46 protein-coding genes and 5 pseudogenes (1 of these 51 cut by a window edge) are annotated in these 57016 nt (G+C 73.6%); 21 read left to right on the top strand and 30 right to left on the bottom strand.

Translation table 11 applies throughout. The annotated features are described in order from the left end of the window. Positions 1–608, bottom strand: the 5' portion of a protein-coding gene (locus IE251_RS14860; RefSeq protein ID WP_189753419.1) for a serine/threonine-protein kinase. The gene continues 1693 nt to the left of window position 1, outside the view; only the first 608 of its 2301 coding nucleotides appear in the window; the start codon lies at positions 606–608; its stop codon lies off the left edge, out of view. Then, positions 605–2296: a trypsin-like peptidase domain-containing protein gene (locus IE251_RS14855; protein WP_189753418.1), complete on the bottom strand. Its 1692-nt coding sequence runs from the start codon at positions 2294–2296 to the stop codon at positions 605–607. Before IE251_RS14855 ends, IE251_RS14860 begins: the two co-directional genes overlap by 4 nt. 168 nt (positions 2297–2464) lie before the next feature. Between IE251_RS14855 and IE251_RS14850 the strand changes: the two genes are divergently transcribed. Together IE251_RS14850 and IE251_RS14845 are read left to right on the top strand one after the other, a co-directional pair. Next, positions 2465–3238 (top strand): polysaccharide deacetylase family protein, encoded by a 774-nt coding sequence (locus IE251_RS14850; RefSeq protein ID WP_229896792.1) that lies wholly within the window; start codon positions 2465–2467, stop codon positions 3236–3238. A gap of 55 nt (positions 3239–3293) precedes the next feature. Beyond that, positions 3294–3734 carry an SRPBCC family protein gene (locus IE251_RS14845; protein WP_189753416.1) on the top strand — a complete coding sequence of 147 codons (441 nt, stop codon included), beginning with the start codon at positions 3294–3296 and terminating at the stop codon, positions 3732–3734. A gap of 764 nt (positions 3735–4498) precedes the next feature. Here the strand turns inward: IE251_RS14845 and IE251_RS14840 are convergent. The 3 genes and pseudogenes from IE251_RS14840 to IE251_RS14835 all read right to left on the bottom strand — a co-directional run. Then, positions 4499–5956: an NCS2 family permease gene (locus IE251_RS14840; RefSeq protein WP_189753415.1), complete on the bottom strand. Its 1458-nt coding sequence runs from the start codon at positions 5954–5956 to the stop codon at positions 4499–4501. A gap of 149 nt (positions 5957–6105) precedes the next feature. Then, a pseudogene (locus tag IE251_RS40990) lies at positions 6106–6318 on the bottom strand (hypothetical protein); the annotation flags it as partial. Then, a pseudogene (locus IE251_RS14835) lies at positions 6298–6786 on the bottom strand (FAD binding domain-containing protein); the annotation flags it as partial. The pseudogenes IE251_RS40990 and IE251_RS14835, both read right to left, overlap by 21 nt. Positions 6787–7140: 354 nt before the next feature. On the opposite strand from IE251_RS14835, the gene IE251_RS14830 reads away from it, so the two are divergent. Both IE251_RS14830 and IE251_RS14825 read left to right on the top strand, forming a co-directional pair. Then, positions 7141–8817 (top strand): PucR family transcriptional regulator, encoded by a 1677-nt coding sequence (locus tag IE251_RS14830; RefSeq protein ID WP_189753413.1) that lies wholly within the window; start codon positions 7141–7143, stop codon positions 8815–8817. A 167-nt stretch (positions 8818–8984) separates the two neighbouring features. Beyond that, the gene (locus IE251_RS14825; RefSeq protein ID WP_189753412.1) at positions 8985–9749 is read left to right on the top strand and encodes a hypothetical protein; all 765 of its coding nucleotides are present in this window, start codon (positions 8985–8987) and stop codon (positions 9747–9749) included. A gap of 671 nt (positions 9750–10420) precedes the next feature. Here IE251_RS14825 and IE251_RS14820 read toward each other — a convergent pair. Then, on the bottom strand, positions 10421–11110 hold the full coding sequence (locus IE251_RS14820) for a GntR family transcriptional regulator (RefSeq protein WP_229896768.1): 690 nt from the start codon (positions 11108–11110) through the stop codon (positions 10421–10423). Positions 11111–11289: 179 nt separating this feature from the next. On the opposite strand from IE251_RS14820, the gene IE251_RS14815 reads away from it, so the two are divergent. After that, complete coding sequence (locus IE251_RS14815; protein ID WP_189753410.1) at positions 11290–12132, top strand: (2Fe-2S)-binding protein; 843 nt, start codon at positions 11290–11292, stop codon at positions 12130–12132. Between the two features lie 241 nt (positions 12133–12373). Then, on the top strand, positions 12374–13420 hold the full coding sequence (locus IE251_RS14810) for a DUF2637 domain-containing protein (RefSeq protein WP_189753409.1): 1047 nt from the start codon (positions 12374–12376) through the stop codon (positions 13418–13420). 93 nt (positions 13421–13513) lie between these two features. Here the strand turns inward: IE251_RS14810 and IE251_RS14805 are convergent, their stop codons facing one another. The 3 genes from IE251_RS14805 to IE251_RS14795 all read right to left on the bottom strand — a co-directional run bounded on the left by IE251_RS14805 (position 13514) and on the right by IE251_RS14795 (position 17252). Continuing rightward, the gene (locus IE251_RS14805; RefSeq protein ID WP_030777943.1) at positions 13514–13957 is read right to left on the bottom strand and encodes an ATP-binding protein; all 444 of its coding nucleotides are present in this window, start codon (positions 13955–13957) and stop codon (positions 13514–13516) included. A gap of 329 nt (positions 13958–14286) precedes the next feature. After that, positions 14287–16029: a pyruvate dehydrogenase gene (locus IE251_RS14800; protein ID WP_189753408.1), complete on the bottom strand. Its 1743-nt coding sequence runs from the start codon at positions 16027–16029 to the stop codon at positions 14287–14289. A gap of 68 nt (positions 16030–16097) precedes the next feature. Further along, positions 16098–17252: a protein phosphatase 2C domain-containing protein gene (locus tag IE251_RS14795; RefSeq protein WP_189753407.1), complete on the bottom strand. Its 1155-nt coding sequence runs from the start codon at positions 17250–17252 to the stop codon at positions 16098–16100. Positions 17253–17676: 424 nt separating this feature from the next. Between IE251_RS14795 and IE251_RS14790 the strand changes: the two genes are divergently transcribed. Together IE251_RS14790 and IE251_RS14785 are read left to right on the top strand one after the other, a co-directional pair. Then, a complete protein-coding gene (locus tag IE251_RS14790; RefSeq protein ID WP_189753406.1) occupies positions 17677–18666 on the top strand; it encodes a helix-turn-helix transcriptional regulator in 990 nt (329 codons plus the stop codon). 113 nt (positions 18667–18779) lie between these two features. Next, a complete protein-coding gene (locus IE251_RS14785; protein WP_189753405.1) occupies positions 18780–19172 on the top strand; it encodes a hypothetical protein in 393 nt (130 codons plus the stop codon). Here the strand turns inward: IE251_RS14785 and IE251_RS14780 are convergent. Both IE251_RS14780 and IE251_RS14775 read right to left on the bottom strand, forming a co-directional pair. Continuing rightward, positions 19109–20356, bottom strand: a complete 1248-nt coding sequence (locus IE251_RS14780; RefSeq protein ID WP_189753404.1) for a GDSL-type esterase/lipase family protein — start codon at positions 20354–20356, stop codon at positions 19109–19111. The two genes, IE251_RS14785 and IE251_RS14780, sit on opposite strands and share 64 nt — an antisense overlap. A gap of 549 nt (positions 20357–20905) precedes the next feature. Then, complete coding sequence (locus IE251_RS14775) at positions 20906–21502, bottom strand: TetR/AcrR family transcriptional regulator (protein ID WP_189753403.1); 597 nt, start codon at positions 21500–21502, stop codon at positions 20906–20908. 155 nt (positions 21503–21657) lie between these two features. On the opposite strand from IE251_RS14775, the gene IE251_RS14770 reads away from it, so the two are divergent. Further along, the gene (locus IE251_RS14770) at positions 21658–22617 is read left to right on the top strand and encodes an alpha/beta hydrolase family protein (protein ID WP_189753402.1); all 960 of its coding nucleotides are present in this window, start codon (positions 21658–21660) and stop codon (positions 22615–22617) included. Between the two features lie 146 nt (positions 22618–22763). Here IE251_RS14770 and IE251_RS14765 read toward each other — a convergent pair whose 3' ends face one another. From IE251_RS14765 to IE251_RS14740, 7 genes and pseudogenes are all read right to left on the bottom strand, one after another. Then, entirely contained in the window at positions 22764–23213 is a 450-nt protein-coding gene (locus IE251_RS14765) for a 2-thiouracil desulfurase family protein (protein WP_189753401.1), read from the bottom strand. 44 nt (positions 23214–23257) lie between these two features. Next, positions 23258–23794, bottom strand: a complete 537-nt coding sequence (locus IE251_RS14760) for a methylated-DNA--[protein]-cysteine S-methyltransferase (RefSeq protein WP_189753400.1) — start codon at positions 23792–23794, stop codon at positions 23258–23260. Between the two features lie 60 nt (positions 23795–23854). Beyond that, a complete protein-coding gene (locus IE251_RS14755) occupies positions 23855–25252 on the bottom strand; it encodes a DNA-3-methyladenine glycosylase 2 family protein (protein ID WP_189753399.1) in 1398 nt (465 codons plus the stop codon). Between the two features lie 52 nt (positions 25253–25304). After that, positions 25305–26399, bottom strand: coding sequence for a ribosome small subunit-dependent GTPase A (gene rsgA, locus IE251_RS14750; protein ID WP_189753398.1), 1095 nt, complete (start codon positions 26397–26399; stop codon positions 25305–25307). A 237-nt stretch (positions 26400–26636) separates the two neighbouring features. Then, the gene (locus IE251_RS14745) at positions 26637–27995 is read right to left on the bottom strand and encodes a radical SAM protein (RefSeq protein ID WP_229896791.1); all 1359 of its coding nucleotides are present in this window, start codon (positions 27993–27995) and stop codon (positions 26637–26639) included. A gap of 243 nt (positions 27996–28238) precedes the next feature. Further along, positions 28239–28523, bottom strand: a pseudogene (locus IE251_RS40985) (pyridoxamine 5'-phosphate oxidase family protein); the annotation flags it as partial. A 118-nt stretch (positions 28524–28641) separates the two neighbouring features. After that, positions 28642–29649, bottom strand: coding sequence for a hydroxyacid dehydrogenase (locus IE251_RS14740; protein ID WP_189753396.1), 1008 nt, complete (start codon positions 29647–29649; stop codon positions 28642–28644). 111 nt (positions 29650–29760) lie between these two features. Here IE251_RS14740 and IE251_RS14735 point away from each other — a divergent pair, with 111 nt between their 5' ends. The 9 genes from IE251_RS14735 to IE251_RS14695 all read left to right on the top strand — a co-directional run bounded on the left by IE251_RS14735 (position 29761) and on the right by IE251_RS14695 (position 41395). Beyond that, a complete protein-coding gene (locus IE251_RS14735; RefSeq protein WP_434095169.1) occupies positions 29761–31005 on the top strand; it encodes an FAD-binding protein in 1245 nt (414 codons plus the stop codon). A 252-nt stretch (positions 31006–31257) separates the two neighbouring features. Beyond that, on the top strand, positions 31258–32499 hold the full coding sequence (locus IE251_RS14730) for an ROK family transcriptional regulator (RefSeq protein ID WP_189753394.1): 1242 nt from the start codon (positions 31258–31260) through the stop codon (positions 32497–32499). Positions 32500–32702: 203 nt separating this feature from the next. Then, positions 32703–33965, top strand: coding sequence for an ABC transporter substrate-binding protein (locus IE251_RS14725; RefSeq protein ID WP_189753393.1), 1263 nt, complete (start codon positions 32703–32705; stop codon positions 33963–33965). A 20-nt stretch (positions 33966–33985) separates the two neighbouring features. Next, positions 33986–34936: a carbohydrate ABC transporter permease gene (locus tag IE251_RS14720; protein ID WP_189753392.1), complete on the top strand. Its 951-nt coding sequence runs from the start codon at positions 33986–33988 to the stop codon at positions 34934–34936. Further along, positions 34933–35799 (top strand): carbohydrate ABC transporter permease, encoded by an 867-nt coding sequence (locus IE251_RS14715; protein WP_189753391.1) that lies wholly within the window; start codon positions 34933–34935, stop codon positions 35797–35799. The genes IE251_RS14720 and IE251_RS14715 overlap by 4 nt, the downstream gene beginning before the upstream one ends. Positions 35800–35811: 12 nt before the next feature. Beyond that, on the top strand, positions 35812–38676 hold the full coding sequence (locus tag IE251_RS14710; RefSeq protein ID WP_189753390.1) for a glycoside hydrolase family 2 TIM barrel-domain containing protein: 2865 nt from the start codon (positions 35812–35814) through the stop codon (positions 38674–38676). 52 nt (positions 38677–38728) lie between these two features. Continuing rightward, entirely contained in the window at positions 38729–40045 is a 1317-nt protein-coding gene (locus IE251_RS14705; protein ID WP_189753389.1) for a jacalin-like lectin, read from the top strand. A gap of 56 nt (positions 40046–40101) precedes the next feature. Then, positions 40102–40686: a TetR/AcrR family transcriptional regulator gene (locus IE251_RS14700; protein ID WP_189753388.1), complete on the top strand. Its 585-nt coding sequence runs from the start codon at positions 40102–40104 to the stop codon at positions 40684–40686. Then, a complete protein-coding gene (locus tag IE251_RS14695; protein WP_189753387.1) occupies positions 40679–41395 on the top strand; it encodes an alpha/beta fold hydrolase in 717 nt (238 codons plus the stop codon). The genes IE251_RS14700 and IE251_RS14695 overlap by 8 nt, the downstream gene beginning before the upstream one ends. Here IE251_RS14695 and IE251_RS14690 read toward each other — a convergent pair. The 3 genes from IE251_RS14690 to IE251_RS14680 all read right to left on the bottom strand — a co-directional run bounded on the left by IE251_RS14690 (position 41329) and on the right by IE251_RS14680 (position 45021). Continuing rightward, positions 41329–42138 carry an isocitrate lyase/PEP mutase family protein gene (locus tag IE251_RS14690; protein ID WP_189753386.1) on the bottom strand — a complete coding sequence of 270 codons (810 nt, stop codon included), beginning with the start codon at positions 42136–42138 and terminating at the stop codon, positions 41329–41331. The two genes, IE251_RS14695 and IE251_RS14690, sit on opposite strands and share 67 nt — an antisense overlap. A 56-nt stretch (positions 42139–42194) precedes the next feature. Further along, positions 42195–43898 carry a DUF2264 domain-containing protein gene (locus tag IE251_RS14685; protein ID WP_189753688.1) on the bottom strand — a complete coding sequence of 568 codons (1704 nt, stop codon included), beginning with the start codon at positions 43896–43898 and terminating at the stop codon, positions 42195–42197. Positions 43899–43971: 73 nt separating this feature from the next. Continuing rightward, on the bottom strand, positions 43972–45021 hold the full coding sequence (locus IE251_RS14680) for a rhamnogalacturonan acetylesterase (RefSeq protein ID WP_189753385.1): 1050 nt from the start codon (positions 45019–45021) through the stop codon (positions 43972–43974). A gap of 189 nt (positions 45022–45210) precedes the next feature. Here IE251_RS14680 and IE251_RS14675 point away from each other — a divergent pair, with 189 nt between their 5' ends. After that, entirely contained in the window at positions 45211–46890 is a 1680-nt protein-coding gene (locus tag IE251_RS14675; protein ID WP_189753384.1) for a rhamnogalacturonan lyase B N-terminal domain-containing protein, read from the top strand. Between the two features lie 7 nt (positions 46891–46897). Here the strand turns inward: IE251_RS14675 and IE251_RS14670 are convergent, their stop codons facing one another. Together IE251_RS14670 and IE251_RS14665 are read right to left on the bottom strand one after the other, a co-directional pair. Beyond that, positions 46898–48307: an RICIN domain-containing protein gene (locus tag IE251_RS14670; RefSeq protein WP_189753383.1), complete on the bottom strand. Its 1410-nt coding sequence runs from the start codon at positions 48305–48307 to the stop codon at positions 46898–46900. A gap of 1 nt (position 48308) precedes the next feature. Continuing rightward, complete coding sequence (locus IE251_RS14665) at positions 48309–49421, bottom strand: glycoside hydrolase family 43 protein (RefSeq protein ID WP_189753382.1); 1113 nt, start codon at positions 49419–49421, stop codon at positions 48309–48311. A 147-nt stretch (positions 49422–49568) separates the two neighbouring features. Between IE251_RS14665 and mmuM the strand changes: the two genes are divergently transcribed. Continuing rightward, positions 49569–50495, top strand: coding sequence for a homocysteine S-methyltransferase (mmuM, locus tag IE251_RS14660; RefSeq protein WP_189753381.1), 927 nt, complete (start codon positions 49569–49571; stop codon positions 50493–50495). A gap of 706 nt (positions 50496–51201) precedes the next feature. Here the strand turns inward: mmuM and IE251_RS14655 are convergent. The 3 genes from IE251_RS14655 to IE251_RS14645 form a co-directional block, all read right to left on the bottom strand. After that, positions 51202–52770 carry a carboxylesterase/lipase family protein gene (locus IE251_RS14655; RefSeq protein ID WP_189753380.1) on the bottom strand — a complete coding sequence of 523 codons (1569 nt, stop codon included), beginning with the start codon at positions 52768–52770 and terminating at the stop codon, positions 51202–51204. 127 nt (positions 52771–52897) lie between these two features. Beyond that, a complete protein-coding gene (locus tag IE251_RS14650) occupies positions 52898–53413 on the bottom strand; it encodes a hypothetical protein (RefSeq protein ID WP_189753379.1) in 516 nt (171 codons plus the stop codon). A 19-nt stretch (positions 53414–53432) separates the two neighbouring features. After that, positions 53433–54503, bottom strand: coding sequence for a DNA polymerase III subunit beta family protein (locus IE251_RS14645; RefSeq protein ID WP_189753378.1), 1071 nt, complete (start codon positions 54501–54503; stop codon positions 53433–53435). Between the two features lie 405 nt (positions 54504–54908). Here IE251_RS14645 and IE251_RS14640 point away from each other — a divergent pair, with 405 nt between their 5' ends. Further along, positions 54909–55160, top strand: coding sequence for a hypothetical protein (locus IE251_RS14640; protein WP_189753377.1), 252 nt, complete (start codon positions 54909–54911; stop codon positions 55158–55160). Between the two features lie 125 nt (positions 55161–55285). Here IE251_RS14640 and IE251_RS14635 read toward each other — a convergent pair whose 3' ends face one another. The 4 genes and pseudogenes from IE251_RS14635 to IE251_RS14625 form a co-directional block, all read right to left on the bottom strand. Beyond that, positions 55286–55543: a hypothetical protein gene (locus tag IE251_RS14635; protein ID WP_229896767.1), complete on the bottom strand. Its 258-nt coding sequence runs from the start codon at positions 55541–55543 to the stop codon at positions 55286–55288. After that, positions 55540–56403, bottom strand: a complete 864-nt coding sequence (locus tag IE251_RS14630) for an isocitrate lyase/PEP mutase family protein (RefSeq protein ID WP_189753376.1) — start codon at positions 56401–56403, stop codon at positions 55540–55542. Before IE251_RS14630 ends, IE251_RS14635 begins: the two co-directional genes overlap by 4 nt. A 156-nt stretch (positions 56404–56559) precedes the next feature. Continuing rightward, positions 56560–56919: pseudogene (locus IE251_RS40980) on the bottom strand (ThuA domain-containing protein); the annotation flags it as partial. After that, positions 56913–57016: pseudogene (locus tag IE251_RS14625) on the bottom strand (IS481 family transposase); the annotation flags it as partial. The pseudogenes IE251_RS40980 and IE251_RS14625, both read right to left, overlap by 7 nt.

The raw sequence follows: 57016 nt of genomic DNA, 5'->3' as shown, positions 1-57016 counted from the left end.
CGTTCCTCGACGGCGGTGTGGCGGGCGAGGACGTCGTGGACGTTGATCTGGCCCTTGAGGACGACGCGGTGGCCGTCGGCGCGGGTGTCCTCGGCGAGGTAGATCCAGCCGAGGCCGCCGTGGGCGAGGCAGCCGAGCACCTTGTAGTGGTCGGCGACGATGTCGCCGGGGGCGAGCTGGGGCAGCAGCGAGTAGGGCGTGCCGCAGCGGGGGCAGCGGCCGGTGGCGCGGCCGGGCTGGCCGCCGTAGCCGACGCCGATGGTCATGGTGCAGCCGCCGGCGCCGCAGCGGCGGCCCCCGGTGGGCGGGCGGGGGTCGGTGAGGAGGACGTCGTCGGGGGCGGGGACCTCGGGCAGGACCACCAGTCCGTGCTGGTCGAGTTCGCCGAGTCCGGCGACGGCGTGCACGGCCGCCGGTCCGGGCGGCTCCTCGGCGGCGGCCGCGTCCGGGGGCCGTGCGGGCGGTCCCGTACGGGGGCCTGGGCGCGGTTCCGTACGGGGCCCGGGGTGGGGTGCGGTGCGGGGTTCGGCGTGCCGGTGGCCGCAGGTGTCGCAGTAGCCGGTCGCCATGATGCGGCCCGTGCAGCCGGGCCGGACGCACGAGGTCACGACGCGCCCTCCTCCTCCGGTGCGGTGGTGGAGCAGAAGCCGACGAACCGTTCGACGGCGGTCTCGGCCCGCTCGATGTCGCAGGGGGTCTGCCGCAGCAGTGACAGCGCCTCCTCGTAGAGCCGGTACGCCGTCATGACCCGGTCGCCGTGTGCGGCGGCCCGCTGCCGGCACAGCGGCCATTCGGCGCCGACGCGGCCGAGGAGTTCGGCGCGGCGGCGCAGCCGGGCGTCGAGCAGGCCGATGGCGTTCTCCAGGCGCCGGCGGCGGCGGGCGACGGCGTCCTCGAAGGTGAACAGCAGGGCGGCGGCGGTGGGGTCGCGCTCGGGGTCGGGGGTGTGGGCGACCCAGGCGCGCAGCATCCGGGTGCGCCGTACGCCGGCCTCGGCCCGGTCCAGCAGCGGGCGGGTGCCGGGGCCGGGCAGGACGCGGTCCCGTCGGGTGTCGAGGGCCGGGCCCAAGTCCTCGGTGATGCGGTCGAGTTCGCTGCGCAGCCGGGCCCAGCGGTCGCGCAGCGGGCGGTGGACGAGCAGTTCGGCGGCGCGGTCGGCGCGCTCGCCGGGGGTGCGGAAGGCCAGCAGCAGCCGGGCGCCCTGCCGGGCGAGCCGGTCCAGCAGCGCGAGCAGGGTGTCGGGTTCGGCCGCCTCGTCGACGCCGGCCAGCACGGCGGCGAGCGGACGGCGCAGGGTGCCGAGACGTTCCGGGCGGGGGTCGTCGCGGATGCCGAGGCGTTCGGCGATCCGGTCCATGACCTGGGCGGTGGTCAGTTCCTCGACGTCCAGGGCGAGGTCGTGGGCGCCGGCGGGCGGCACGGTCTCGGGCGGGTCGTGGCTGACGGCGCTGGTGTTGCGGTGGGTGCGCAGTTCGCGGTCGGCGAGGGTGACGGCGCGCTGGAGGGTGAAGGCGCGGTCGCCGCCGGCGGGGACGACGGTGACGAGCACCGGCCAGCCCTCGCCGCGGAACCAGGAGGCGAGTTCGGTGCCGAAGGGCACGTCGAGCCGGCCGGCGGCGGGGCCGGTGCCGGTGCGCAGCCGGGGGTCGACGGCTTCGGCGCCGTCGGTCCAGGCGGCGACCTGGGGCAGGTGGCTGAGGATGGTCTCGGTGGGGCTCATGTAGCTGAACGCGGAGCCCGGTCCCTCGTCGACGCTGAGGACGATGCCGATGACCTGGTCGGTGGCGTGGTCCACGACTCCGCCGCCGCTGAAGCCTGGTGCGGCCAGTTCGCCTGGGGTGAGGGGGCGCAGTTGGACCTGGCTGTCCCGGCCGCGGGCGGCGACCAGGGTGGCGCCGTGCCAGCGCCCGCCGTCGTCGCCGTCCGGGAAGCCGTACATGCTGACGGGTCCGTGCGGGGCGGCGAGGCGGTAGAGCCGGGTGGTGTGTTCGGGGGGCAGGGGCGGTGCCAGGCGCAGCAGGGCGAGGTCGCCGCTGCGGTCGCCGAAGGTGTCCTCGCGCTGGGGCACGTGCTCGTCGGGGCGGACGGTGGCGGTGACGGGGCCGAGGCCGGGCACGCCGACCAGGCGGACGGTGTAGTGGTGGCCGGGCCGGACGACATGGCCGGCGGTGAGGACCCGTTCGGGCGCGAGGAGCACCCCCGCACCGAGGACCCGCCCGTCCGGCGTCTCGATGCGCGCGATCCAGGCGGGTGTCCGTAACCGTGCCGTGCCGACTCGCTCCCCCGTGCGCGTCATGGTCCTTGAGGTTACTCGGAGTACCCGTCCGGTACTACTGGTGTGCACGGGGACTTTGCCCGGTTTCACCCAACAGGTTCGAACAGTTGCACTATACACGCAGTGTATAGTCCCGGCATGCCACTCTTGACCGACACGACCGTCACGCCGCAGCACGCGCCCAGGAAGATGCAGGGAACGGGCCGGAGGTTGCGCCGCCGGGCCCTCGCCTGCGCGGCGGCCGCGGCCGGCCTGACGCTGACCCTGGCCGGCTGCGCCCAGGTCGACACGACCGCCCCGAGCACCGTCCGCGCCGAGGCGGCACACGGCGCGCCGGCCAAGTTCGGCAGCGTCGACTGCCGCAAGGCCAAGTGCATCGCGCTCACCTTCGACGCCGGGCCCAGCGAGAACTCGGCGCGGCTGCTCGACATCCTGAAGGAGAAGAAGGTCCCGGCCACCTTCTTCCTGCTCGGCAAGCGGCACATCGAGAAGTACCCGGAGCTGGTCAAGCGGATGGCGGCGGAGGGCCACGAGGTCGCCAGCCACACCTGGGACCACAAGATCCTCACCAAGATATCGGACAAGGAGATACGTGAGGAGCTGAACCGGCCCAACGAGGCGATCGAGAAGCTCACCGGGCACAAGCCGACCCTGATGCGCCCGCCGCAGGGCCGCACCGACTCCAACGTGCACGAGATCTGCAAGGAGCTGGGCCTGGCGGAGGTGCTGTGGAGCGTGACCGCCAAGGACTACACGACCGACGACTCGGCGCTCATCACCAAGCGCGTCCTGGACCAGTCGTCCCGGGACGGCATCATCCTGCTGCACGACATCTACCCCGGGACCGTGCCGGCCGTGCCCGGCGTCATCGACGGGCTGAAGCAGCGCGGCTACGTCTTCGTGACGGTCCCCCAACTGCTGGCCCCCGGCAAGGCGGAGCCCGGCAAGGTGTACCGCCCGTAGCTCCCGCGGCGGACGCGCCCCGGCACGACGGACCGGCGGTGCCTACGATCGTGCCGTGCCCCCTTTCTCCCTCACGCGTACGGTGCCCCTCCCGCCGGACGAGGCATGGCGCCGGCTCACCGAGTGGCCGCGCCACGCCGGTGCCGTCCCGCTGACCCGCATCAGGGTGCTCACGCCCCCGCCGACTCGCGCGGGCACACGGTTCGTCGCCCGGTCCGGGCTCGGCCCGTTCGCCGTGGACGACGTGATGGAGGTGACGCGCTGGCGCCCGCCGGCCGGTGAGGAGGGCGGGCTGTGCCGGCTGGAGAAGCGGGGGCGGGTGGTCCTGGGCTGGGCGGAGATCGAGGTCCGGCCCGGCCCCGGGGGCGGCAGCCGGGTGGTGTGGCGGGAGGAACTGCGGGTCGCCCTCCTGCCGCGGGTCTTCGACGGAGCCCTGGAACGCGCGTCCCGCCTGCTGTTCGGCCGCGCGGCGGACCGGCTGCTGGAACGCCCCTGAGCGGGCCGCCTGTCGTACACATCTGACGCCGCACGCCCCGCCCTCCGAACGCTCCTCGGGCGACGGACGTGTGCCTCGGGAGCCGTCGAAGCGGACCCGGAAGGCTCCGCCGCGGTCGTTCCCCGGCCATCCACACGGCCACGCGCACTGGCCGAACGAGACCGCACGCCCGAATCGGTACGACCAGGCCGCCGTCGACACCACCGCACGGCGGACCGGCCGCCGAAACGCCCTGAACTGAGCTGCCTACCGCACACGCCCCACGCCGCACACCCCGACCTCCGGACGGCCCTCGGGCGACGGACGCACACCCCGGACGCCGTCGAAGCGGACCCGGGCGCGCACTGGCCGAACGAGACCGCACGCCCGGATCGGTACGACCAGGCCGCCGTCGACACCACCGCACGGCGGACCAGCTGCCGAAACGCCCTGAACCAGGCTGCCTGCCGCACACGCCCCACGCCGCACACCCCGGACGCCGTCGAAGCGGACCCGGAAGGCCCGGCCTCGTGGCCTTGGCGATCCGCGCGGCCGTCGCCGCCTCCCCTTGGCGGCGACGGCCGGCGCGGTCGCGCACACCGGTCCGGGCGGGACCGTCCGCCCGGACCGGTGTGACGAGGACGCCCTTGACGCCGCCGGTCGGGCCGACGGCCAGGGCATCCTCGTCGCCGTGCCGGGAGCGCTTCCGGACGGATGTGCCCGTCCGTGGCGCCTGCCGGCACGGCTCGTTCACGGCGCCCCCACGCACCCCGGGGGCGTGAAGGTCAGTGGACTCCCAGCCAGCCCTCGATGGGGTTGAGGGCGAAGTAGACGAGGAACACCACCGTCAGACCCCACATGAAGGCCCCGATCTCGCGCGCCTTGCCCTGGGCCACCTTGATGGCGACGTAGGAGATGACGCCCGCGGCGACACCGGTGGTGATGGTGTACGTGAACGGCATCAGCACGACGGTCAGGAAGACCGGGATGGCGGTGGCGCGGTCGGCCCAGTCCACGTGCCGGGCGTTCATCATCATCATGGCGCCGATGACGACCAGGGCGGCGGAGGCGACCTCCTGCGGCACGATCGCGGTGACCGGGGTGAAGAACAGGCAGGCCGCGAAGAACAGGCCGGTGACGACCGAGGCGAGCCCGGTGCGGGCGCCCTCGCCGACACCGGTGGCCGACTCCACGAACACCGTCTGGCCGGAACCGCCCGCCACACCGCCGATGGCACCGCCGGCGCCGTCGATGAACAGCGCCTTGGACAGGCCCGGCATCCGCCCCTTGTCGTCGGCGAGGTCGGCCTCGGTGCCGACGCCGATGATGGTGGCCATCGCGTCGAAGAAGCCGGCCAGCACCAGGGTGAAGACGATCATCCCGACGGTCATCGCGCCGACCTCGCCCCAGCCGCCGAACTCGACGTCGCCGAAGAGCGAGAAGTCGGGCATGGAGACCGCGCTGCCGTGCAGCTCGGGCGTGCCGTTGGCCCACTGCCCGGGGTCGATGACACCGGCGGTGTTCAGGATCAGGGCGACGACGGTGCCGCTGACGATGCCGATGAGAATGGCGCCGGGGAAGTTCCGGGCCTGGAGCATGAAGATCAGCAGCAGGGTGCCGGCGAACAACAGGACCGGCCAGCCGGTGAGTTCACCGGCTGGGCCGAGGGTGACGGGGCCGCCCTTGCCCTGGTGGACGAAGCCGGCCTTGTAGAAACCGATGAACGCGATGAACAGGCCGATGCCCATCGTGATGCCGTGCTTGAGCGCGAGCGGAATCGCGTTCATGATCATTTCGCGCAGGCCGGTGACGACGAGCAGCATGATGATCACGCCGTACATCACACACATGCCCATGGCCTGCGGCCAGGTCATCTCGGGGGCGACCTGGGTGGACAGGACACCGGAGACGGACAGGCCGGCGGCGAGGGCGAGCGGCACCTTGCCGACGAAGCCCATGAGCAGTGTGGTGAGGGCCGCCGCGAACGCCGTCGCGGTGATCAGCGCCTTCTGGCCGAGCGTGTCCCCCGCCGCGTCCTTGCCGGACAGGATGAGCGGGTTGAGCAGGAGGATGTACGCCATCGCCATGAAGGTGGTGATGCCGCCGCGCACTTCCCGGGCGACCGTGGATCCTCTTCTGGATATGTGGAAGTACCGGTCGAGCCAGGACCGGCCTGCGGGGACGCGGCTGCCTTCGCCCGCGTCCTCGGCGGCGGTCCTGGGCTCCACTGACTGGTGGGTCATGGGCCAACTCCCAAGGTTCATAGGGACACCCGCACGCGCCTGTGCGGCACGGGATTTGGGATGAGTCGACCCGGGGGACGGCCCGAGACGAACAGTGGGGCCGGGGGGACGGATCCCCCCGGAAAAGCACCGGTCGCGGCCCCTGCGGGCTACACGGTTCCCGTGCGGTGCTCGGGACGTACCGGCGTTCGGTCGAGTTGGAGACCCGTCGCGTCCCGGATCGCCGCGAGGACGGCCGGGGCGGACGACAGGGTCGGGGCCTCGCCGGCGCCGCGCACCCCGTACGGGGCGTGCTCGTCGGCGAGTTCGAGCACGTCGACCGGCATGGCCGGCGTGTCGAGGATGGTGGGGATCAGAGGGTCCGGGCCGCGCGCGTTGCGCTCGACGCCCGTACGGGACGCGTCGACGGGGATCAGCCGCGTCCCGCGGGCCGCCGACGCCACCTCGACCTCGGCGCCGGCCGCGAGGAGGGCGGGGTGGACGTCGCCGGCCGGCGAGGCCGTGCCGAGGTTGCCGCCGAAGCCGCCGCGGTCGCGGATCCGCGGGGAGGCGACCGGGTGCGAGGCGAGCGCGGGGCCCGGCGGCTCGGCACGGAGACTCCGCGTGATCGCGCGGTACGGGACACGGGCGCACGGTCGCACGCTCTGCCCGCCGGGCTCCCACTCGTAGAGTTCGCCGACGCAGTTCAGGTCGAGCGGGTACTCGGGCCGCCGGTGGCCGAAGTCGATCTCGACCATGACATCGGTGCCGCCCGCGATCGGCACAGCGGTGGGGTGCTCGGCCTTCGCGGCGAGCGCCTCCTCCCGGCTGGCGGGGCGAAGGAAGTCCATGACCGGCTCTCTTCTTCGTCTCGTGAGTCGTGCGGATCGAGCCAATCCGTGTGCGGCGGGCGCGGCTCGTTCATGTGCTGTTCACGCGGAGTGGACTCAGTAGACCGCCCGGTACTCCGGCCCGGTCAGTCACCGAAACCATGAAGGAGTTGGCTGGCCAGGGCAGGCATCTTGTAGATTCGTATGAACGGAGGCCACCGGTAACCTCTCCGATTTCCTGGGGAAACGCGGGAAACAGCGCGGAGCACCGCGCCACGCCTCCCCGGGCGTCCGGTTCCGGGTGCCCCGGGACGGCCCCGGGCCCACCTCCCAAGATCCATCGTAGGTTTCGAGACAAAGAACGGCGGCGACGAGATGCGGCTGCGCGCACTGCTGGACACCGATGCGCTGGGCCTGCGGCTGCTCGGCGGCGAGGACGAGCTGGACCGCGCGGTACGCGGGGTCATGACCACCGACCTGCGCGACCCGAGCCGCTACCTCTCCGGCGGCGAGCTGGTGCTGACGGGCCTGGCCTGGCGCAGGGACGCCGCGGACTCCGACCCCTTCGTCCGCATCCTGGCCCAGGCCGGGGTGGCGGCCCTCGCGGCCGGCGAGGCGGAGCTGGGCGATGTGCCGGAGGACCTGGTGCTGGCCTGCGCCCGGCACCGGCTGCCGCTGTTCGCGGTGCACGAGTCGGTGGCGTTCGCCACGATCACCGAGCACGTGGTCCGGCAGGTCTCCGGCGAGCGGGCCGGGGACCTGGCCGCGGTGGTGGACCGGCACCGGCGGATGATGACCTCGGGCCCGGCGGGCGGCGGCCCGGACGTGGTCCTGGACCTGCTCGGCTCCGACCTGGACCTGCGCGCCTGGGTGCTCTCCCCCACCGGCCGGCTGATCGCCGGCTCCAAGGTGGCGGGCCCGGCGCTGCCCGCCGAGACCTGCACCCGGCTGGCCGCCGAGCACCTGGCGGCCAGCCGCACCGGCCGCCGCGGCCCGCACCGGGTCCAGCTGTCCGGCACCACCTACTCCCTGTTCCCCATCCGCTCCTCCGGCCGCTCCCCGCAGGCCGCCCGCGACGTGCGGGAGACGGTCCTGTCGGACTGGCTGCTGGCCGTGGAGGCGGACGCGGGCGACTGGCCCGGGGAGCGGCTGGACCTGCTCCAGGGCGTCACCCAGCTGATCGCCGTCGAACGCGACCGCAGGGACGCGGCCCGCACGGTCCGGCGCCGGCTCGCCCAGGAGGTGCTGGAGCTGGTGCAGACCGGCGCCGCGCCCGCCGAGATAGCCGCCCGGCTCCGGGTGGCGGCGCCGGTGCTGCTGCCCGGGCTCGGCGCGGCCCCGCACTGGCAGGTCGTGGTGGCCCGCGTGGAGTGGGAGGGCGGCCGGCAGGTCGACGGCGGCCAGGTCGCCCAGTCCCTGCTGGAGGAGGTGCTGGTCGACCCGCTGGCGACCGGCCCGGAGCCCTCCGACCGGATCGCCGTCGCGCACACCGGGGACGAGGCGGTCGCCCTGGTCCCGCTGCCCTCGGTCACCGCCGAACACGACGGCTCGGAGGCCGGGCTGCTCGCCGACTCCCTGCTCCAGGCGGTGCGCGAGCCGCTGTCGGCGGGCCTGGACGACGACGGCCGGCTCACCCTCGGCGTCAGCGCGGCCGTGCACTCGGCGGAGGGCCTGCGCGGCGCCCTGGAGGAGGCCCGGCACGCCCGCCGGGTCGCCGCCGCCCGCACCGGCCGGGTCTGCGCGGCCGGCCACCAGGAACTGGCCAGCCATGTGCTGCTGCTCCCCTTCGTCCCGGACGACGTCCGCCGCGCCTTCACCGCGCGGCTGCTGGACCCGCTGAAGGACTACGACCGGCGGCACCGGGCCGAGCTGATCCCGACCCTGGAGGCGTTCCTGGACTGCGACGGCTCCTGGACCCGCTGTGCCACCCGGCTCCACCTGCACGTCAACACGCTGCGCTACCGGGTCGGGCGGATCGAGCAGTTGACGGGGCGGGACCTGTCCCGGCTGGAGGACAAGCTGGACTTCTTCCTCGCCCTGCGCATGAGCTGAGGCCGGCGGGGGGCGCGCGGCGGCCGGCCCGGCCCCGCCCGCGTCCCCCTACTTTGTGAAATTTTTCACCCATCCTCTTGGCCGGGCCCGGCGATTGGTGCTGGAATGCCGCCACCACTCAACAGCTCGATGGCGTGCATGGGGAGGGCAACGTGGCGCATACCGCCATGTCTGGTGATGGAACGACCGATGACGATCCTGTCCAGACCGCGGTATGGCGGCTGCGCAGCCGGGCCTGCTGGGCCGACGCGGCGGCCCTGCTGCCGGCCGACCGGGCCGCCCCGGCCCTGCAACGGGCCGCGCTGCTGGTCGAACGGTGTCTGTACACCGAGCGGGGCTGGGCGGAGGCGGAGGACGCGCTGCGCACGGCGGAGGCGCTGGCGCACACCGACGAGGAGCGGGGGGCTGCCGCCTGCGAGCGGGGCCAGCTCGCCTACACGGCCACGCTGCACGGCGTCCGGGACCGCGCGGACGAGGCGCGGGCCGCGCTGGGCCGGGCGGCGGCGCTGCTCCCTCCGGGATCGCGGGGGCGGGCGCTGCTGGACTTCCGCCGGGGGCTGGTCGCCGAGAACCTGGCCCGCTCCCCGCAGGCGGCCCGCGCCGCGTACCGCCGGGCGCACGCGGCGGCGGGGGCGCACGCCGACGCGCTGCTGCTGTCGTTCACCTGGCGGCATCTGGCCGGACTCGCCCTGCGGGACGGGGAGTTGACCGACGCGCGGCACGGCTTCGCCGAGTCCCTGCGGATCCGGGAGGAGCTGGGTTATCTGGTGGGCACGGCGCCGGCGCTGGTGTCCCTGGCGGACACCGAGGAGGAACCGGAGGCGTCCCGGCTGCGGGAGGAGGCCCGGCGGCTGTTCCGGCTCCTGGGCGGCGTCCCGACGTGGCTGGCACGCCAACTGGCGCCGCCGGCGCCGGGGGTGGCCACGGCGTAGGGCGGCCGACGGGGCGGGGGCGGGGTGATCGGGGTGCGTTGCCGGGCGCCGGTGCGTGGGGCTTGCCCGCGCGGTTCCCCGCGCCCCTTTCGGGGCACGTCGGCGGCGACGTCCCAGGGGCGCGGGGAACTGGGGGAACTGCGCGACCGGCCACGACGGACCCGCACCCGGCAGACGGCCCGCGGCCCGGCGTCATAGCCCGCGGCCCGCCGCCGAAGCCGCGCCCCGCCGCCGTAGCCCGCACCCCGCCGTCATAGCCTGCGCCCCGCCGTCGTCGCCCCGCACCCCGGCGTCATAGCCCCGCACTCCGCCGCCGAAGCCCGCGGCCCGGCGTCATAGCCCGCACCCCGCCGTCATAGCCTGCGCCCCGCCGTCGTCGCCCCGCACCCCGCCGTCATAGCCTGCGCCCCGCCGTCGTCGCCCCGCACCCCGGCGTCATAGCCTGCGCCCCGCCGTCGTCGCCCCGCACCCCGGCGTCATAGCCCCGCACTCCGCCGCCGAAGCCCGCGGCCCGGCGTCATAGTCCGCGCCCCGCCGTCATGGCCTGCGGCCCGCCGCCGAAGCCGCGCCCCGCCGTCGTAGCCGCGCCTCGCCGTCGTAGCCCGCACCCCGCCGTCGTAGCCCGCACCCCGCCGCCGTAGCCGCCGCCCGGCGGGCCACCCGGCGTAGGCTCAGCTCACGCCGGCGAAATGCCGGCGCACCAGCCCCCGCACAGCCTCCACGTCCCCGGCCGCCAACGCGTCCAGCAGGGCCATGTGTTCGGCCGCGTCGGCGACCAGGGCGGCCCTGCCCCGCCGGACCGGGGGCCACTGCGCCCGCCGGTGCAGGTCCTCGGCGATCCGGACCAGCTGCTCGTTGCCCGCGAGGGCGAGCAGCGCCCCGTGGAAGGCGCGGTCGGACTCGGCGTAGTCCGCCGGGCAGCCCGTGGCCGCCGCCCGCACCGTCTCCTGCGCGAGCGGCCGCAGCCCGGCCCACCGCTCGGCCGGCACCGTACGGGCGAGCCGTACCATCACCGGCACCTCGATGAGCGCGCGCACCTCCGCCAGCTCGGCCAGCTCCCGCGCCCCGCGCTCGACCACCCGGAAGCCGCGGTTGGGCACGACCTCGACGGCGCCCTCCAGCGCGAGCTGCTGCATGGCCTCCCGTACCGGCGTGGCCGAGACGCCGAAGCGCTCCCCGAGCACCGGCGCCGAGTACACCTCGCCCGGCCGCAGGTCGCCGGTGACGAGCGCGGTGCGCAGCGCGTCCAGGATCTGCCCGCGCACCGAGGAGCGCTGGACCGGAACCGGCCGCACGGCGGGGGCGGGCCCGCCCGCGGCCGTGACCGGCCGGCCCGGGGAGCCCTGCACGCCCTGCTTCACGGGTCCTCCTGGCGGCTTGTCGGTACTTGGGGTCATTGACGACGGGTTGTCGGTTGTCCGTCAAGCACCTTAGGCGCACCGGGCGGCAGTTCAAACTCCGCCATATCTGAGTAAGGTAAGGCTTACCTGTACAGCTCGGTCCGCGCCCGCGGACGCGTCCAAGGATCGGTGGTTCCGCCATGCCCGCTGCGGCCTCGCCGCTCACCGCCGCCTACGACCGCCTCGGCGCGGCCTTTCCGGGGCTGACCGTGACCGAGCTGGGCCCGGGCGACCCGGGGCCCGGCGGCCCCGGCTGGGTCGGCGCCGCGGAGCTCGCGGCGGGCGGCGCGGCGCTGGACGCCTTCCTGGCCTGGGACGCGGCGCAGGTGGAGCGGGACTACGGCCACCCGGCCCGCCCGGACGTCGTCGCGAGCTTCGGCCTGCACCGCTATGCCTGGGCCGCCTGTCTGCTGATCACCGTCCCGTGGTTCTGGCACCGCCGGGTGCCCCGGCTGCCCGTGACCCACGTCCGCTACGACCGCGCGGCCGGCCGGATGGCCGTACGCCGCCCGGTGTCCGTCGCCTGTCTGCCGGGCGATCCCGCCGCCGCGCTGCCCGGCACGGTCGTCGTACCGGACGAGGAGGCGCTGCGGGCCGAGGTGCGCGCGGCCGTGGCCGAGCATCTGGAGCCGGTGCTCGCGGCCTTCGGGCCCCGGATGCGGCGGCGCGGGCGCGCGCTGTGGGGCATGGCGACGGACGAGGCCGTGGAGGGGCTGTGGTACGTCGCCGGGCTGGCCGGTGCCGAGGAGGCGGACCGGGCCGTACGGGAACTGGAGCTGCTGCTGCCGGGGACGACCCCGCCGTACGCCGGCTCGGCCGGGTTCCGGACGCTGACCGCCCCGGACGGCACCCGGCTGCCCACCCGGGACCGGGCGAGCTGCTGCATGTTCTACACCGTTCGCCCGCAGGACACCTGTGTGACGTGTCCGCGCACCCGGGACGGCGAGAGGATCGCCAGGCTCACCGCGGCCACGGCGGGTTGAGGAATCGTTCCGGCTGGGCACAACCGCCCCACCCGTCGCGGAAACTTCTCCCACGACCACCCGTACGGGTAGTCTGTTCGAACTCAACTCCCGCCCCTCAAGCGGCAGTTCGAGCAGAACGCCGCCCTGGGCATCCCTCGCGCACTCCCTTGGCGGCCTCTTGCCCCGAAACCCCCTGAGGGCCGTCGGGAATGGGCCACTATGGCGGGCGTCACGCCCTATCCCCATGCAAGGGACCCTGATGAGACTGACCGACATATCGCTGAACTGGCTGCTTCCGGGCGCCGTCCTGCTCCTGGGCATGCTGGTGGCAGTGGCGGTGCTCGCGCGCGGCAAGCGCTCCTCCGGGGAGGACGCGGGCGCGGACGACTCCTGGGAGCGCAGCGAGGAGCGCCGACGGCGCAAGGAGGCCCTCTACGGCACGGCCTCCTACGTGCTGCTGTTCTGCTGTGCGGCGGTGGCGGCGGCCCTGTCCTTCCACGGCCTGGTCGGCTTCGGCGAACAGAACCTCGGGCTGAGCGGCGGCTGGCAGTACCTGGTGCCGTTCGGGCTGGACGGTGCGGCGATGTTCTGCTCCGTCCTCGCCGTGCGCGAGGCGAGCCACGGTGACGCCGCCCTCGGCTCCCGGCTGCTCGTGTGGCTGTTCGCCGCGGCCGCGGCCTGGTTCAACTGGGTGCACGCGCCCCGCGGCGCGGGCCACGCCGGCGCCCCGCAGTTCTTCTCCGGCATGTCCCTGTCGGCCGCCGTGCTGTTCGACCGGGCGCTGAAGCAGACCCGCCGGGCCGCGCTGCGCGAGCAGGGCCTGGTGCCGCGCCCGCTGCCGCAGATCCGGATCGTGCGCTGGGTGCGGGCGCCCCGCGAGACCTACCGGGCCTGGTCGCTGATGCTCCTGGAGGGCGTGCGCAGCCTGGACGAGGCGGTCGAGGAGGTCCGCGAGGACAAGCGGCAGAAGGAGGAGGCCCGGCGGCGCAGGCGCGACCAGCAGCGCGTGGAGCGGGCCCGGCTGAAGGCGATCAGCCGGGGCCGGCCCGGCTTCACCGGCCGGGGCACCGGCCGGCAGGCCGAGGTGCAGCCGGTGGAGCGCGGTTCCGCCCCGGCGGCGACCGCGGAGCCCGCCATATCCACCCCGGAGCCGCTGCCCGTACGCGCTCGTCCCTCTCTCCAGCCGGTCCGCGGCGCCACTGAACCGCTGACCGTCGACCTCACGGCCGAGGACGACACCATGGCCCTGCCCCGGCTGGACTCCCTGGAGCGCAAGCTCAAGGACCTGGAACAGCAACTCGGCTGACCACCGGCCGGGGACACCGGGCCGGGGTGTGCCCGCTCCGGCCTACGGGGCCGGGGTGTCACCGCTCCGGCCCCGCCCCGCCGTGTCACCGGATCACGCCGCCTCGGCGCCCAGTTCGAACCACACCGACTTGCCCACCCCGTGCGGCCGTACGCCCCAGGCGTCGGCCAGGGACTCGACCAGCACCAGGCCCCGGCCGTGGGTGTCGTCGTCCGTGTCCGGGGTGTGCCGCTCGGGTCTGCGGGCCACGAAGTCCCGTACCTCCACGCGCAGTCCGTCCGGTTCCAGCACGGCCGTCAGGACGGCGTCGTGGTCGGTGTGGACGATCGCGTTGGTGACGAGTTCGCTGGTGAGCAGTTCGGCTATCTCCGAGCGGCCCGGTCTGCCCCAGTGCCGCAGCAGTTCGCGCAGCGCCCGGCGGGCCTCCGGTACCGCTCGGAGGTCCGCCCGGCCCAGCCTGCGCCGAAGCCGTCGCGCGTCGTCGGTGATGGTGTCCGTCTGGTCCCCCGCTGTCGCCGAGTAGGCCTCGACGGTCATCGGACCGCCCCCTCGTGCCTGCCTCTTCATGACCCCCGCCCGCACGCCGCCGGTCCCTGCCCCTCCTGGTCGAACACGTTCACGGGGGATGCTTGCCCAGCGGACACCGGGGCAGTCCTGACCTATGCCCGATGACCGGCGGTTCGGCCATATCCGCACAGGGTCCCGGCCGCCCGGGGCACCGCTCCGCCGCCACGCACCGGACGCCACGGACGCCGCAGGACGCCACCGAGACCCCGGGACGGCGGCCGGGCCCCGTCCGGCACCCGTGGCCGGTACGCCGTCACACCCGGTGAAACTGGCCGAAATGTGCTCCCCCGTCGGGGCACTTACGGGCGTGGCACGTTCCGCAGGTTGGAGCGGGCCATCTGGAGCATCCGGCCGACCCCGCCGTCCAGCACGATCTTGGAGGCGGACAGCGCGAATCCGGTGACCATCTCGGCGCTGATCTTCGGGGGGATGGACAGGGCGTTGGGGTCGGTGACGATGTCCACCAGGGCCGGTCCCTTGTGCTTGAAGGCCTCCTTGAGCGCCCCGGCGAGCTGCTTGGGCTTCTCCACCCGCACGCCGTGGGCACCGCAGGCCCGGGCCACGGCGGCGAAGTCCGGGTTGGTGTTGGCGGTGCCGTACGAGGGCAGGCCCGCGACGAGCATCTCCAACTCGACCATGCCGAGCGAGGAGTTGTTGAACAGCACCACCTTCACCGGCAGGTCGTACTGCACGAGCGTGAGGAAGTCGCCCATCAGCATGGAGAAACCGCCGTCCCCGGACATCGCCACCACCTGCCGGCGCCGGTCGGTGAACTGGGCGCCGATCGCCATCGGCAGCGCGTTCGCCATGGACCCGTGGGAGAACGAGCCGATGATCCGGCGGCGGCCGTTGGGCGTGATGTAGCGGGCGGCCCAGACGTTGCACATCCCGGTGTCGACGGTGAACACCGCGTCGTCGTCGGCGACTTCGTCCAGTACGGCGGCCACGTACTCGGGGTGGATCGGGATGTGCTTGTCGACCTTGCGGGTGTAGGCCTTGACCACACCCTCCAGCGCGTCGGCGTGTTTCCTCAGCATCCGGTCGAGGAAGCGCCGGTCCGTCTTCTCCTTCACCCGCGGGATCAGGCACCGCAGCGTCTCGCGTACGTCGCCCCAGACGGCGAGGTCGAGCCGGGAGCGGCGGCCGAGCACCTCGGGCCGCACGTCGACCTGGGCGATGCGCACGTCGTCGGGCAGGAAGGCGTTGTACGGGAAGTCGGTGCCGAGCAGGATCAGCAGGTCGCACTCGTGGGTGGCCTCGTAGGCGGCGCCGTAGCCGAGCAGTCCGCTCATCCCGACGTCGAAGGGGTTGTCGTACTGGATGTACTCCTTGCCCCTGAGCGCGTGGCCCACCGGTGACTTGATCTTGCCGGCGAACTCCATGACCTCGGCGTGCGCGCCGGCCGTGCCGCTGCCGCAGAACAGGGTGACCTTGCCGGCCGCGTCGATCATCTCCGCCAGCCGGTCGATCTCGGCGTCCCCGGGCCGCACGGTGGGCCGGGAGGTGACGAGCGCGCTCTGCGCCGCCTTCTCCGGGGCGGGCTCGGCGGCGATGTCCCCGGGCAGCGACACCACGCTCACCCCCTGCTGCCCCACCGCGTGCTGGATGGCGGTCTGCAGCAGCCGGGGCATCTGCTTCGGGCTGGAGATCAGCTCGCTGTAGTGGCTGCACTCCTGGAACAGCCGGTCCGGGTGGGTCTCCTGGAAGTAGCCGAGGCCGATCTCGCTGGAGGGGATGTGGGAGGCGAGCGCGAGCACCGGGGCCATGGAGCGGTGGGCGTCGTACAGGCCGTTGATCAGATGCAGGTTGCCGGGGCCGCAGGAGCCGGCGCAGGCGGCGAGCTTGCCGGTGATCTGGGCCTCGGCGCCGGCGGCGAAGGCGGCGGTCTCCTCGTGGCGTACGTGGATCCAGTCGATGGCGGCGTTGCGGCGGACGGCGTCCACGACCGGGTTGAGGCTGTCGCCGACGACACCGTAGAGGCGGCGCACGCCCGCGCGGACGAGGATGTCGACGAACTGCTCGGCGACGTTCTGTTTGGCCATGGCTCGCTTGTGCCCCTTCGCTCCCGGAATACGGCCCTGCCGTTTCCATCAATCCACAGGGGCCGGGGTTACGCCTCCCACACGGCCGCCGCCGTACGGTCGTCGGCGTATCCCTTCACCCGTACCCGGGCGTCGGCGAGGAAGGCGGCGAGGCCGGGCGGGGTGCCGCCGGACCAGCGGCGGGCCAGGCGGGCGCGCAGGGCCTCCGCCTCGCGCAGCGGGTCGGCCAGGCCCGCCGTGCACAGCACCAGCACATCACCCGGGCGGGCTACCGAGGCACGGAACCGGAACGGCTCGCGGGGCGGCCGGGGGTCGGGCGGACCCGGCCGGGGGGAGCCGGGGTCCGGGGCCGTCCGGTCGTCGCCGGGCGGGGCGCCGGGGGCGGTGGTGTCGGCCGTCAGACGCGGCTCGATGTCCTGCCAGGCGCCGTCCCGCAGCCGGAACAGCCCGCCGTCGCCGACCCCGAAGAAGACCCTGATACGGCAGTCCGGGTCGGCGGGCAGCAGCAGACACCTGAGGCCGGCCGCGGGCGCGTCGGTGGCGGCGCCCGCCCGGAGCCCGCCCAGGGCGCGGTCGGCGAGCCGGTGCAGACCGGACCTCAGGTCGCCGCGCCGGGCCGCCCGGATGTCCTGGGCGAGCCGCTGGTGGCTGCGGCCCACCGCCCGCGCGATCCCCCGGCACGCCTCGGCCGCCGCCAGGTGCGCGCCGGGCACGGCCCGGGCGCCGGTCGCCATCGCGACCAGGACCAGCGCCTGGTCCCCGGCCCCGAAGCGCGCGGTGAGCAGCGCGTCCCGGCGGGGCTCGCCCCGGTAGCGCGCCGAGTCCCCGCGCTGCGACACGGCCCGCAGCGTGCACGCCCCGTACCGGGCGCCGTCCAGCACGGTGTCCGGGACCAGGCCGTCCAGCGCGTCCGGGTCGGCGCGCGGGAGCGCGGTGGGCTCGGGGTCGTAGGTGGGCGGGCCGGAGCCGACGTAGTCCGGGAGGTCCGCGGGGGCGACGGGGTGGTCCGGGGGCGGCGGTCCGGTCCGCTCCGGTTCCGGGGGCGGGGACGGCGACGGCTCCGGCGGCCTTGGCCGTTCCGTCACCGCGTTCCGTGCCGAGGCGAACCGGTCGTCCAGGGAGTCGGGCGCCTGCACGGGGCCCGTGTCCGGTGTGGTGCCGTCGTACAACTCCCCCCACCAGTCGTCGTCTTGACGAGCGGGACGCGCACCCTGCTGGCTCATGCCCCTGATTGTCACCACAAGGGCCGCGGAAAAACCGGGCACCGGGAAATTCCGGCACACCCGCCCCCCGCTTCGCCCGGCTCGTCGGATGAGGTATCGAACCGCCTTACGAGTCAAGGCTGTTGGCCACCGGGCGGTCCCACCCCCCACGGGAGGACCGCCCGGTGGCGTCCGGGATGGCCCGGCCCCGGATCCCCTACCACGCGCTCGCACACGTCCGGGGCCGGGCCACCGCGGCAGCCGGGTTCCCCGGTATCGCGCCCGTGAACCAGGTGAACCGCCGTGCGTTCCGCGGCTGCTGTCACCTTGGCAGACGCGCCGTCACCGCGACGATGATGTCCGGCGGCGGGTTTGCGCCGTGGCCGTTTTCCGCCACGCCGCTTTCGTTTGCGCCGGGTGGACGCACAGGGAGGAACGCGGGGCGATGCTGGCAGCGATAGGCCTGGACGAGACGCACGAGGCTGCCTACCGGGCGCTGGTGTCCGTGGGCGCGGCCGACGTGGCCGGTCTGGCGCGGCGTCTGACGCTGGCCGAGCAGGACGCCGAGCGGGCGCTGCGCCGGCTGGAACGGCACGGCCTGGCGGCCCAGTCCCCGGCCCGGCCGGGCCGCTGGGTCGCGGCGCCGCCCGGGGTGGCCCTGGCCGCCCTGCTCACCCAGCGGCGGCACGAGCTGGAGCAGGCGGAGCTGACGGCGGCGCTGCTCGCGGAGGAGTACCGGGCGACGGCGGCGGAACCGGCGGTGCACGACCTGGTGGAGGTGGTGACCGGGGCCTCGGCGGTCACCCAGCGCTTCCTCCAGCTCCAACTCGGGGCGACGGAGGAGGTGTGCGCGCTGGTGACCGGCGACCCGATGGTGGTGTCCGGGATGGAGAACGAGGCGGAGGAGCAGGCGGCCGGGCGCGGGGTGCGCTACCGGGTGGTGGTGGAGCGCGCGGTGCTGGACCGGCCGCACGGGCTGACCGAGCTGCGGGCGGCGCTCGGCCGGGACGAGCGGGTCCGGGTGGTGGACCGGGTGCCGACGAAGCTGGTGGTGGCCGACCGTTCGCTCGCGCTGGTGCCGCTGACCTCGAAGTCCGCCGAACCGGCCGCGCTGGTGGTGCACGCCAGCGGGCTGCTGGAGCTGCTCGCCGGGCTGTTCGAGTCGGTGTGGCGGGACGCGCTGCCGCTGCGGCTGGGCGCCGAGGGGGTGACCGAGGAGCCGCCGGGCGGGCCCGACGCCACCGATCTGGAGGTGCTCTCGCTGCTGCTGGCGGGGCTGACCGACGCGAGCGTGGCCAAACAGCTCGACGTGGGGCTGCGGACCGTACAGCGCCGGGTGCGGCGGCTGATGGAGCTGGCGGGGGTGAGCACCCGGATGCAACTGGGCTGGCACGCCCGGGAACGGGGCTGGGTGTCCCGTGGGGAACGCCACTGACGCGGGACCGCCCCCGGTCGTGACCGGCGGTGCCTGCCGGCGTCCCCCCGTGGATCGTGCGTCCCGTCGTGCGTCGTGAATACTGTGCCGACCGTCGTCACGCTGGGGAGAACATGACCGTCACCGCGTACTTGAGACCCGCCCTCGCCACCCTGCTCCTGGCCTCGGTCACCGCCTGCGGCGCGTCCTCGGTGCCGGACGGCCCGGCGAGCACCTCGACCGGTCCGGCGAGCGCCGGGACGCATCGCCCGGCGAGCGCCCGGCCGGTCACCGCCACCATGCCCGACGTCATCGGCGGCAACGCCGGGCGGGCGTACGAACAGATGGGCTCCACACTGGAGATGACCTTCGAGGACGCGAGCGGGCGGGGCCGCCGGGTGGACGACCTCGCGGCGTGGCGGATCTGCACCTCCCGGCCGGGGCCGAACCAGCAGATCACCGGTTACCCGGTGGTGTTCGGCGTGGTGAGGGCCTCGGAGAAGTGCGGGGAAACGGCGACGGAGTGACGAGGCCGGGTCAAGGCGTGGCGGACGGTGTCGGCCACGGCGGCCATGCCGGCGTCGTTGAAGTGCAGGTGGTCGCCGGGGTCGTAGGCGGGCCGGATGCGCGTGGGGTCGGCCGGGTCGCGGACGGCGGCGTCCGCGTCGGCCACGGCGTCGAAGGCACCGCCGGTGCGGATGAAGGCGTTCACCCGCAGCCGTACCTCCTCGCCGGCCGGGGTCCAGGCGGGGTAGCCGCCGTACGGGGTGAGGGTGACGCCGACGACCGGGATGCCGCGGGCGTGGGCGCGGGCCACCAGGACGCGGTAGGCGTCGGCGTAGGCGGCGGGGTCGTACGCCTGCGGGGTGCCCTTGATGTCGTTGATGCCCTCGAAGACGACCAGGGCCCGCACCCCGGCCCGGTCCAGGGCGTCGGCGTCCAGGCGGGCGAGGGCGCTCGGTCCGGTGCCGTCGCGCAGCAGGCGGTTGCCGGCGACACCGGCGTTCAGGACACCGAGCCGGTGTCCGCGCAGCCGCTGGGCGAGCCGGTCGGGCCAGCGGCGGTTGGTGTCGGGGGTGGAGCCGTTGCCGTCGGTGAGCGAGTCCCCGAACGCGACGACGCTGCCGGCGGCGGGCCCGCGGACGTCGACACCGGTGACGTAGTACCAGCGGCTGGTGGTCAGCGTGTACGCGGTGCCGTCCTCGTCGGCGGCCCGGCCGGCGCCCGCCGGGGCCAGGTAGCTGGTCTGGAGGGCGGTGCGGTGGTAGGTGGCGGGTCCGGAGTCCTCCGGGGTGTACACGGTGACGAGCAGGTCGGCCGCGGACGGCACGGGCAGCGGCACCGCGTCGCTGACGGTGTCCGCGCCCGGCGGGACGGTCACCTCGGGGGCGCCGTGGAAGGTGGCGGTGCGCAGGGTGCCGGGCAGGGCGGCGGGGCCGGCCGCGCGCCGCAGCGCGACGGTGACGGCGTCGAGGCGGAGCGGCCGGGTACCGAGCCGGTTGCTGAGCCGGACCCGGACGGCCGTGCCGCCGACGCTGAGGTGGACGACGTTGCGGAAGGCGGCGCCGGGCAGCGCGGCGGCGGTGCCGGAGGGTGCCGTCTCCCAGCTGCCGGTCCAGGACGGCGGGGCCGGCTGGGCGGCGGCCGGTGTCATGAGGGCCGCCGGCAGCAGCGGAAGGAGGACCGCGAGAACCCGTACGACCTTGGCCATGTGTGCCCGCCCTTCAAGGACGCCGATCGAGGACGCCCTTCGCAGCGAAGGTGCCACAACCGTGGCCGACACGCCGTCCGCCGCCCCGACATCCACCCGTTCGGCGTAATGGAGAGCCCGGCGCGTTCATGATTCGTTCAGCGTGCTCGCCGCCCGGTCCGGTTACCTTTGGGGCCACGACCGGATGGGTGTTCGACGCTTGCGGCGCCCTGCCGCCGGTGTCCTGGGAGGGGAGAACGAGGCGATGGCGGTGTGCAAGAGGTGCGGGGAGCGGAAGCGGCGTCGGCCTCGGTCGTGTTCCCGGTGCGACTCCGGGTGGGACCGGGCGGACACGACCGCGGACGTCGCCGACCTCGCGGTGAACACGGGGGTGCTGGGGTGGGTCGGGCGAGGCATCGCGGGCGTGGCGCGTCTGGTGGTGCGTGCACTGGACTGACCGGACGCCGGACCGTGTCCGGCGCGGGGGAACAGGAGCCCGGTCCGGTCGGACCGGGTCCGGCGGAGTGACGCCGGTGCCCGCGTACGGGCCGGGTTCCCGTGACAGGACGGTCAGTTGCCCGCCGGCCGCAACCCGTGAAGGAGCAGTTCGATCAGCCTTCGGGGGTCGTAGCGGGTGGGGTCGCTGTCGTGGCCGATGCAGAGGTTGCCGATGCCGCGCATGAGTTCGTAGGGCTGTATGCCGGGCCTGATGTCGCCCGCGGCGACGGCGGCGTCGAGCAGTTGGGCGCAGACGGGCAACAGCCGGTCCAGGAAGTGCGTGTGCAGCGTGGCGAAACGGTCGCTGTCGGACTGGAGGGCGTCGGCGAGTCCGTGCTTGGTGACCAGGAAGTCGGTGAAGAGGCCGACCCACTGGCGCAGCGCGTCGAACGGGGAGGCGGCATCGGCCAGCAGCTTCGGGCCGGCCTCGGCGCAGGCCTCGATCTGGTGGTGATAGACGGCGGTGACGAGGTCCGCCCGGGTGGGGAAGTGGCGGTAGAGCGTCCCCAGCCCGACACCCGCCCGGGCGGCGATCTGACGGATCGGCGCGTCGATCCCCGAGACCACGAACACCTCAGCGGCGGCGTCGAGCAGCGCCTGCTGGTTGCGCAGCGCGTCTGCTCGCTTGCTGTGGGCGGACCCTCCTCCGGCCGGGCCTGCTGCGGGCACCACGTTCTCCTTCCGGCGGCCATTGACGAAACGGATCAGCGTTCCATATTTTAATCGGAACAACGATCCGCTTTCAGGTTAGCTGACTGCGGGCGCTCCGCCATCCCCGCCGCCGGACTCGGACGGCGGCGGGGCCATCGAAGGGCATGCTCCTCATGAGTGCACCTGCTTATACGACCGACACCCTCCACTCGCCCACCCCTGTCCTCTCGGTCAGCCCGGTGGTGCTGCCGGCCCCCGGCCGCGCCATGGACCTCCAGGTACGTGTCTCCGCGCCGGTGACCGGGAGCGAGCTGCCGGTCATCCTCCTCTCGCACGGTCTCGGCTTCTCCAACAACCTCTCCTCGCTGAACGGCTACGCCCCGCTCGCGAACTTCTGGGCCGCACGTGGCTTCGTCGTCATCCAGCCCACCCACCTGGACTCCAGGACGCTGAACCTGGAACCCGACGCCCCCGGCGCCGTCCCCCACTGGCGCACCCGGGCCGAGGACATGACGCGCGTCCTCGACCAGCTCCACCTGATCGAGGACGCCGTCCCGCAGCTCGCCGGCCGCCTGGACCGCAGCCGGGTCGCCGTCGCAGGGCACTCCATGGGCGGGCACACCGCGAGCCTGCTGCTCGGCGCCCGGCTCACCGATCCCCACGACGGAACCACGGTGAACCTGGCCGATTCCCGGATCAAGGCGGGTGTCCTGCTCGCCGCGCCCGGCCGGGGCGGCGACGCCCTCACCGAGTTCGCCGCCGAGAACTACTCCTTCTTCCTGACCACCGACTTCTCCACGATGACGACGCCCGCGCTCGTGGTCGCCGGAGACAAGGACGCCTCCGCCTTCCTGACGGTCAGCGGCCCGGACTGGCACACCGACCCCTACGTCCTCTCCCCCGGCCCCAAGTCCCTGCTCACCCTGTTCGACGCGGAACACGGGCTCGGAGGGATCTCCGGATACGACGTCGCCGAAACCACGGACGAGAACCCCGAGCGGGTCGCCGCCGTCGCCACGCTCGCCTGGGCCTACCTGCGCGGCGAGCTCTACCCCGGGGACTCCGCCTGGCAGACGGCCCGCGAAGCGCTGACGGCCGGCCCCAACCCGTTCGGACGGGTCGAATCCAAGTAGGGCCGTCGCCCGGCTCCGCCCGCTTGGCCGTGGCCGTCCGGGGCGGGTGGGGGGTCATCGCCACCGGACCCGGCCCTCCTCCCGGAGCCGCCGGACGAGCCGAGCCACTGGGGCAAGCCGTGACAAGCCGTTGAACGCCCGGTCGTTCACGCTCCGGGCGCGGGCCGGACCGTGATGCCGTTCCGCTCGAGCAGGGCCGCGGTGACTCCGTCGCCTGCCGTCAGCCGTCCGGTGAACGAGCCGTCGTGGACCGTGCCGCGGCCGCACGAGGGGCTGCGCGGCATCAGCAGGGCCTCCCGGCAGCCGCCGCGCCGGGCCGCCGCGAGCGCGAGGCGGGCTCCGGCGACGAACTCCGCCGTCACGTCACGGCCCATGTCGTCGACCACGCGTGCCACGCCGTCGAGCACGGCGTGCCCGTCGCCGCCGACCAGCTCGGCGGGGCGCCTCGGGGTCGTGAGGCCACCCGCGGTCTCCGGGCAGAAGGAGACCGGGTCACGGCCGGCGACCAGGGCCTCGACCTCCGGGGACGCCTTGTGCCGACCGTCGAATCGACACGGCACCCCGCGCAGACACGCACTCACCAGGACTGTTTCCATGTCAGGAGGCTAGCCCCGACCCACGCGAGGGGCTGTTCCCCCCTCTAGTCCGCGGGACCGGACGGCGTGCCCCGCGGGTGTGCGGGCGTCCCGGGGTGGAGGGCGCCCTCCAGGGTGAGCAGGCGGAGTTTGCGTTCGAGTCCGCCCGCGTACCCGGTCAGCGTGCCGTTCGCGCCGATCACCCGGTGGCAGGGGCGCAGGATGAGCAGCGGGTTGGCGCCGATCGCCCCGCCGACGGCGCGCACGGCGACGCGGGCCGCGCCGATCCGGGCGGCGATCTCCCCGTAGGTGACGGTGGTGCCGTAGGGCACCTCGTCCAGCGCGGCCCACACCGCCCGCCGGAACTCGGTGCCGGAGGCCCGCAGCGGCAGCCGGAACTCGGTCCGCTCGCCGGCGAAGTACGCGGCGAGCTGCTCGGCGGCGGCCCGGAACGGGCCGGGGTCGGCCCGCCAGTCGTCGCGCACGCTCCGCCCGCCCTTCTGCCCGGGCACGGACAGCGAGGTGAGCGCGCCGTCCGCGTCCGCGGTGAGCAGCAGCGGCCCGACGGGGGCGTCCAGGTGGGTGTAGTACACGGTGGTCATCGGACCGGTGTTCCTCGCTTCGTGGGTGATGGGGTCGGTGCTTCCCGGTGGGCCCGGCACTCAGGGGATCGGCTCCCCCGCCACCCGCAGGTGCCGGACGGCGTACGACCGCCAGGGCCGCCAGGTGTCGGGGAGGCCGGCGCCGGGCGGGGCGACGTCGGGGTCGCCGAGGGCGCGGACGCGGAGGGTCGCGACGGTGTCCGGGTCCATGCCGGGCAGGGCGAGCAGGGCCTCCTCGGCGGTGTGCCGGTCGGCGCCCGGGTCGAGCCGTACGGTGCCGTCGGCGAGGGCGGCGGCGAGCGCGCCCAGGGGGCCGCCGGGCTCGGCCTCGGCGAGGACGGCGGGCTCGGGGAAGAGGTGGGTGAGGCCGCCGTGCGGCGCGTCGAGCGGTTTGCCGTACCGGCGTACCAGTTCCCCGGCGCCTCCGGCGCCGGCCAGGGCGCGCACGGCGGGCTCCAGTGGGTCCACGGCGCCGGGCGAGCGCAGCCCGGGGCGGGCGGCGACGAGCGGGGCGAGCCGGGGGTCGGCGCCGAGCCGTTCGTCGACCGCGTACGGGTCGGCGTCGAGGTCGAACAGCCGGCGCAGTCGCTGCACGGCGGTGGTGAGGTCCCTGGGGTCGGTGAGGCGCAGCCGGGCGTCGAGCCAGCCGCCCGGGTGGGTTCCGCCGCGGGACCGGGTGCCGTGGACGCGTTCCCGGACGGCGGCGATCCCGGTGCCGTAGGGCAGCCGCAGGGTGCGCCGGTAGGTGCGGGCGCCGGGCGCGCCGGTCACCTCCTCGACGCCGGGGACGGCCTCCCGGGCGAGCTGGTCGAAGACGGCCGCCGCCTGGTAGGGGCCGCGGTGGGCGAGCCGGAGCGGGATGCCCGTGCCGGGGGTGGCCCGGCGGGCGGCCCGGTCCCCGCCGGCGGCGGCCCGCAGCTCGGTCGGGGTCGCGGCGTAGACCTCGCGGATGGTGTCGTTGAACTGGCGGAGGCTGTTGAAACCGGACGCGAAAGCGATCTCGGTCACCGGCAGTCCGGTGGTCTGGAGCAGCACGCGCGCGGTGTGCGCGCGCTGGGTCCGGGCGAGCGCCACGGGTCCGGCCCCCAGTTCGGCGGTGAGCTGGCGCTGCACCTGCCGGGCGCTGTAGCCGAGCCGCGCGGCGAGCCCGGCGACGCCCTCGCGGTCCACGACGCCGTCGGCGATCAGGCGCATGGCCCGGCCGGTGACGTCCGCGCGGACGTTCCACTCGGCCGAGCCGGGCACGGCGTCCGGCCGGCACCGCCGGCAGGCCCGGAAACCGGAGCGCTGCGCGGCGGCGGCCGTCGCGAAGAACCGTACGTTGTGCCGTTTCGGCGGCACGGCCGGGCAGCTGGGACGGCAGTAGATGCCGGTGGTCTCGACGGCGAAGAAGAACACTCCGTCGAACCGCGCGTCCCGGCTGCGTACCGCCTCGTACCTGCTGTCTTCGTCCTTCACGTGTCCCAGTGTGGGCCGCACGGGAGGGACGGGGCCAGCGGGAATCGGACACCTAGCTCCAGCGGCCGCGCTTGGCCTCCATCGCCGCCCTGCCCTCGGCGCCCTTCCGCTTCCAGTCCCGGCGGAGTTCCGCGCGGACCCGGGCGTCGGTCTTGGCGGCGATCCACTGGTTCTCCCGCATCAGCTTGCGGTAGCTGTCCAGCCGGCGCTCGGGAAGACGGCCGTCGGCCACGGCGGCGCGCACCGCGCACCCCGGCTCGCTCTCGTGGGCGCAGTCGTGGAACCGGCACCCCTCGGCGAGCTCCTCGATCTCGGCGAAGACCTGTCCGACGCCGCCCTCCGCGTCGTAGAGGCCGACACCGCGCAGCCCGGGGGTGTCGATGAGGACCCCGCCGGTGGGCAGAGGGAGCAGGTTGCGGGTGGTGGTGGTGTGCCGGCCCTTGCCGTCGACGTCCCGGGCGGCCTGTACGTCCATGACGTCCGCGCCGACGAGCGCGTTGGCGAGGGTGGACTTGCCGGCGCCGGACTGGCCGAGCAGCACGCTCGTACCGGAGCCGACGAGTGCCACGAGCACGTCGAGCCCGTCGCCGTGCAGGGCGCTGACGCCGATCACGGGCACGCCGGGCGCGCTCGTCTCCACGTCCCGCACCAGGTGGGCGAGGGTGACCGGGTCGGGCACGAGGTCGGCCTTGGTGAGGACGACGACGGGCTGGGCGCCGGACTCCCAGGCGAGGGCGAGGAACCGTTCGACGCGGCCGAGGTCGAGTTCCACGGCGAGGGACACGGCGACGACGGCGTGGTCGACATTGGCGGCGAGGATCTGTCCCTCGGACCGCTTGGAGGAGGTGGAGCGGACGAAGGCGGTGCGGCGGGGCAGGTAGGCGCGGGCGTAGCGCGGGTCGCCGTCGGGGTCGACGGCGACCCAGTCCCCGGTGCACACGACCTTCATCGGGTCGCGGGGCACGACGTACTCGGTGTCGGCCCGGACGGTGCCGGCCGCGGTGACGACGTCACACTGGCCCCGGTCGACCCGCACGACCCGGCCGGGCACCAGCCCGTCGGCCTCGTACGGGGCGAACGCGGCGGCCCAGTCCTCGTCCCAGCCGTAGGGAGCGAGCGCGGAGAACACAGCAGAGGTGGAAGACAACGGGAGAGACCCTTCACAAGGGCGGCCCCGGACACACGCGCACGACGCGCGGTGGGTTCAGCCGGTGGCCACGGAGGTGGACTTGAGGAGTTCCTGGATGAGGGCAGCGCCCAGCACAGTGACAGCCATCGGTCGACACCTCCTCGTTCTCACTCGTCGTTCGCACGCCACCTCGGCGTGTGGCCCAACTCTAGCCCGCGGCCGGGGCCGTGCGTCAAAGGATTTTCTCCCGGCTCCTCAACTCGCCGCGGACGCCGCCCCGTCGAGTCGCTCACCGTCCGGTTCGTCCGCGGGCAGGCTGTCCATGAAGGAGCTGACGGAGAACACGGCGCGGCCGGGTCCGGGCGGGCCGTAGCCGGGCGGGGAGGACAGGCCGAAGTCGTCCATGGTCTGCCGGTAGGCCTCCAGCAGGCGGATGTGGTACTCCAGCGGCGCGCCCTGCGGGTTGGCCTTGCCGAGCGGGGTGGTGGGCTCCGGGCACCAGGTGGTGAAGCGGGGCGTGATGCCGTGGGACATGAAGAAGCGCAGGCCCTCGGTGGTGGAGGCGATGGCCTCGTCCACGGTGGTGAAGCCGAAGGGCTCGGCCATCTCCACGCCCGCCACGAAGTTCGGGATGACGTTGCGCGCGCCGAAGACCTCGGCGGAGTCCAGGATGCGGCGGTGCCACTCGTCCCGGCCGACGTAGCGCTCCTTGCCGGGGCAGTACAGCTCGAACAGCCGGCGGTCCCACACCTCGAAGTTGGGGTGGTAGATCTGCACGCCGTAGTCCTTGAACCGCTGTACGTCCGCCTTGGGCAGCGCTTGGGCGACGACCTTGCCGATCCAGCGGCCCGGGAAGCGCTCCTCGATGGCCTTGGCGTAGTGGCCGTAGAAGTCGGCCTCGTCCCGGCCCGCGACCTTGGACGTGATCGCGCCGCCGGTGAGGGTGTAGGCGGTGGACGCCTTCTGGGTGTCGTACCGGTCGATGATCTCCAGGGCCTCGAGGACCTCCTCGACGTCCTTGACCCCGGTGTACGGCCGCCCGGCCGCCTTGTGCTGGCGCCAGTTGTGGTTGATGTCGCAGTACTGGCACTCCTCCTTGGCGCCGAAGTACTGGCAGACCCGGAAGACGGTGAGATAGATCAGGTAGCCCCACTGGATGGTCGGTGCGACCTCCATCACGGACTTCCCGTTGGACAGGGTGTGCCGGTAGTACTCGGGCATCGGCGGGACGCCGACGTCGGCGATGCGCGTGCCGTCGAGGTAGAGCCCGAGCAGCCCCTCCTCGTCGGCGGCGACCCGGTACGGCGAGGTGGGGTTCACCCGTACGGAGACGACGGTGCGCCGCAGGTCGTACGGGCCGCCGGTGAGGATGATCTCCTCCGGGGGCCGGCGCAGCGCGGCCTCGCCCAGCTCGGGCAGGGTGCCGTGGTCGAAGGAGAAGATGAAGTAGGACTTCGGCTTGACGTCCCCGGCCGCCTCGTTGGCGGTATCGCTCAGGGCGGACTTGTCGAAGGCGACACCGCCCCGCAGCAGGTCCTCTTTGAAGACGGCTTCCCGCGGGACGTGCGGGAACCGCTGCATCAGATCCTCGACCAGCGCGGTACGACTGCCCATTCGTCTTTCTCCTCCCGGTTCAGGCGTACGGATCACACCGTATGCCCCCGCCCGGACGTCAGCCGTGCCGGGTCCCCGCCCGGCGCGCGATGCGGTCGGGTACGGCGGTGCCGGGCGGCAGTCCGGGCCGGGTACGGGGGCGCCCCAGGCCCCGGTCAGCGGCCGGACGCCGGCCCACAGGCCGAGCGCGGCGTCGGGGCCGTCGCCGTCGTCGGGGGCGCCGGTGCGGATCTTGACGGACGCCTCTTCGAGGGAGAGGGCGAGGACGGTGGTGGCGGCGGGTTCCCTGCGGTTCGGGCGGCGGGCGCAGGACCACTGTCCGGGGGTGGCGTGCCCGGTGAGCCGGCGCAGCCCCTCCAGCTTCTTCCCGGGGTCGGTGACCTTGCGCGCGTCGCCGTGGATCATGGCGCTGCGGTGGTTCACCCCGTGCTCGAACACGGAGCGGGCGAGGACCAGCCCGTCGACGTGGGTGACGGTCACGCAGACCGGGAGGCCGCCCGCCGTGCCGGGTCCCCGCCCGGCGCGCACTGTGTTCGGGGACCACGGTGCCGGGCGGCAGTGCCGGGTTCGGGTACGCGGGCGCCCCAGAGCGGATTCCCCCGCACCTTGCCGAACGGACGACGGGACTCGTTGCCGCCGTCGGTGTTCAGGCCGTGCGTTCCAGTACCGTCTCGTCGACCCTGTGCCGCAGTGCCTCGCCGGACGACAGCCGCTCGGCCTCCTCCACCATCGCCCGGCCGAGGCGGGCCACCTCGTTGCCCAGCGAGCCCGCCAGGTGCGGGGTGACGAAGGCGTTCGGCAGGTCGTACAGCGCGGAGCCGGCGGGCAGCGGCTCGGGGTCGGTCACGTCCAGGACGGCGCTCAGCCGTCCGGAGCGCAGGTGCGCGATCAGCGCCTCGTGGTCGACCAGGGCACCGCGCGCGGTGTTGATCAGCACGGCTCCGTCGCGCATCAGGCCGAGCCGGCGGGCGTCGATCAGCCGGTGGGTCTCGGCGGTCCGCGGCGCGTGCAGGCTGACGATGTCGCAGGTGCGCAGCAGGTCGTCCAGCGGCAGCAGCCGTACGCCGAGCCGGGCGGCCTCGGCGGCGTCCACGTACGGGTCGGCGAGCGTGACGTCGAGGTCGTGCGGGCGGAGCAGCTCGATCAGGCGGCGGCCGACCCGGGAGGCGCCGACGACGCCGACGCGGCGGCCGTGGTTGCCGATGCCGGGGAGGATGCCGTCGTAGGGGAAGGCGCGCCGGGCGCGCGTCTCGTCGCGGAGGGCGAAGACGTCCTTGCCGGCGAGCAGGATCATGGCCAGGGTGTACTCGGCGACGGGCAGGGCGTTGGCCTCGGCGGCCGAGGAGACGGTGATGCCCCGCCGCCACACCTCGGGGGTGGTGAACCCCTTGACCGAGCCGGCCGCGTGCAGCACGGCCCGCAGGCGGGGGGCCGCGTCCAGGACGTCCGGGTCCAGGCGGGGGCAGCCCCAGCCGGTGATGAGGATCTCGGTCCGGGCGAGCGCTTCCCGTACCCGGGGCTCGGTGAAGTCCTCGGCGACCAGGGCGGGATCGACGTCCACGCACGCCCGCAGCCGCTCCAGCAGCTTCGGCGGGAACACCTCCGGCACGTTCCGGGCTGTCATGGCGAACAGGGCGCGGGGCCGCTCGGTCAAGGAAAGGGCCTCCCGGCTCGGTGACGCACGGACAGCAACCGTTCTCTACGGTAGGTCCCGGCCGATGAGAGGGTCAATGGATCACGACTTGCGGGAGACAGGATGACGGACGTGACGGAGACGGTCACCAACTGGGCGCGCAGCGTCACCTACACGGTCAAGGAGTTCCACCGCCCGCGGTCGGTACAGGAGCTGCGGGCGGTGGTGGTGGGCAGCCCGAAGGTGCGGGTCCTGGGCAGCGGGCACTCCTTCAACCGGATCGCCGACCCCGGCGAGGAGGGGGTGCTGGTGTCGATCGCCGGTCTGCCGCCGGTGATCGACGTGGACACCGCGGCCCGTACGGTCCGGGTGTCCGGGGGCGTCCGGTACGCCGAACTCGCCCAGGCGGTGCACGCCCGGGGGCTCGCCCTGCCCAACATGGCCTCGCTGCCGCACATCTCGGTGGCGGGCTCGGTGGCGACCGGCACCCATGGCTCCGGGGTGCACAACGCTCCCCTCGCGGTGGCCGTGCGGGAGGTGGAGCTGCTCACCGCCGACGGCTCGACGGTCACGACAGGCCGCGGGGACGCCCGCTTCGACGGCGCCGTGACCTCGCTCGGCGCCCTCGGTGTGGTCACCGCCCTCACCCTGGACCTGGAACCGGCCTACGAGGTCGAGCAGCACGTGTTCACCGATCTGCCGCTGGAGGGGCTGGACTTCGAGGCGGTGGCGGGGTCGGCGTACAGCGTGAGCCTGTTCACCGACTGGCGGCGGCCGGGCTTCAGGCAGGTGTGGGTCAAGCGCCGGACCGATCAGCCGGCGGTGGACTTCCCGTGGGCGGAGCCGGCGACCGAGGCGCTGCATCCGGTGCCGGGGATGCCCGCCGCCAACTGCACGCGTCAGTTGGGGGTGCCGGGGCCCTGGCACGAGCGACTGCCGCACTTCCGGGCCGAGTTCACGCCCAGCAACGGCGAGGAGATCCAGTCGGAGTACCTGCTGCCGCGCGTGGCCGCGCTGGACGCGCTGCACGCGGTGGACGCCATCCGGGAGACGGTCGCCGGGGTGCTCCAGATCTGTGAGGTGCGCACGATCGCCGCCGACGCGCAGTGGCTCAGCCCCGCCCACGCCCGGGACTCGGTCGCGCTGCACTTCACCTGGGTGCGCGACGAGCCGGCGGTGCTGCCGGTGGTGCGCCGGCTGGAGGAGGCACTGGCCCCGTTCGATCCGCGCCCGCACTGGGGAAAGGTCTTCGGCATCCCGGCGGCGGACCTCCGCGACCGGTACGCCCGGCTCGCCGACTTCCGCGCGCTGGCCCGCGCGCTGGACCCGGCGGGTACGTTCACCAACGGCTTCGTGCGGGATCTCCTCGGGGAGTGACGGCAACGGTGGGTCGGCCAGGCACGGCGACCGGCCGACCCACGGTGGGGAAGGACCGGCCCGCCACGGCGACGGGCCAACCCGCCGTGCGGAAGGACCGGTCTGCCACGCCGACCTGCACGGGCGGACCGCCGCACTTCCTCCACCCCCTTTCCTAACCCCTTGTCGAACCCGATACCCAGCCCATAGCCTGGCGCCGCGCCGGTGTCATGCCGCCTGGGCCGGGCCGGACGGGAAGAGAGGGGCCGCCGCGTGAAGCGCACATCGCGCGACATCCGCACCGCGAACCGCTACGAGGTGCTGCGCCAGATCATCGCCGAGTCCCCCACCTCCCGGCAGGAGCTGGCCGCCGCCACCGGGCTGAGCCTGGCCACGGTGGCCACACTCGTCGGCGAGCTGCTGGACCTCCGCATGATCACGGAGGTGGGTTTCGAGGACTCGGCCGGCGGCCGTCCCCGGGGGCTGGTCGCCGTCAACGCGTCGGGCGGCGCGCTGATCGGCGTGGACATCGCGGAGACGTACGTCCATGTCGAGCTGTTCGACCTGGCGCTGAACGTGCTGGCCCGGGCCGACGAGGACATGCGGCCCGGGGAGAGCCGGCCCGAGCAGGTGGTGGGGCATGTCGCCGCCGCGGTCGGCTCGGTGGTCGCCCAGGCGGGCGTCGAGGCGGCCCGGGTGCTCGGCGTCGGGGTCAGCGTGCCGGGCCAGGTGGACCGGGACTCGGGGGTCGCCGAGTACGCGCCCAACTGGGACTGGCACGACGTGCCGTTGCTCGATCTGCTCGCCGAACACATCGCCTATCCGCTCTACTTGGACAATCCGTTGCGTGCCTGCGCGGTGGCCGAGCTGTGGTTCGGGGCGGCGCGGGGCCGCGGGGACGCCGTGGTGGTCAACCTCGGCACCGGGGTCGGAGCCGGGCTCGCGCTCGGCGGCGGGCTGCACAGAGGGGTCAGCAACAGCGCCGGCGAGTGGGGGCACACCACGCTCGTCCTGGACGGCCGGCCCTGCCACTGCGGCAACCACGGCTGTGTCGAGACGTACGTCGGGGCGCCCGGCATCATGCGGAACCTGAGCGAACTCGACCCCGGTTCCGCGCTGTTGTGCCCCCAGGACCAGACGGCCACCATCGACGCGCTGGCCCGCGCGGTCGCCGGGCAGGACCCGGTGGCGCTCAAGGTGGTCCAGGACACCGCCCGATACCTCGGCGCGGGCATCGCCGACCTGATCAATCTGCTCAATCCCGAAGTGGTCGTGCTCAGCAGCTGGGTGGCCGCCCGGCTGGGCGAGCCGCTGCTCGACGAGGTCCGCCGGGCGGTCGCCCGGCACGCGCTGCGCCGGCCGCTGGCCGCCACCGAGATCGTCCTCTCCCCGATCCCCACCGACCCGGTGTCCCTCGGCGCGGCCACGTTCGCCCTGGAGGGGGCGCTGCAATCGGTCGGGCAGCGGACGGTGCGGCGCCCGCGGGCGGGCAGCCGTACGGCACCGCCGGCCTGACACGCCCGTACCGCAAGATCTCATCTCCCTTTCGCCGTAAGCCCGTTCGCGATCCCGAACGGCGGGCAACAACTCGTACGCACTTCGTCCAACCCCTTGCCGAAGCCTTAGGCGAAGGTTAGCGTCCCGCACCACACCCCCTTCGGCCCTCGGGCACCGGGCGTGCGAGCCGCAGCCGCACTCGACCAGACAAGGACGTCAGCATGTCGGCACACAGCAGCACCTGGGACCGTCGATCGATACTCCGGGCCGCCGCGGGCCTGGCCGCCGCCGGTGCGCTCGGCGCGTGCGGCGGCAACAACGGCCGTGGCGGCGGCTCTGGTTCGGGCAAGCGGCTGGTGCAGTACTTCCACGCCTACGGCGAACCGGGCACCGAGCAGGCGATCAAGCGCTACGCGAAGGCGTACTCCAAGGCGGACGTGACCACGCAGTGGATCACCGGCTCCAACTTCGAGAGCAAGCTCTTCGCGTCCCTGCTCACCGACCAGGCGCCGGACCTGTTCGAGTTCCACCCGCAGATCCAGCTCGTCAGAAGCGGCCAGGTCGCGGACCTGACCGATCTCATCGCACCGGTCGAGGACGACTTCGACCGGGCCGACATCCAGTCGCACACGGTGGACGGCAAGGTCTACGGCGTGCGGATGATCGACGACCCGCAGTTCTTCTTCTACCGCAAGTCGATGCTCCAGAAGGCGGGCGTCGAGCCGCCGCGGACGCTGGACGAACTGGTGGAGGCCGCCGCCAGGCTCACCACGAGCAAGGTCAAGGGCCTGTTCCTCGGCAACGATCTGCACGCGGTGATCAACCCGCTGTTCTGGTCGGCCGGCGAGGACACCCTGAACGAGAAGAACGAGATCGCCTATCACACGGACGCCGTGGTCGCGGGCCTGAGGACGATGCGGAAACTGTTCACCAGCGGCCATCTGCTGCTGGACGCCCCGGCCGACTTCTGGGACCCGTCGGCGCTGAGCCAGGGCCTGTGCGCCATCCAGTTCTGCGGGATGTGGGCCATGCCGCAGTTCCAGCAGACCCTCGGCGACGACCTCGGCATCATGCCGTTCCCGAAGGTCGGTGACGCGGGCCGGCCGTCCGTCTACAACGGCGGCTGGTCGATGTTCGTCAACGCCAAGGGGAAGAACGTCGACGCGGCCAAGGAGTACGTCAAGTGGCTGTGGCTCGACCAGAAGCAGTACCAGGAGGACTGGGCGACGTCGTACGGCTTCCACATCCCGCCGCGCACCTCCATCGCCCGGTCGACCGGCAAGCTGGGGTCGGGACTGCCGGCGGAGGGCGTGCGGCTCTTCAACGAGTACGGGCACTTCGACAACATCGGCTGGACCCAGGCGATGATCACCGCGACGGAGGACCTCTTCGCCGACTGCGTCCGCAAGGGCGGTGACCCCGAGGCCGCGCTCGACCGGTGCGACAAGACGGTGAACGCCGAGCTGAAGAAGCTGTTCGGATAGGCCGCCGGACGGATCCCGAGATGTCGACCACCACCACGCGCGCGGGGACCGCCCGCGCCACCGAGGCCCGGCCCCGGCGGCTGCGCGGCAGCCGCGCCCTCAACTTCTGGCTCTTCACCGGCCCGTTCCTGCTGGGGCTCGCCGTCTTCGTCTACGTCCCGGTCGGCTGGAGCCTCTACCTCAGCTTCTTCGAGGCCCGCTTCACGGTGACGCCCAGCGAGTTCGTGGGGCTGGGCAACTACCGGGAGATCCTGTCCGACAGCGGGTTCATGGGCTCGCTCGGCACCTTCACCGTGTTCGCCGCCTTCATCGTGCCCACCACCTGGGCGCTCTCCCTGGGCCTGGCGCTGCTGGTGAACCGGCTGCGGTTCATGCGGGCGTTCTACCGTTCGGTGTTCTTCCTGCCGACCGCGTGCAGCTATGTCGCCGCCTCGCTGATCTGGAGGATGTCCCTCTTCAACGGCGTGCGCTTCGGTCTGGCCAACACCGTCCTCGGCCTGTTCGGCGTGGACGACACCGCCTGGCTCGCCAGCCCGGACCCGCCCTGGTACTGGCTGGTCATCATCACCGCGCGGCTGTGGCTCCAGTCCGGCTTCTACATGATCCTGTTCCTGGCCGCCCTCCAGAACATCCCGCGGGAGCTGTACGAGGCGGCCGCCATCGACGGGGCCAAGCCCGGCTGGCAGACCTTCCGGCACATCACGCTGCCGCAGCTGCGGGCCACTTCGACGGCCGTGGTCCTGCTGCTGCTCGTGGCCGCCTACCAGGCCTTCGACGAGTTCTTCAACCTGCTGTCCAAGACCACCTGGGGCCGTCCACCGCTGGTCGAGCTGTACTACACCGCGCTCGGCCAGGACCAGAACTACGGCAAGGGCAGCGCGGGAGCCGTGGTGCTGACCGTGCTGATCTGCGTCGTCACCCTGTTCCAGGGCAGGATCATGGGCTTCGGCAGGGGGGAGCAGTCCAAGTGACCACCACCGCACCCGAGTCCCGCGGCCGCGCCCGGCGCGGCGGCCTGATGGGCTCCACCGGGCTGTACCTCGCGACCAGTGTCGCCGCGCTGCTCTTCCTCGTCCCGTTCTATCTGCTGGTGCGCAACGCGCTGTCCACCGACCCGGAGATCACCGGCGAGGACTGGAAGTTCTTCCCGAGCCACATCCAGTGGGGCAACATCACCGAGCCGTTCGACGACCCGACGGTGGACTTCGGCCGGTCGATGTGGAACTCGCTGGTCGTCGGCGTCCTGCACACGGCCGGCACGCTGGTCGTGTGCTCGCCGGCCGGTTACGCCCTCGCCCGCATCCCCTACCGGCACGCCAACAAGGTCTTCTACGCCGTCCTGGTGACCCTGATGGTCCCGGCCGCGGTCACCTTCGTGCCGAGTTTCGTGCTGGTGTCGTCACTCGGCTGGGTGGACAGCTACCGGGGTCTGATCATCCCGGGCCTGTTCAGCGGTTTCACCTGCTTCCTGTTCCGGCAGTACTTCCTCGGGTTCCCCAAGGAGCTGGAGGAGGCGGCGCGCGTGGACGGGCTCGGCCACTGGGGCGCGTACTGGCGTGTCGTGGTGCCGAACTCGCTGAACTTCTTCGCGGCGATCGCCACGATCACCTTCATCAGCGGCTGGAACGCCTTCCTGTGGCCGCTGGTCATCGGCCAGGACCCGAGCGCCTGGACCGTGCAGGTCGCGCTCTCGTCGTACATGACCAACCAGACCGTCAACTACCACCTGATCTTCATGGCGACCGCCATCTCGATCCTGCCCCTGCTGTTCGTGTTCCTCTTCCTCCAGCGCTGGCTGGTGCAGGGGATCGCGCAGACCGGCATCAAGGGCTGAGCTAGGAGACCCATGTCCGTGACCACGACCACCGGGTACGTCGAGGACGTCTCGCCGGGCTCCGGGACGCTGCCGCCCCGCGCCTGGTACGCGTCCTCCGACGCCCCGTCCCTGTCCCTCAACGGCACCTGGCGCTTCCGGCTGTCGGAGACGGCCGACGCCGAGGACGACTCCTTCGCGGCGCGCGAATACGACGCCAGTGACTGGGCGGAGGTCTCGGTACCCGGCCACTGGGTGCTCCAGGGGCACGGCTCCCCGGCCTACACCAACCACCTCTATCCGTTCCCGGTCGACCCGCCCCGGGTGCCGACCGAGAACCCGACCGGCGACCACCTGCGCGTGTTCGACCTGCCCGACGGCTGGCCGGCGGACGGTGGCGCGGTGCTCCGCTTCGACGGCGTGGAGTCCTGCGCCCGGGTCTGGCTGAACGGCACCGAACTCGGCGGGTTCAAGGGCTCCCGGCTGCCGCACGAGTTCGCGGTCGGGCCGTTGCTGAGGCCGGCCGGCAATGTGCTGGCCGTGCGGGTGCACCAGTGGTCGGCGGGCTCGTACCTGGAGGACCAGGACCAGTGGTGGCTGCCGGGCATCTTCCGGGACGTCACCCTGCTGCACCGCCCGGCGGGCCACGTCCTCGACTTCTTCGTGCACGCCTCCTACGACCACACCACCGGCACGGGCACGCTGCGGGTCGACTCCGACACGGACGGCCGGGTGACCGTGCCGGAGCTGGGCGTCGACGTGCCCACCGGGGAGCCGGTGACGCTGCCGGTGGAGCCGTGGTCGGCGGAGACGCCCCGGCTGTACGAGGGGGTGCTGGCCACCGGGGGCGAGCGGGTGCCGCTGCGGATCGGCTTCCGCACGGTGGAGCTGTCGGACGGGCTGATCAAGGTCAACGGGACGGCGGTCCTGTTCAAGGGCGTCAACCGGCACGAGTGGCACCCCGGGAAGGGCCGGGCGCTGGACCTCGCGACCATGCGCGAGGACGTGCTGCTGATGAAGCGGCACAACATCAACGCGGTCCGCACCTCCCACTATCCCCCGCACCCGGCCTTCCTCGACCTGTGCGACGAGTTCGGGCTGTGGGTGATCGACGAGTGCGACCTGGAGACGCACGGCTTCACCGAACAGGGCTGGCGGGACAACCCCGTCGACGACGACCGGTGGACGCCAGCCCTGCTGGACCGGGCGGCCCGGATGGTGGAGCGGGACAAGAACCATCCGTCGGTCGTGGTGTGGTCGCTGGGCAACGAGGCCGGCACCGGTCGGGGCCTGACCGCGATGGCCGAGTGGATCCGCGGCCGTGACACCTCCCGGCTGCTGCACTACGAGGGCGACGCCGACTGCCGTGACACGGACGTGTACTCACGGATGTACGCGAGCCACGCCGAGGTGGAGCGGATCGGCCGGGGCCTGGACGGCGGACCGCGCCGGCGCCGCGAACTGCCGTTCATCCTGTGCGAGTACGCCCACGCCATGGGCAACGGCCCCGGCGGACTCGCCGACTACCAGCGGCTGTTCCGCTCCTACGACCGGCTCCAGGGCGGCTTCGTCTGGGAGTGGATCGACCACGGCATCGCCCATCCCGGGCTGGGGTACGCCTACGGCGGCGACTTCGGCGAGGAGCTGCACGACGGCAACTTCGTCTGCGACGGCCTGCTGTTCCCGGACCGGCGGCCGTCCCCGGGACTGATCGAGTACAAGAAGGTGATCGAGCCCGTCACCCTCACCGGCGACGGCACGGCCGGCACCGTCCGCGTCACCAACGGCCACGACTTCGCGGACCTCTCGGCGCTGGCGTTCTCCTGGTCGTACGAGGTCGAGGGCGAACCGGTGGCGGAGGGCACGCTGCCGGTGCCCGCGCTGGCTCCCGGCGAGTCCGCCGAGGTCGAGCTGCCCGCCGTACCGGCCGGGGCACCGTCCGGCGAGGCGCTGTGGACCGTCCGGGCGCGGCTCGCCTCTGCCACCGCGTGGGCGCCGGCGGGTCATGTCGTCGCCTGGGGGCAGATCCCGGTGACGGAGCGCCGGGTGCCGTCCGTCGCCGCGAGCGCCCGGCCGGTGCCGGGCGACGGGGTGATCGTCCTGGGCCCGGCCACGTTCGACGCCCGGACCGGTGCGGTGCGGACGGTCGGCGGGGTGCCGGTGACGGGTCTGCGGCTGGACGTGTGGCGGGCCACCACCGACAACGACGACGGCGCGGCCTGGCAGAGCGACCTGCGCTACGGGCCGCTGTGGCGGAAGCTGGGCCTGCACCGTATGCGGCACCGCCTGGACGCCGTGGAGGCGGGCGAGGACACCCTGACCATCCGTACCCGGGTGGCGCCGGCCGCCCGGGAGACGGGGCTCGCGACGGTGTACCGGTGGACGTCGGACGGCGACCGGCTCCGGCTGACGGTGTCCACCGTCCCGGACGGCGACTGGACCGTCCCGCTGCCCCGCCTCGGCATCCGCTTCGGCCTGCGGGCCGCCGACCGGGTGCGGTGGTACGGCGGCGGACCGGGCGAGGCGTATCCGGACACCCGGGCGGCGGCGCTGACCGGCCGCTGGGAGGCGGCCGTCGACGGCCTCCAGACGCCGTACGTCCGCCCGCAGGAGAACGGCGCCCGGATCGACGTGCGCTGGGCGGAACTGGGCGGTCTGCGGATCGAGGGCGACCCGGTGTTCTTCCTGACCGCCCGCCGCTGGACCACCGAGCAGCTGGACGCCGCCGCCCACCGCACCGACCTGGTGCCCGGCGACACGGTCTGGGTGAACCTCGACCACGGGCAGCACGGCATCGGCTCCCAGTCCTGCGGCCCGGGCCCGCTGCCCCAGTACCACCTGCGGGCCGAACCGGCGGAGTTCTCGTTCGTCTTCTCGGCGACAGACAGCGTTTTCTGAACTCCCCTGTCGTGACGGCCGAGTTGACGTGAACATGGGTCTTATGCGACCCATGGGACGACTTCTCGGCGCTCTCGCCGCCGGCCTGCTGGCCGTGTCCGGGCTCACCGCCTCCGCGGGCACGGCACAGGCCGCCGGCTCAGGGAGCTTCAGTGTCCTGACGTACAACGTGGCCGGGCTGCCGGAGGGCCTCAGCTCCAGCCATCCGGCGGCCAACACCCCGCTGATCTCACCCAGGCTGGCGGACTACGGCATCGTCAACGTCCAGGAGGACTTCAACTACCACGCGGCGCTCTACGCGGGCGACCACCACCCCTACCGCACGGCCACGAGCGGCGGCGCGGGCTTCGGCGACGGACTCAACACCCTGTCCGCCTATCCGCTGGAGGACTTCGAGCGGGTGAGGTGGAACGACTGCACCGGCACCAACTGCCTCACCCCCAAGGGCTTCACCCTGGCCCGGGTGCGGCTCGCCGAGGGCGTGTACGTGGACCTGTACAACCTGCACCCCAACGCCGACGACAGCGCCGACGCCCTGGCCGCCCGGCGGGCCAACATCGCCCAGCTGTCGGCCTTCGTCCGGGCCAACTCGGCGGGCAACGCGGTGATCGTGATGGGCGACACCAACACCCGCTACACCCGCGCCGGCGACAACATCCGCACGCTCGTCGACGAGGGCGGCCTGACCGACGCCTGGGTACGGCTGGTCAAGGGCGGTACGGCCCCCGCGCAGGGCGCCGATCCGCTGCTGTGCCCGGCGTCCGCGCCGCCCGACGACTGCGAGGTGGTCGACAAGGTGCTCTACCGGAGCGGCCCCCTGCTCTCCCTGACCGCGACGCGCTACCACGACGAGTGGGCCACGTTCCTGGACCCGGCCGGCGGCAACCTCTCCGACCACTTCCCGCACACCGTCGACTTCGCCTACACGCCGAACCCCGCGCTCCGCGCGAGCGACTTCTTCGGCGGCCCGCACGGCACGGCCTTCAACGACGCCGCCGGCCTGCCGGCCACGCCCGCCCCGCGCACCCTCACCCTGCGCGGCGGCGCCCGCCTGGACGCCGTGTCCCTCACCCACGACGGCGGCACGGTCCTCGGCCATGGCGGCACCGGCGGCACGGCCGCCTCGCTCACCCTCGCCGCCGGAGAACACCTCACCTCCGTGCGGCTCACCGAGGGCCAGAAGGACGGCCGTACCCGGATCTTCTCGGCCGCCTTCAGCACCGACCGGGGCCGCACGCTCGCCGCGGGCACCCCGACCACCGACGGCACCACCCTCACCGCCCCGGCCGGCCGGCAGATCGTGGGATTCACCGGCCGCTCCGGCGACGAGATCGACAAGCTGGGGGTGCTGTACGCGCCGATTCCCTGATGCACCGGTTTCCTAGATGCCCTAGGCTGCACCCTAGGAACTCAAGGGAGGTGGCCATGGTCCGGGCGGGACTCACCGTCGAACGGCTGGTGGAGGCGGCGGCGGAGCTGGCGGACGAGGCCGGGTTCGACCGGCTCAGCGTCTCGGCGCTGGCCCGCCGCTTCGGCGTCAAGGACGCGAGCCTGTACTCGCACGTGCGCAATCTCCAGGACCTGCGCACCCGGCTCGCGCTGTACGCGGGCGGCGAGCTGATCGACCGGATCGCGGCGGCCGTGGCCGGCCGGGCGGGCAAGGAGGCGCTGACGGCGTTCGCCGGCGCCTACCGCGACTACGCCCTGGAGCACCCCGGCCGGTACGCGGCCACCCAGATCCGGATCGACCAGGCCCTGATCGCGGACTCCGCCGCGCTGCGCCGCACCGCCGAGATCACCTACGGCATGCTGCGCGGCTACGGCCTTCAGGAGCCGGACCTGACGGACGCGGTGCGCCTGCTGCGCAGCACGTTCCACGGCTACTGCGTCCTGGAGGGCGCGGGCGGCTTCGGCGCCGACCGGGACGTACGGGCCTCCTGGGACAAGGCGGTCGACGCCCTGCACCTGGCCCTCACCCACTGGCCCCGGGAGGGGAAGAGCGATGACTGACACGCCGTACCACGACATCACGGGCCGCGGCCCGGTGCTGCTGCTCCTGCCGGGCGGGGCCGGGCATCCGATGGGCCTCGGGCCGCTCACCGAGCGGCTGGCCACACGGTTCACCGTGGTCACCTACGATCCGCTGGGCCTCGCGCACGGCAGGCTCGGCCGGCCTATTCCCGAACAGTCGGTCACGGACTGGAGCGAGGGCGCGCGGCGGGTGCTGGACGCGGTGGCGCCGGCGGGCGAACCGGCGTATGTGTTCGGCACCAGCTCGGGCGGCATCGCGGCCCTGGACCTGCTCGCCCGCCACCCGGGACGGACGGCGCACGTGGTCGCGCACGAGCCGCCGTGCGTGACGGTCCTGCCGGACGGGGCCACGCGGCGGGCGGAGCTGATCGAGCAGCTGGAGGGGACCGGACGGCTGCCCGCCGAGGGCGAGTCGGCGACCCCGATGGGCGTCTTCCTCGCCCGTGTCCTGCGCCCGTTCACCGCGTACGCGCCCGCCGCCGCCCCGCCCCCGGGCCGGCTCACCCTCGCCGCCGGCACCGACTCGCGCGGTCAGCTCCTGTACCGCACGGCCGAAGCCCTCGCCGGGCGGCTGGGCGGTGCGTTCGCCGAGTTCCCGGGCGGGCATCTCGGCACGCTGGATCACCCGGTGGAGTTCGCGGACCGGCTCGCCGAGACGCTGCGGTCGAACGCCCGGACGTCGGCGTAGGAGGGGGTCGGGCCGCCCGGGGCGCGTCCGGCCGCGATGTCGGCCACCGCGTCCACGGCCGCGCCGAGCGCCCTGCGGTACAGCAGCGAGCCGAGGCTGACCCGGCGCACGCCGAGGTCGGCGAGGCGGGCGAGCGAGGGTCCGGCGGGCGAGTACAGGACGTTGAGGGGGGCCTCGGTGTGCCGGACGAGGGCGGCGATGCGCTCCGGGTCGGTCACGCCGGGCACGAACACCCCGTCGGCGCCGGCGGCTTGGTAGGCGTCGAGCCGGCGCAGGGTGTCCCGCTCGTCCCCGTCGCCCGACCAGTGGGTGTCGGTACGGGCGTTGACGAACATCCCCGGCACGGCCGCCTTCACCGCCGCGATCTTCGCCGCGTGCCGGGCGGCCGGGCCGAGGCCGTCCTCCAGGTTGATGCCGACGGCCCCGACGGCCCACAACTCGGTGGCGAGCCGGGCGACTTCGTCCGGGTCTTCGCTGAAACCCGCCTCGGCGTCCACGGAGAGCAGGTACGGCTCGGAGCCGAGCGTCAGGGCGAGCCGGACGGTCTGCTCCCGGGTCGCGCCCGCCCCGTCGGGCAGTCCGGCGCCCGCCGCCACCGCCAGGCTGGTGGTGCCGATCGCGGCGAAACCCCGGGCGGCGAGGGCGGCGGCCGAGGCGTGGTCCCAGGCGTTGGGCAGTAACAGCGGCTCTCCCGGGCGGTGGTGGAGGCCGGCGAAGGAGACGGGGGCGTGCTCTGTGGTCATACGACCACGCTAGGCCCCGAACGGTTCGGCGCCCGCCGAAGCGACCGTCCGCCCGCTCACTCGGGCGCCACCGACCACTTCGCGCCCTCGGCCGTGAACCGGAAGACGGCGGCCGGCCCGCCGGGCCAACTCACCCGCACCTCGCGCGCGTCCTCCCCCACCGCCACGGACACCAGTCCGGACAGCGGCCGCGGTGCCGCCTCCCCGGTGAGCCGGGCGAGCGCCACGAAGAGCGCGGGGCCGCCGTCCGCCCCGGTGGCCCCGGTCAGCTCCGCCGACAGGCCGTGGACCGGAACGAGTTCGGCGCTCACCCCGTCCTGGTCCGGCCAGCCCGTCACCCGGACCGGCGTCCCGGGCGCCGCGCCCGCCACCAGATGGGCGCGTACCTCCACGGCTCCGCGCACCACCACCAGGCTGGTGACACCGGTCCCGTCGCCCGTGGTGTGCCGGGAGGCGATCCAGCCCTCGCCCGTGCCGAGCGGCTCGATGCCCGTACGGCTCGGATCGCCGCCGACGATCACGCTGTTGTCGTACGACGGCTCGGGCGCGGTGGCGGTGGAGTAGGCGAGCCGGGTGTAGCAGGGGTCGTACCGGACGTCCTCGCTGCCGTGGTTGTGCAGCCGGACCAGCCCGTCCGAAGCGGTGGACTGGAGCAGCCAGTTGGGGACGGGCACCGGGCGGGCCGCGTCGGCGCGTTCGGCGGGGGCCGCCTCCTCCGGCGCCGTCCACACCTCGTGGCCGGGCGGCAGCAGCAGGCCGAGGAAGCCCTTGCTCGCCCAGTACGGCGAGGCGGGACCGGAGTAGCTCTGCACCAGGGAGGTGTCGGGGGCGAGCCAGCCGAGCGGCAGCAGGCCCCGCTCGTCGACCGCGCCGCCGTCCAGGAAGTACCGCAGGGCACCGGAGGCCAGGCGCCGGGTCTGGCCCGGGGGCAGCGGGGTGTGCCCGGTGAGCGCGCCCAGCCAGAGCGGGGCGGCGGTGGCGAACCGGTAGGTCAGGGAGCGGCCCTGGCGCAGCGGGGCGCCGTCGCCGCCGAACAGGTGGGCGTAGTCGGCGAGATGGCGGGAGAGCCGGCGGCCGTAGCGGTCGAGGAGGGCGGTGTCGCCCGCGAGCCAGGCGTGCAGGACCGGGTAGAGGTGCAGGGCCCAGCCGTTGTAGTAGTCGAACTTCCGGCCGTCGCCGTCGGTGTACCAGCCGTCTCCCTCGTACCAGGTCTCGATCCGCTCCAGGCCCCGGTCGATCGCGGCGCGGGCCGCCTCCTCCCGGTACCCGATCTCTGCGAGGAAGCCGCCGACGGTGACCGGGAACAGTTCCCAGTTGCACGGCCAGGGCTCGGCGGTGAGGGCGTCCGCCAGCCAGTCGGCGGTGCGCCGGCGCACGGGGTCGGCCAGCCGGTCCCACAGCAGCGGCCGGGTCAGCCGCAGGGCGAGCGCGATCGAGGCGGCCTCGACCAGCGGCTGGCTGCGGTCGGTGATCCGGGGCCAGACCCGGCCGGGCCCGGTGGCGAGGCCGTCGGCGTACCGGCCGAGGGCGGTCTCGTCGCGGCGGAACGCGGCCAGCAGCAGGGTGCGGGCGTAGCCTTCGAGGCCGTCGGAGAGGCGGCCGGAGTGGCTCACGTGGTCGCCGGGGAGGTGGTAGAGGGCGCGGTCGGGGCTCGCGTACGGCTCGACGGCGGCGAGGAGCCGGTCGGCGGCGGCCTCCCAGTGGGCGCGGGTGTAGCCGGTGTACGGGCTCGACTCGCGGTCGTCGGCGGGGAGTTCGATCACGGCGGTGGCTGTCCTTCCTCGGCGGGAACCCGGGACGCCCCGGTTCCGGTCGGGGCGTCCCGGGGGCCTGTCACACCCGTACCCTGCCCTCGGGGACCAGGTGCCGGGCGAGCAGTTCGTCGCGGACCAGGCCCGCGAAGACGGTGGCGCCGTGCACGGAGGTGTGCGTGTTGTCGCGCTTCTCGTTGTACAGGTACAGCGCCTTGGATGCCTCCGGGCCGAGGGACTCCACCAGGGCCTTGGTCCTGGCGGTGAGGTCGATCAGCGGGACGTCCCCGGCGGCGGCGACCGCGCGGATGACGGCCGGGTGGTCGACGCCGAGGCCGTTGACGAGCAGGGCGGTGCCGTTGTCCAGGGTGCCGTCGGCGTTGAACCAGCGGCGCACGACGGGTGTGACGAGCACGGGTTCGCCGCCCCGGTCCCGGATGCCGGCGACCATGGTCTCCAGGTTGGCTCGGTAGGTGGCCTCGTCGGTGGTCTTGTCGTTGTGGGCGAGCTGGACGAGGACGAGGTCGCCGGGGCGGATCAGCGGCTGGACGGCGGCCCACAGCCGTGGGTCCCGGAGGTAGGTGACCGTGCTCTCGCCGGAGTCGGCGTGGTTGGCGACGGACAGGCCCTTGCGCAGGTACTGCGGGAGCTGCTGGCCCCAGCCGGAGTAGGGGTCGGCGGGCTGGTCGCAGACCGTGGAGTCGCCGATGAGGAGGATCCGGCGGTCATGCCGGGCGGCCGGGGTGACCCGGATGGCGTCGAGGGCGGGCGCGGAACCGCCGAGTGCCAGGTCCAGGCCGGGGGTTCCGTCGGGGCCGGTCGGTTCGCCCTCGGGGGTGCGGACGTCGACGGTGAAGCTGCGGGTGACGTGTTCGCCGGCCGGGACCGCGGTCTCCGGCAGCAGGGTGCGGCGGGTCTCGCCGGTGACGCGGGTGGCGGAGGCCGTGGCGGCGCCGAGCCGGACGGTCACGTCGTAGGTGCCCGGCGGGACGTCGAAGTGGCAGGCGGTGGCGGTGCAGTGCTCGATGCCGGGCGGCCGTTCGCCGTGGGCCCGGGCCGGGGTCGCCGTCAGGGCCGTGCCGAGGGCGAGGGCGGTCAGGGTGGCGCCGCGCAGGGCGGTGAAACGTCTCACTGAGGGCCTCCTCGGCGGTCGGCAAGGTCCGGCGGCTGGACCGTACCGCTCCCGACAAGCGCTTTCTAGACCTGAGCCGGAATTCGCGCGATCACTGACCCGAGACGCGTGAAACCCCTTTCGCGAAAACGATTCAACTGTCACCCTGCCAGTCACCCGCACACCCGGACCTCCGAAGGAGGCACCCCCATGTCCGGATCCCCCGCCGACGCGGTCACGCGTCGCGCCTTCGTCGCCGGCACCGCGGCCGTCGCCGGCTCGGCCGCCCTCGCCGGCCCGCTCGCCGGTGCCGCCGTCGCCGCCGGCTTCGGCTGGCGCGACGACGGGACGAACTACGTCGTCGACACCGGCGCGGCCCTGGTCTTCAAGGTCTCCAAGTCCACCGGCGACCTGACCTCGCTGGTCTACAGGGGCACCGAGTACCAGGGCTACGGCGGCAAGAACTCGCACATCGAGTCCGGTCTCGGCAGCTCCACGGTGACCCTGGCCCAGTCCGGCTCCACCATCCTGATCTCCGTCACCCACGGCACGCTGCGCCACTACTACGCGGCCCGCAGCGGCGAGAACCACATCTACCTGTGGACCGACAAGGCCGACTCCTCGGTCAGCGCGACCCGCTTCATCCTGCGCGTCAGGGCGGGCCTGTTCCTCAACGACCAGCCCGACTCCTACACCTACACGACCAGCACCATCGAGGCGTCGGACGTCTTCGCCAAGCCCGACGGGCAGACCCGGTCCAAGCACTACTCCAAGGTGCGGGTCGTCGACTACGACTACACCGGCTGGTCCGCCGGCGGCGTCGGCCTGTGGATCGTGCGCAGCAACCACGAGAAGGCCTCCGGCGGCCCCTTCTACCGCTCGCTGCTGCGCCACCAGAGCGCCGACGGCGGCGGGCTGTACGAGATCCTGTACTACGGGGAGAACCAGACGGAGGCCGAGCGCTACGGGCTCCAGGGGCCGTACGTCATCGCGTTCACCGACGGCGGGGCGCCCCCGGCCGCCCTGTACCCCGGCACGCTGACCACCCCGTGGGCCGACTCCCTCGGCATCGCCGGCTACGTACCGGACAGCGGCCGGGGCCGTGTCGCCGGGGTCGGCATCGCCGGGCGGGACACGGCGTACCCGTACACCGTGGGCCTGGCCAATCCCTCGGCCCAGTACTGGGCTCCGGCGCGCGCCTCGGACGGGTACTTCTCGGTCTCCCGCGTGCTGCCCGGCACGTACACGCTGACGGTCTACAAGGGCGAACTGGCCGTCCACAGCGCCCAGGTGACCGTCATGGCGGGCACGACGACCACGCTGAACACGCTCACCATTCCCTCGTCCAACGACCCGTCCCGGGCGAGCGCGATCTGGCGGATCGGGGACTGGGACGGCACCCCGGGCGGGTTCAAGAACGCGGACCTGATGACGTACGCCCATCCGTCCGACGTGCGGGCCGCGCCCTGGACCGGGAACGTGGTGATCGGCAGCGGCACCGAGACGTCCGGCTTCCCCTGCTATCTGTGGAAGGGCGTCAACAGCGGCCTGCTCGTCTACTTCCGGCTCACCTCCGCGCAGGCCGCCGCCGCGCACACCCTGCGGATCGGCGTGACGACGGCCTACGCCAACGGCCGGCCGCAGATCACGGTCAACGACACCTGGACCTCGGCGATCCCCTCCCCGCCCGCCCAGCCGGCCACCCGCTCCCTGACGGTGGGCTCGTACCGGGGCAACAACCACACCTTCACCTACAGCGTGCCGGCCGCCGCCTGGCGCACGGACACCGGCCAGTACAACGTGCTGCGGATCGACGTGGTGAGCGGTTCGGGGACGACCGGCTACCTCAGCGCCGGTACGGCCGTCGACGCCATCGACCTCCTCGCCTGACGATTCGTCAGTTACCGCGTGTCCACTGCTGGTTGGCCGCACCGTTGCACGCGTAGGTGATGATCGCGGCCGAGTCGGCGGTGGACCCGCCGGAGACGTCCAGGCACTCCCCGCTCGCGCGGGACGTGAGGGTGACGTACGAGCCGGACGCGGCGAGCGACCACTGCTGGGCGGTGGCGCCGGTGCAGTTCTCCTGGGTGACACCGCTCGCGTTCTCCTGGAGGCACAGGGAACTGTCCCGGCCCACCAGCGCCCGGTAGCCGTTTCCCAGGTCCTTGAACCACCACTTCTGGTTGGTGCCGCCGTTGCAGCCGTACTGGCTGATCGCCACGCCCTGCCACAGCGACCGGCTCGGCACGTCGGCGCACTTGGAACTGTGCCGGGCGATCAGCGTGTTGTAGGCCGCGGCGGTGCCGGTGACGGTGCCGGCCGTGGTGTCGACGGTGATCTCCGGGTACCAGGACATGGTCATCGAGGTGGCGGTGGGGAACGCCAGCGGCAGCCACACGTAGCGGGAGTCGTTCACCGTCCCGCCGAAGGAGTTGCCCCAGCAGTCCCCCAGGTAGAGGTACGAGGTACCCGAAGTGCCCTGCACGGGAAGGACGTAGGCGGTCTGGGATCCGTAGGCGGTGGAGTCGCCGACGGCCTTCCAGGACGTCCAGGGACCGGTGAGGGAGGTGGCGGTCGCGTACTGCTGCTGGTTGGGGTTCCAGCCGGTGGCGCCCGAGGTGAGCATGAAGTACACGCCGCCGCGCTTGAACAGGGCCGGTGCCTCGCGGTGACCGCCGGGCCAGGGGTTGGCGACCAGGCCGGCGATGCCCGTGTAGTCGGCGGTGAGCCGGTAGATGTGCAGGTCGTAGTTCTCGTTGGCGGCCGAGACCAGGTAGGCGGTGCCGTCGGTGTCGACGTAGGTGGTCAGGTCGCGGGACATGTACTGGCCGAGCGGGCGGAAGCTGCCCCGGTAGGTGTAGGTCCCGTCGACCGTGTCGGAGACGGCGACGGCGGCACGGGCCTCGCCGTAGTCGGTGCCGTTCTCCTTGTGCATCCACATCACGAACTTGCCGGTGGCCGCGTTGTAGACGACCTTGGGGCGTTCGATGTAGGCGGTGGACAGTTCGGCGGCGGACGACCGGGTGAGGACGCGGGCGCGGAACTCCCAGTTCCTCAGGTCGGTGGAGCGGTAGGCGTCCACGGACCGGAAGGTGTTGTCGCTGTTGCGGTCCTCGCCGAACCAGTAGTAATAGCCGCCGACTTTGATCACCCCGCCGCCGTGGGCGTGCACCGGGTTGCCCGAAGTGTCGGTGAACTGAATGCCGTTGGCAATGGTCGCCGGTGCCGCCTGGGCGGGTCCGGCGGTCGCCAGGGCGGCGGCGAGGGCGCAGCACAGGGCGAGCAGGACGGCGTACGCGCGTCTCATCTCACGCCCCTTCCCGCACGGTGTCGGCCACGGGGACGCCGAAGTCCGGGGTGCCGTCCGGCTTCCAGCCGAGCTTCTGGATCCGGGTGTGCCGGTTGGGGTCGTGCAGCGGGTCGCCGGTGATCTCCTTGTACTGGCGGGCGTGGTAGACGAGGACGTCGGTACGGCCGTCCTCGGCGACGGTGAAGCAGTTGTGCCCGGGGCCGTACTGCCGCGTGGTGTCGTCGCTGGTGAACACCGGGACGGGCGACTTGGTCCAGCTGCGCGCGTCCAGCAGGTCGGCGTGGTCGTCGGCGGTCAGCAGGCCCACGCAGTAGTGCCAGTCGGTGGCGCTGGCCGAGTAGGTGAGGAAGATCCGGCCGTTGCGCTTGAGGACGTACGGGCCCTCGTTGACCTTGTAGCCGACGCACTCCCAGTCGTACTCCGGTGTGGACAGGCGCACCTGGGGACCGGTGAGGGTCCACGGGTTCGCCATCTCCGAGATCCACAGGGCCGTGTTGTTGTCCATGCCGGGCTCGTGCTGGGCCCAGACCAGGTAGCGGGTGCCACGGTGCTGGAAGGTGGTGGCGTCCAGGGAGAAGGTCTCCCAGGCGGTCCTGATCTGACCCCGCTCCACCCAAGTCCCCTTGAACGGATCGGGGCTGGCGTTCTCCAGCACCCAGATGCGGATGGCCCACACGTCCTCGGCGGGGGCCGAGGCGAAGTAGATGTACCACTTGCCGCCGATCCGGTGCAGTTCCGGCGCCCATATGTGGGCGCCCATCGGACCGGTCGCGTGCGCCCGCCAGATCACCGACTCGGCGGCCGTGGACAGCCCGTTCAGGGTGCGGGCGCGGCGCAGGACGATGCGGTCGTACTCGGGGACGGTCGCCGTGAAGTAGTAGCGGCCGTCGGTGTGGCGGGTGATGTGCGGGTCGGCGCGCTGGAGGACGAGGGGGTTCACGTACGGGGTCGCCTCCGGGCGCTTCTCCGGGTGCGGCTTCGGGGCGGTCGCCCGCGCGGGGGCCGCCTGGGCGAGGCCGGGCGTGACGGCCAGGGCGCCGGCGGCGAGCGCGGCGCCCTTGAGCACCGTTCTGCGGCCGGGGATGTCGGGCAGGTCGTGGTCGCGGCTCATGCGGACTGCCTCTCGGTCGTTCGACATTTCGTACTGCATCTGTGATCCCGAACGCCGAAAAGGTACGGGCGGGCAACGGGAGGGTCAATGGGGCGGGCGCCGGGTCCCCCGGTCCGGTCCCGCCCCGCTTCGACTAGCGTCGTGACCATGACCAGCGACACCTCCCCCAGCCTCGCCGACGCCCTCGCCGCCGGGACGGTCGTGCTCGACGGCGGCATGTCCAACCAGCTGGAGTCGGCCGGGCACGACCTGAGCGACGAGCTGTGGTCGGCGCGGCTGCTCGCCGAGCGGCCCGAGGCGGTCACCGAGGCCCACCTCGCCTACTTCCGCGCAGGCGCGAGCGTGGCGATCACAGCCAGCTACCAGGCCACCTTCGAGGGCTTCGGCAAGCGGGGCATCGCCCGGGCGGAGGCCGCGCGGCTGCTCGCCCTCAGCGTGGACCTGGCCCGCACGGCGGCCCGGCAGGCAGCGGACGCGGGTGTGCGGCGCCCGCTGTGGGTTGCGGCCTCGGTCGGGCCGTACGGGGCGATGCTCGCGGACGGCTCCGAATACCGGGGCCGGTACGGGCTCGGCGTGGCCGAGCTGGAGCGGTTCCACCGGCCCCGGATCGAGACGCTGGCCGCCGCCGCGCCGGACGTGCTGGCCCTGGAGACCGTGCCGGACACCGACGAGGCCGCCGCACTGCTGCGGGCGGTACGGGGACTGGGGGTGCCGGCCTGGCTGTCGTACACGGTCGACGGGCGGCGGACCCGTGCCGGCCAGCCCCTGGAGGAGGCGTTCGCGCTCGCCGCCGACGCGGAGGAGGTGATCGCGGTCGGCGTCAACTGCTGCGCGCCCGGGGACGTGGGGCCCGCCGTGGAGATCGCGGCGCGCGTCACCGGCAAACCGGTCGTGGTCTACCCCAACAGCGGCGAGGGCTGGGACGCCGGCGCCCGCGCCTGGCGGGGCGGGACGACGTTCGGCACGACCCAGGTCTCGGCATGGCGCGAGGCGGGGGCGCGGCTGATCGGCGGATGCTGCCGGGTGGGGCCGGAAAGCATCGGGGAGATCGCGCGGACACTGGACGCGGTCTGAGCGCAATCCCCTGCCGGGAGGATGCGGAGGGGCCAGGAGCGTCGCCGCCGATGAGCCCCCACCGACACGCGAGGCCAGGCGGGGGCGCGGCTGATCGGCCCGGAGGCATCGGGGGGATCGCGCGGACACTGGACGCGGCCTGAGCGCAGTCCCCCCGCCGAGGGCACACGGAGGCACCAGCAACGGCGCCGCCGATGAACCCCCACCGACACACCAGGCCAGGCGGGGGCGCGGCCGATCGGCCCGGAGGCATCGGGAGGATCGCGCGGACACTGGACGCGACCTGAACGCAGCCCCCCGCCGAGGGCACGCGGAGGAGCCAGGAGCGGCGTCGGGAGGAGCACCCATCGGCACGCGAGTCGGCACGGGGGCGTGGCTGATCGGCCCGGAGAGCATCGAAGAGATCGCGCGGACACCGGACGCGGTCTGAGCGCAGTCCCCCGTCGGGGGAACGCGGGGGCATCGGTGCCGTCCGGTGGTGCGCTGATCGGCGCGTGGGGTGAGGCCGAGCGCCCGGGCGGCGCCCCCGGGTCGAACAGCGACACCGAGCGCCGATGACGTTGCGTGTCCGATCCCGTACGATCGGTGCCTATCTATCCGGCGTGTCCGGCGACAACCCGGGCCCGCCCCGGCCGAAGCTCCGGCCGCCCGGACCCTCCCACCGGGCGGCCGGCTCGTTCCGTGCCTGCCTGGCCGGGCCCCGTCGTCAGCGGCGCAGCGGGCCCACCGAGCGGCGGAGCCGGCGCATGGCGGAGGCGAGTTCGGCGCCCGGGGCGCGCGGGACGGAGTGGCGCGGGGGCTCCGGGGCGGCGGACGCGGTGGCCCACAGGGCGACCTCCGCGTCCCGTGGGCCGAGGGCGACGCACGGTCCGCCGTCGTCGAAGATCCGCACCGGGTGGGTGGCGTCCCAGGCCGCCCAGCCGGGGTCCCCGGTCGTCGCGAACCGCACCCACGCTGCGTGCATGGCGTCGCACAGCTCCTGCGGCGCGCCCTCACCGGCCAGCTTCCTGGACTCGGGCACGCCCCCGGTGTCGAAGACGAACCCCAGTTCCAGGGCGTGGCAGGCACCGAGGCCGGGCAGCCGGGACGGCCACGCGAACTCGTACAGGTAACTGGTGCCGGGCCGGGCGTCGGCGAGCCGGTGCAGCGGCACCCGCAGCAGGTGGTCGGTGACCATCTGGCCGACGATCTCGGCGGTTCCGGCGTCGGGGTGCAGGGCCCGGTAGCCACGCGGGATGTCGTGGCCGGCGTGGCAGCGGGCCATGGCCCCGGCCAGGGCGACCGCGCCGAGCCGGTCGACGCGCTCCAGCAGCCCGCCGGGCACCAGCCACAGCCGGTACTCGTCCCGGGTCCAGCCCATCAGCAGTTCGGCGTCCCGGGCGGCGGTGCCCTCTGCCAGCGCCTTCAGCGGGTCGCGAGGCACGAGGTCGCCGTCCACCACGATGCCGAACGCGGGACCGCCGAGCACCGGGCTGCCGAGCCGGCCGACCTCGGCCTGGGTGCGCAGCAGCAGACCGCGGTCGACGGCGGCGAACGCCTCGGCGGTGGCCGGTATCCTCAACCGGGCCGCCATCCGGCGCACCACGCGCCGTACCTTGTCGCGGTCGGAGACCTCGGGCGGTCCGCTCTGCAGCACCGCCCGCCGGATCAGGCCCCGCGTCCGGGGCGCGGCCAGCAGGGCGCCCGTGCTGATGGCGCCGGCCGACTGTCCGCACAGGGTGATCCGGTCGGGGTCGCCGCCGAAGGCCGCGATCGTCTCGTACACCCAGACCAGAGCGGCGAGCTGGTCGCGCAGGCCGGGGTTCGGGGGCGCGTCGGGGAACAGTCCGTACCCCTCCACGCCGAGCCGGTAGTTGACCGAGACGCAGACGACCCCGTCGCGCGCGAAGGTGCCGCCGTCGTAGACCGGCACGGCCGAGGAACCCCTGGTCAGCGCGCCGCCGTGCAGCCAGACCAGCACCGGGAGCCGGGCGCCGGGTCCGGGCTCGGGGGTCCATACGTTGAGGTTGAGACAGTCGTCGCCGGGGATGTCCGGGTCGGACAGGTACTGGGCGAACGCCTCGGAGTACGGCGGTTTCGGCGCGGTCGGCCCGAAGGCAGCGGCGTCCCGGACCCCGTCCCAGGGCTCGGGCGGCCGGGGCGGGCGGAACCGCAGCGGGCCGAAGGGCGGGGCGGCGTACGGGATCCCCCGGAAGACCGCGACACCCCGCTCGTACCGGCCGCGTACGGCCCCGTAGGGGGTCGTGACCACGGGTCCCGCCTGGTCTGCCGCCATCGCCGCCAGCCCTTCGCCACGCGGCCGCACCGCTCACCGGTGCGGACACCGTTCACATCAGAGCACCACACCACGCGAACGTATTCCTGTGCACCCAACCGCCGCACGGCCGTCCGGGGGACGCCCGCTACGCGCCGGCTCCCGGCGCGGAGGCCCGCTCGGCGGTGTCCCGGCGGGTGATGGCCTCGGCCACCTCGCCGATGGCGGTGCGGACGAGGGTGCCGTAACCGTCCTCCGGGAGACCCGAGGCGTGCCGCCGGGCCGCGGTGATGTGTGCGGCGGCGGCGTCGAAGGAACCGAGCCGGCGGTGGAGGTCGGCGAGGTTGAGGTGCAGGGACGGGCGGAAGCCGGAGAGGCGGAGGCCCTCGTGGTGGGCGCGCAGGCGCTGTTCGGTCAGCGCGTCGGCGGCGTCGAGGGCGCGGATGTCCCAGGCCAGGGCTTCGGCGGGGTCGTCGTAGAGGTCGGCCAGGTGGTGGGCGAGGGTGCAGCGGTGCAGCGGGTCGCCGGTGACGCCGATCGCGGACCAGAGGTCCAGGAGTGCCCGGCGGGCGGCGGCGGGGTCACCGGCCCGGCCCTGGGCGACGGCCCGGCCGATGGCCTCCATGACCGGGTCGGGGGTGGCGGGGGCGGGGGCGGTGGTCATCGCGTGGTGTCCTTGTCGGTCAGGCGGAGTGGTCGTGCCGGACGGGCATGGCCAGGGTGGTGAGGTCGCCGCGGTCGGCGGAGCGGATGGTGACGGGCAGGCCGGGGCCGCGCAGGTCGAGCAGTACGTCGGGGCCGACAGCCGTGCTGACGGCCGGGTAGAGCGTGGTCAGCTCGAAGGAGACCCTGAGCTCCGGCCCGGTGACGGTGGCCGGCAGCGCCGCGCCGGGGCCGGGGTCGCCGGCCGCCCGGACGTGCAGGCCGTGCCGGGTCGCCCGCAGCGTGCTGCGCTCCCCGGAGTGGTCCTCCAGCGCGCGCAGCAGCGGCTCCTTCGCGACCGTCACCCGGGTACCGGCATCGGGGAGCGAGGCGAGCATCAGCCGGTGGTCGGGGAACTCCGCCCCGAGCAGCCGGCAGTGCCGGTCCACGCGGTCCGCGCCGCGCAGCCGGATCGTGTGCGGTGTCGCTTCGACGCGCAGCAGGGGACTGCGGCGGATGTGGGTGAGCGCGGTGCGCAGGTCGTCGCCGTCGACCGTGGCGGCCCAGTGGGTGGTCGCGGGTTCGGCGGGGACCAGGGTGCGGATCGAGAGCCGGTAGCGGTCGGTCGCGGTCAGGGTGACCGCTTCCGGGGTCGCCTCCATGCGCAGCCCGCCGAGCACCGGCATCCGCGGGTCCTGGGCGGTCGCGGTCAGGACCTGCTCGATGGCGTCGGCCAGCACCGGTCCCTTCAGCGCGGCGAGGGGCAGGCTCGGCGCGCCGGTGAGCGAGGACTTGATCACGGCGGCCTCGCGCCGCACCGCTTCCGCGTCCGCGAGGGCCTTCGCCACGTGCGCGTCGATCAGCCGGGCCGCGTCCCCGGGCCTGGCGTCGAGGACCGCCTCGGCGGTGGCGAGAGGCATGCCGATCTCCCGGAGCCGGCGGAGTCCGGCGGCCCGGGCCACCTGGTCGGCGCGGTAGTAGCGGTAGCCCGTGACCGGGTCCACCTCGGCGGGGGGCAACAGCCCGGAGTCGGCGTAGAACCGCAGCGCGCTGGCGGTCAGTCCACTGCGCCGGGCGAAGATCCCGATCGGCATCAGCTCAGAGTTGGGCACGGCGTCATCGTGGGGCTTCAACCCACTCGAAGGTCAACAGACGTAGGACGGCGGGCGCCGCTTGGGTCGAGGGGCGGGGGTCGGGGGTGGCCCCGGTTCGGGCGGCGGGCGCCGGGAGTGACCCGGGTTTCGGGTCCGTATGGCCAGGGGTGCCGAAGTCGTCCTCCCTACCCTCCCGTGAATTCCTCTGTCTCCCGTCGTGTTGAGGCGCAGCTTTACGCCCGCCGAGGCGTGCGCCGAGCGGTAACCGGCGATCCGGCTGGTACGGCGGGTGAGCACGGCCCCGCCGGCGGTCCGCCCCACGGTGTACGGGCCCGTAACCGCCCAGCGGCCAACCGCGTGATGTCCGGGCCCGGTTCGGCTGCCGGGCGGTGACCCCGCCCCCGCGGCGGTCGTTGGCCGGGCATGAACCACAGCACGCGTATCGCCGCGCCCCTCGCCGTGGCCGCGGTCGTCCTGGCCGCCGCCTACGGCACGGCCCATGCCGCCCGGCACACCCTGGCCCCCGCACAGCAGCGCGCCACCGTGACGTCCCCCGCGGTCTCCGCCGGGACCTCTCCGGCGAACTCGTCCGCGGTCTCGCCCGCCGACGAGCACGACCCCAAGGAGGACGTCGAACTCGACGAGAACGGCCGCCCCGACGTCGGAGAGGACTGAGCCCCGGCGGAGTTCGTCACGCGTGACGGCCGGTCACCTCCCTCGGGGGGTGCCCGGCCGTCGCTCGTGTTCCGTTGTGTTCCGTTGTTCTCCCGGTTCCCGGGTCCCCGGGTCCCGCGCGCCCCTCAGTCCTCCTCGTCCTGGTCCGGCCCGGCGAGGAGGGCCTCCACCACGTCCACGGCGCTGCCGTCGTGGTCGCTGCCGGCGGTGCCGCTGCCGTTCTGGAGATTGGCCGTGCGATCGACTTCGAGCCAGGAGTCGGCCTCGGAGTTGTCGATCACGGTGATCAGGCTCTCGGACGCCACGGCCGGGGCGGCACCCGCCCCGAGGAGGGCGGCGACGGCCGCCGCGGCCATACCGAGCCCGGACACGGCACGGGTCACACGCCCACGCCCTCGGGGACGAGCCGTTCACGGGCGATGTTGCGCTCCAGCAGGCTGGTGGATGCCTTCACGCCGACGCCGCTCGCGGGATCGACCTCCGGCAGCCGTCCGTCGGCCGCCTTCAGACCGGCGAGCGCGGAGTCCATCGCCTCGTGAGCGGCGAACAGGCACGGGGTGCTGTAGATGGCGACGTCCACGCCGAGGTCGGAGAGTTCACCGAGGGACAGCCGGGGCGACTTGCCGCCGGCGATCTGGTTGAACAGCAGCGGCTTGTCCCCGACGACCTTGCGGATCCGCTTGATCCACTCGACGCTGCGCACCCCGTCGACCAGCACCACATCGGCGTCGGTGGCGGCCAGCCGCTCGGCGCGGTGCAGGATGTCGTGCTCGTCCGTGGCGTCCGTACGGGCGACGACGACCAGGTCCTTGCGGGTCTCCAGGACCTTGTTCAGCTTCTCCAGGTACTCGTCCAGGGGCAGTACCTGCTTGCCGTCGGCGTGGCCGCAGCGGCGGGGCCGCTTCTGGTCCTCCAGGATCACCCCGGAGGCGCCGATGCGCTCGAGCCCCTCCACGACGTGGCAGGCGACCTCGGGGTCGACGTACCCGTCGTCGATGTCCACCAGCAGGTGGTGGTGCGGGAAGGCGCCCCGCAGGCGCTGGACGAAGGCCACCATGTCGGGCCAGGCGATGAATCCGATGTCCGGCAGGCCGTAGTACGAGGCCGCGAAGCCGAAGCCCGAGACGAACATCCCGTCGTAGTGCTTGGCCGCGATCGACGCCGAGTACATGTCGTACACGCCGATCAGCGGTGTGGTCCCGGGCCCGGCGATGGACTCGCGCAGCTTCTTACCGTAAGACAAGGTCCGGCTCCTTCTGTGGGTGGGTGACGCGGGCAGGATGGGTCACGCGTCTCGACGCCCTTTGCCAAGACAAGAGCATCTCTAGGTAGACACATGACCATCCCTCTACGCGAGCTTTAGTCACCCCAATGGAGGAACCGGTTCACCGAAGAAACGTTATTTGGTGGCTCCGGACGCCCAGAGGAGTCCGCCGTTCAGGTGAGCCAGGAAGTCCGGGTCGCGGTACGCGCCCGAGGCATGGCCAAGGGATGTGTAAAACATTCGCCCGCCTGCCGGGCCCCGCTCGCGGCACCAGGCCAGCGGATGGTCCGCGCCCATCCCGCCGCCGTCGTACGACCCCTCGTCCGCGCGCAGCAGCACCCGCGCCGGGCCGTCCGGGACGCGGTCGAAGTCGTACCACTCGTCGGTGAACTCCCACGCCGGCGGCAGATGCCGGGTGGCGGGATGGCCGGGGTCGGCGACGAGGGCCAGCCCCGGCTGGTAGGCGGGGTGCCGAGTGAAGCGGGCGCCTAGGTGTACTGACCCGTGAGGTTGGGGACGCGGCTGGCGGGTGGTTGCCCTTTCAGCGCGGTGTGTCCGCGGTGGTGATTGTAGGTGTGCAGCCACTGCGGGA

The sequence above is a fragment of the Streptomyces eurythermus genome (assembly GCF_014649115.1).
Classification (GTDB): domain Bacteria; phylum Actinomycetota; class Actinomycetes; order Streptomycetales; family Streptomycetaceae; genus Streptomyces; species Streptomyces eurythermus.
The sequence above is the reverse complement of the archived record's forward strand: the minus strand, read 5'-3'. Positions and strand labels throughout refer to the sequence as shown.

Excerpts from the sequence above, each read along its gene's own strand:
- IE251_RS14780 (WP_189753404.1), bottom strand. The coding sequence starts at position 20,356 with ATGGCCAAGGTCGTACGGGTTCTCGCGGTCCTCCTTCCGCTGCTGCCG.
- IE251_RS14800 (WP_189753408.1), bottom strand. The coding sequence starts at position 16,029 with ATGGCCAAACAGAACGTCGCCGAGCAGTTCGTCGACATCCTCGTCCGC.
- IE251_RS14855 (WP_189753418.1), bottom strand. The coding sequence starts at position 2,296 with ATGACGCGCACGGGGGAGCGAGTCGGCACGGCACGGTTACGGACACCC.
- IE251_RS14760 (WP_189753400.1), bottom strand. The coding sequence starts at position 23,794 with ATGACCACCGTGTACTACACCCACCTGGACGCCCCCGTCGGGCCGCTG.
- IE251_RS14825 (WP_189753412.1), top strand. The coding sequence starts at position 8,985 with ATGTCTGGTGATGGAACGACCGATGACGATCCTGTCCAGACCGCGGTA.
- IE251_RS14640 (WP_189753377.1), top strand. The coding sequence starts at position 54,909 with ATGAACCACAGCACGCGTATCGCCGCGCCCCTCGCCGTGGCCGCGGTC.
- IE251_RS14720 (WP_189753392.1), top strand. The coding sequence starts at position 33,986 with ATGTCGACCACCACCACGCGCGCGGGGACCGCCCGCGCCACCGAGGCC.
- IE251_RS14770 (WP_189753402.1), top strand. The coding sequence starts at position 21,658 with ATGAGTGCACCTGCTTATACGACCGACACCCTCCACTCGCCCACCCCT.
- IE251_RS14670 (WP_189753383.1), bottom strand. The coding sequence starts at position 48,307 with ATGAGACGCGCGTACGCCGTCCTGCTCGCCCTGTGCTGCGCCCTCGCC.
- IE251_RS14850 (WP_229896792.1), top strand. The coding sequence starts at position 2,465 with ATGCAGGGAACGGGCCGGAGGTTGCGCCGCCGGGCCCTCGCCTGCGCG.
- IE251_RS14830 (WP_189753413.1), top strand. The coding sequence starts at position 7,141 with ATGCGGCTGCGCGCACTGCTGGACACCGATGCGCTGGGCCTGCGGCTG.
- IE251_RS14795 (WP_189753407.1), bottom strand. The coding sequence starts at position 17,252 with ATGAGCCAGCAGGGTGCGCGTCCCGCTCGTCAAGACGACGACTGGTGG.
- IE251_RS14725 (WP_189753393.1), top strand. The coding sequence starts at position 32,703 with ATGTCGGCACACAGCAGCACCTGGGACCGTCGATCGATACTCCGGGCC.
- IE251_RS14840 (WP_189753415.1), bottom strand. The coding sequence starts at position 5,956 with ATGACCCACCAGTCAGTGGAGCCCAGGACCGCCGCCGAGGACGCGGGC.
- IE251_RS14765 (WP_189753401.1), bottom strand. The coding sequence starts at position 23,213 with ATGGAAACAGTCCTGGTGAGTGCGTGTCTGCGCGGGGTGCCGTGTCGA.
- IE251_RS14655 (WP_189753380.1), bottom strand. The coding sequence starts at position 52,770 with ATGGCGGCAGACCAGGCGGGACCCGTGGTCACGACCCCCTACGGGGCC.
- IE251_RS14700 (WP_189753388.1), top strand. The coding sequence starts at position 40,102 with ATGGTCCGGGCGGGACTCACCGTCGAACGGCTGGTGGAGGCGGCGGCG.
- IE251_RS14815 (WP_189753410.1), top strand. The coding sequence starts at position 11,290 with ATGCCCGCTGCGGCCTCGCCGCTCACCGCCGCCTACGACCGCCTCGGC.
- IE251_RS14745 (WP_229896791.1), bottom strand. The coding sequence starts at position 27,995 with ATGGGCAGTCGTACCGCGCTGGTCGAGGATCTGATGCAGCGGTTCCCG.
- IE251_RS14650 (WP_189753379.1), bottom strand. The coding sequence starts at position 53,413 with ATGACCACCGCCCCCGCCCCCGCCACCCCCGACCCGGTCATGGAGGCC.
- IE251_RS14675 (WP_189753384.1), top strand. The coding sequence starts at position 45,211 with ATGTCCGGATCCCCCGCCGACGCGGTCACGCGTCGCGCCTTCGTCGCC.
- IE251_RS14785 (WP_189753405.1), top strand. The coding sequence starts at position 18,780 with ATGACCGTCACCGCGTACTTGAGACCCGCCCTCGCCACCCTGCTCCTG.
- IE251_RS14805 (WP_030777943.1), bottom strand. The coding sequence starts at position 13,957 with ATGACCGTCGAGGCCTACTCGGCGACAGCGGGGGACCAGACGGACACC.
- IE251_RS14705 (WP_189753389.1), top strand. The coding sequence starts at position 38,729 with ATGGGACGACTTCTCGGCGCTCTCGCCGCCGGCCTGCTGGCCGTGTCC.
- IE251_RS14695 (WP_189753387.1), top strand. The coding sequence starts at position 40,679 with ATGACTGACACGCCGTACCACGACATCACGGGCCGCGGCCCGGTGCTG.
- IE251_RS14665 (WP_189753382.1), bottom strand. The coding sequence starts at position 49,421 with ATGAGCCGCGACCACGACCTGCCCGACATCCCCGGCCGCAGAACGGTG.
- IE251_RS14790 (WP_189753406.1), top strand. The coding sequence starts at position 17,677 with ATGCTGGCAGCGATAGGCCTGGACGAGACGCACGAGGCTGCCTACCGG.
- mmuM (WP_189753381.1), top strand. The coding sequence starts at position 49,569 with ATGACCAGCGACACCTCCCCCAGCCTCGCCGACGCCCTCGCCGCCGGG.
- IE251_RS14690 (WP_189753386.1), bottom strand. The coding sequence starts at position 42,138 with ATGACCACAGAGCACGCCCCCGTCTCCTTCGCCGGCCTCCACCACCGC.
- IE251_RS14710 (WP_189753390.1), top strand. The coding sequence starts at position 35,812 with ATGTCCGTGACCACGACCACCGGGTACGTCGAGGACGTCTCGCCGGGC.
- IE251_RS14810 (WP_189753409.1), top strand. The coding sequence starts at position 12,374 with ATGAGACTGACCGACATATCGCTGAACTGGCTGCTTCCGGGCGCCGTC.